Origin of the sequence: Thalassospira tepidiphila MCCC 1A03514 (assembly GCF_001662875.1) — a bacterium.
Taxonomy (GTDB): Bacteria; Pseudomonadota; Alphaproteobacteria; order Rhodospirillales; family Thalassospiraceae; genus Thalassospira; species Thalassospira tepidiphila.
In genome coordinates this window covers 288,358-344,072 of record NZ_JPVZ01000003.1, presented here as the reverse complement: position 1 = coordinate 344,072, position 55,715 = coordinate 288,358, and the positions used below count along the sequence as shown (strand labels likewise).

Genomic DNA, 55,715 nt, shown 5'->3' with positions numbered 1-55,715 from the left:
CACCCGGCTTTTCCAGAAGGTCGACAATCGGTTTGGCCGTATGTCCAAGACCCTTGGGATACTGTTCGGTGACGATCACCGGCACCTCAAGGCGATTGGCGCATTTGATCAGAAAACAGCAATTGGCGATGATCTGATCCGGTTCCAGACAGGCTGGATAGAGTTTTTCCTGAACGTCGATTATCAGCAAACTTGAACGGGTTGCGTCCATCAGCACTGTTTTTCTCCCCGAGTATGAGCTGTTGTGGCAGATTACGCTGTCAAATTGTTGCAAACAAGCCTCTCAAAGCCCGCCGAATGGGTTTTCCAAGGCAATTAAGCGGCGTTTTTCTTGACTTAATTAAGGGTTGGCTTTACGACGCAATCAGATTTCTAGCGATCCGCTTAACCTTAACGCATTTCTTTGCGGGAAAACGAACCATATGAATTTCGCCGATCTCGGTCTGAGCGAAGATATCCTCAAAGCCGTCGCAGACGCCGGCTACGACACCCCAACCCCGATCCAGGCCCAAGCTATTCCGTCGGTGCTGATGGCACGCGACATTCTGGGCTGTGCGCAAACGGGTACGGGCAAAACGGCCAGCTTCACCCTGCCGATGCTTGATATTCTCCATCATGGCCGGGCCCGCATGCGGATGCCGCGTTCCATCATTCTGGAACCCACCCGCGAACTGGCCACCCAGGTTGCTGCAAACTTTGACACCTATGGCAAATATATCTCGCTGTCCAAGGCGTTGATTATTGGTGGCGAATCTGCTGCCGAGCAAAGCAAGGTCCTTGAAAAAGGTGCCGATGTCATCATCGCGACCCCGGGCCGCCTGATTGATACGTTTGAGCGCGGCAAGCTGCTGCTGTCTGATTGCAAACTGCTTGTAATTGACGAAGCCGACCGCATGCTCGACATGGGCTTCATTCCCGACATCGAAAAGATCGTCAACATGCTGCCCAAGCAGCGCCAGACGCTTTTCTTCTCGGCGACCATGCCCAAGGAAATCAAACGCCTTGCCGACAAGTTCCTGTCCAATCCCAAGGAAATCACCGTATCGCCGCCTTCGACGATGGCAACCACGGTTGAACACAAGCTCCTTGTCCTGGACGATTTCGACAAGCGCGAAGCCCTGCGTCGCCTGATCCGCGCCGAAGATGTCCGCAACGCCTTTGTGTTCTGCAACCGCAAAAAAGACGTCGACATCCTCTATAAATCGCTGACCAAGCACGGCTTTAATGCTGGTCGCATGCATGGCGATCTGGCGCAAAGCGAACGTACCGAAACGCTGGCAAAGTTCAAAACCGGCGAGATCACCTTGCTCGTCTGCTCGGACGTGGCCGCACGCGGTATTGACGTCGCCGATGTCTCGCACGTCTTTAACTTTGATGTGCCGTTCAACGCCGAGGATTACGTCCACCGTACCGGTCGTACCGGTCGCGCAGGCCGTGACGGCAAAGCCTTTACCCTGGCCGTGCCAGAGGATGGCAAGCTTGTTGCTGCGATCAACAAGTCCATCAATATGGACATCCCGCTGACCGAACTTGAAGGCATCGAGACGCTGGAGCTGGACTTTACCGGCAAGAAGCGTCGCAACAAGAAAAGCCGCAAGCCCACCAATACGCGTGACGACAAACCCGCCCGTCCGGCAAGATCGGATAAAAAGGAAGCGGTTGCTGACGCCCCGTCACCGGCCAAATCCGAGGCACAACCGCAAAAAGACGCAGATGCCCCCAAGGCACCGGCACGCGACGCACGTAATAACGCGGGCAACACTGATCGCAACCGCACCGAGCGTCCGGATCGGACCGAGCGTAATGATCGGAATGACCGTAACAATCGCAACAATCGCCGTGACCGTGACGACCGCGATGACAAAACAGTCATCGGCTTTGGCGATCACGTTCCAAGCTTCCTTCTGACCGAAGTGCCGGCCTCAAGCCTTGGCAAAAAGCCTTCTGACGACGAAGAAGAAGCACCGAAAAAGACCACCACGGCCAAGCGCAAGCCTGCTGCTGTAAAGTCGAAATCAACGACGGCCAGAAAGCCGCGCCGCTCGACCAAAAAGGCCAGCGACGAAGCACCGGCAGAGGATGCTGCCCCAGCAGCAACCGAGGCACCGGCAGAAACCGCAAGCGACGCAAAGTCTGACGCTGCACCGGCCAAGGAAGTCAAAAAACGCGCACCGCGCCGTCCGCGCAAGAAAGCTGCCCCAAAGGCAGAAACGGCTGACAAGGCTTCGGTTCCCGCCTAGGCATCAGCAGAACCGGCCCCGGCAGAGAGCGAGAGCTAAGCCCGCCGCGCGTTCGCAAATCAAAAAGGCCGTCAGAGCAATCTGACGGCCTTTTGTCTATCTGGTGTATGTGTCTGTGCTTGGTTTAAGCGTTAAACCGCGCGGAACAATCCGGTGGATGTCGGTTTTTCCGGGCGACGTTTGCGCATCAGTTTCAGCATCGTCTCGATCGTGATCGACAGCAATGTGGCATGGGTGATCTCTTCGATCTCATCCATCACCATCGAAAGCGCCGCACCGGCATTGGTATTCTGCACGATGCTGTTGGACGGGCTTGTGCCGACCTCCTCAAACAACTGCACAACATCCAAAAGTGTCGTGCGCTTGGCATTGCCACAGAAACGATAACCGCCACCCGCACCACGGACCGATTCAACCAGCCCCGCCCGGCCCAGATCACGCAGGACCTTTGCCAGATGGTTGGTCGAAATATTGTAACGCTCGGCAATTTCCGATGCCGAAAGCTGGCGGTCGGTATCTTCGGCCAGTTCCAGCACGGCATAGAGGGCAAACAGCGTCGCCTTTTGCAAGGACATCATCGGCTTATTCCCCCTCTTCCATATCTGTTTCCAGCTGGATGAACGGCCCCGCCATCATGCCCTGCGCGCGGAAGAACGACATCAAATCAGTCGCATCGCGCGGGATCATGGTGCGGATTTTGGTCACCCCGGCCTTGCGGAAACAGCGGCAGATTTCGTTATAAAGGATGGTACCGATCCCGCCCATGCGCAGGTCCGGTTCGACACTAACGGTGCCAACCCAGCCACACGGCACGGAATTGAATTCCCACGACCGGACTTCACCGAAAATGCAGCCCAGAAGCGTTCCGTTTTCTTCGGCAATCAGGAAGAAACGGGAATCCTTGCGGTTGCCATAACGGGTAAACAGATCGTCCCAGTAATCCGGCTTGCGCAGTCCCGTGGTCCGGTCATCAAGATCGACAACATTGGCGAGATCTGCCTGAACCGCCGGACGAATATTGATTTTGTGCTCGCCAATTGTAACCAGGTTATATCCCGGCGTGTTTTGCGCAGCGTCCACCATACGTGCCTTTCAGTATATCGGCTGCCAATGTCAGACCAGTGTCAGACAGTGCCAACCTCCCCCGGGCTCCCGGCAGGAGAATAATCACAATCGAAATAAGTAAATTGGTACGATTATACTACACTGCCCGGATGGCACACGGCAACGATAACTTCCGCTGCAGATGCTCACAACTGCAGGCATTCCAAGGAATTGAAGGTCATACTTGCATTGCTTGCCTGTTGCAAGTCTTTGGCATGGACGATGCGGCTATGATCTGTTGCACCGCATTGCGATCATATACAGGATTTCAACGTAAAAATTGCACCGTTTGGCGACGCAAAGATTGACAGAAACGCGAAGTCATGGCTTATCGCGCAGCAGAAATTATGTACGCCCGGTCGGGAATTTGGCAAAATCCACCCTTCCGAAAATACGGTTCTCCGGGCGAATTTCGGCCCGTTATCTTATCGTCCAAAGGAGTGTGGCACGCTATGGCGCGCAACGGTTTCGACGCAATTGATCGCAAAATTCTTCGTGAAATTCAGGAAGACGGTCGAATCTCCATGGTCGAACTAGCTGACAAGGTCGGCCTGTCCGTTTCCCCCTGCCTGCGGCGTCTGCGCAAGCTCGAAGAAAGTGGCGTCATCCGCAAATATGTCGCCCTTTTGGACCCGGCCCATCTTCGCCTTGGTGTGAATGTCTTTGTCACCGTATCGCTGACCCAGCATGACGAACCGTCGCTCCGCCGCTTTGAAACGGCCGTGCAGGAACACCCGGAAATCGTTGATTGCTATGCCATGGTCGGCAATCAGGATTATATGATGCGTATCGTTGTGCCGGACCCGGCCGCCTATCAACGCTTCCTGTCCGAAGTCATGATGAAGCTGCCCGGTGTTGCCAACATGAAATCAAGCTTCACGCTTCACGAAGTCAAAAACAGCACCACCCTGCCGGTTGCTGACGCCGACTAACATCGGACAGATGCCTGCCATCACGATGTGACAGCGAAACAAGCCAATCTGCCACCGTCATCCCCGCGAAGGCGGGGACCTCGATCAGCAAGTGCCGAACCCGACAAGCGCTCTACGCCAAAGCCTGACGCTGCTTGGGAATGATCGTCGGGAACAGCACTGCCAGTGTCAGCCCGCGTAGCAGGAAGAAGCCGTTAAACGCGGCCCACAGGAAATGGTTGCTGCCCATCACCACGGCCCACCAGGCAAAACCGGCATAGACCGCGACTGACAGCAACATCATGTTGCGCCAATGCTTGGTCTGCATCGCGCCCAGAAACACCCCGTCAAACTGAAAGCCCAACACCCCGGTAATAGGCAATACCACCGCCCACATCAGATATTCATAGGATGCGCTGCGGACCTCAGGAATGCTGGTCAGGGCATCTATGATCCACGGTCCCGATGCGGCAAACAGGGCAGCCATCACCACGGCTGAAACAATCCCCCAAACAGTTGTCTTGCGCACCGCCCACAGGAACTGCTTGCGCTTTTCCGCGCCATAGGCCTGCCCGACAAGGGTTTCTGCCGCATGGGCAAAACCATCAAGGGCAAATGACCCGAACATCAGGAAGTTTTGCAAAACCGCGTTGGCGGCAAGCGTCACCTCGCCAAACCGGGCGGAGAAGCTGGTAAACAGTGCAAAGGCCGATGTCAGCGCCATGGTGCGGATAAAGATATCGCCATTAATCTTCATCAACCGGGCCAGTTGCGCACGATCAAAAAGACCAATCCCGCGCCATGTCCCTCCCAGTCTTTTCAGATGCGGCTGCATCAAAAACCAGCCCAGCACCACCCCCGAATAATCGGCAATCACCGTGGCACCGGCCACTCCGCGCACGTCCCAACCGAATCCCTGCACAAACAGGATATCTAGGATGATGTTCAGCGAATTGAGAACCACCTGAAAAATGAACACAGCCCGGCTGTCACGCATCGCCAGCAACCAGCCCAGCATGCAATATTGCATCAGCGTCGCAGGCGACGCCCAGATCCGGACATGGAAATAATCGCGCGCGGCGGCCTCGACCGCCGGTGTCGGCGCAATCAGGCTCATCGCCAGTTCAATGATCGGCCATTGCAACACCATCACCGCCAAACCGGCAACCACAGCAATCAGGGCCGCGCGGGCAAATACTGCACGCACACCATTTGGATCGCGACGTCCATAGGCTTGTGCCGCAAGGCCCGTAGTGGCCATGCGCAAGAAGCCAAAGCTCCAGAACACATAGGAAAAAATAAGCGCGCCAACCGCAACCGCCCCGATATAATGCGGACTATCGAGATGCCCGACCACAGCCGTATCGACCGCGCCAAGCAACGGAACAGTTGCATTGGAAAGAATAATCGGCAGGGTCAACGCCAGAACGCGTCGATCACCCTTGCCGAACCAGCGGCGCGTGCGGTTCATTTGGACCTCGGTCTATGGATCATGCTGTGGGGCATCCGGGCGAACCGGAAGAATTCTTGTGGCACAGATTACCAGGCGGCAAAAGGCACCTTTTAATGACCGGCTGTCCAAAAAATCCACATCGTTAACTTTTTGTCCCACTTCATGCAGCTTGTGCGCGAATTGCCGCCGAAAATCTGCCCCCATAATCGGGTGCCTGCCACAGGCTGCCCAAACACCAAGAACAGGAAAATCAAATAACTAGTTGTTTTTATTTACTAAAATTAACTACAGAACATCTGAATCTTTTAAATTAGAAAACTCAAAAAATCTATACTGAGGAATAAGCACCCACGACCAAAACTGATGTTTTTGACATTTTACAGGATAATTTTCCCCAAACCTGCTTTTCCATCCACAAAGTTATCCACAGGTCATGACGGTTTATGGGTTTCCTGCAATCACGGCAGTCCAGGAACCTTTGGTTTTGTGACAAAAAATGCTGGTGGTCAGTCGGTTGCATTGCTAAGCAGGTGCAAAGGGAAATTCAGGAAAGCACGCATGAGCACCGACACATTGTTATCTGGTCCGGCCAAACCGGCTGCCTCGGGCACCACCAAAAGCGTTGTCATCTTTCTGCATGGCTATGGTGCGGATGGAAATGACCTGATCGGTTTGGCGCCGCATCTGGCGCGCGCACTGCCCGACACCACCTTTTATTCACCAAACGCGCCCTTCCCGTGCGAAATGTCGCCGTTCGGACGCCAATGGTTCAGTCTGGCCGAATATGATCCCGAATTCCTGCGTCGTGCGCCGGAAACGATGTCTGGCGCCCTTGCTGCCATGGCCGAAGGTGCACGCAAAAGTGCTGCCTATGTCGATGACTTCATCGATCACGTCATGGAAACGCATGGGGTGTCTGCGGACAAGGTCGCACTGGTTGGCTTTTCGCAAGGAACGATGATGTCCCTGCAAACCGCCCCCCGGCGTGATGATGAAATTGCCGGCGTTGTCGGCTTTTCCGGTGCATTGCTTGGCGAACAGACGTTTGGCGCTGAAATCAAATCCCGTCCGCCGATGGTGCTTGTCCATGGTACTGCCGATCCGGTGGTACCGATCGAGGCATCGCGTCTTGCCAAGGATACGCTTGCCGCCAATGGCATTGAAGTCAGCCTTCATGAACGCCCTGGCCTGCAACATGGCATTGACGAAGAAGGCCTTCGCATTGCCGCAGGATTTTTGACAAAGGTGCTTGCCTGACCCCACGGGTTTGATCCGTCGCAAGACATTTAAAAAGGACATCTGCAATGATCGCAGATGTCCTTTTCTGATTCCTGACCGAACCCTGTGCAACGCCACTTGTCTGCGCCTGCATGGGCCAATGTTGTCGCACCGCAACAGGCACAACTTTTGATTAGTGAATTTCCGCAACAGGGCTAAATATTACTATACTTTTTGACAGGTAACTGTTTTAAAATATACGCGCATCAAGGGGTGAGGAAAGGGTGCCATCCCCCTGACACCGCTGCTGAAATGGCAACATACACGGGTACAGATCACATGTTACAAAACATCAAGATCAGCAAGAAGGTCGCGAGCCTGACCTTGCTGTCACTGGTTGCACTGCTTGTAATCTCGGCGCTGGAACTTTTTGCATTGCGGGAAGCCTTGCTTGAGGACCGCAAGGACAAGGTTAAAGCCACAACCACAATGCTTGTGACGGCTGCACAGTCCTATCAGGACCTGGTCGATAGCGGCGACCTCAGTCAGGAAGAAGCCGTAACCGAATTTTACCGGGTTGCTGCGGCCTCCAAGTTCGACGATGGCACGGGTTATTTCTTTGCCTATGACAGCAAGGGCGTCAACATGATGCATGCGGCCAACCCCGCCCTTGTCGGCAAGGATCTTAGCAAACTTCAGGACCCGAGTGGTTCCTTCATCATTCAGAACATGCTGGATGTCGCCAAGGCCCCGGCGGGTGGGTACTTCACCTATCTGTGGCCAAAGCCAGGCCACCCCGAAGAAGACCTTTTTGAAAAACAGTCCTTTGCCGCAACCCTGCCCTGGGGCGACGTCATCGGTACCGGCATCTATATTGATGATGTCGATGCAGCGTTCTGGGAACAGGCGATTTTCGTTCTGGTCGTCATCGCGATTGTCATCGCGATCATGCTGGCCGTTTCCTTTGCAATTGGCCGCAACATCACGGTCGGACTTAGCAAACTTTCAAGCCGCATGACCGAAATCGCCAGTGGCAAACTTGAAGGCGAAATCGAAGGTCAGGACCGTGGTGACGAAGTTGGTGACATGGCCCGCACCGTGGTCGCCTTCCGCCAGCAGGCGCTTGAAAACCAGAAACTGCAAACCCGCCAGCAAGAGCTTGAGGCACAGGCCGACAAGCAACGTCGTCAGGACATCACCGATATGGCCGACAGCCTTGAATCGCGTGTCAAAGGCTTGATCCGTTCGATCTCGGGATCGATCACCGAAATGAAAAAAGCCACATCCTCGATGGAAGAAGCCAGCAACACCAACAGTTCTCTCTCTGCGGCTGTAGCGTCTGCAACAACCCAGACCTCGACCAACGTTCAGACGGTGTCTGCCGCGACCGAGGAACTGACCGCATCCTCCGATGAAATCGCCCAGCAGATTTCCCATTCCGCAGAAATCGCCAATCAGGCCAACGAACAGGCCACCCGCACCAACCAGACCGTTACTGGTTTGGCCGATGCGGCCCAGAAGATTGGCGATGTTGCCAAGCTGATCGGGGACATCGCCGAACAGACCAACCTGCTGGCCCTGAACGCCACCATCGAGGCCGCACGTGCCGGTGACGCTGGCAAAGGCTTTGCCGTGGTCGCAAGCGAGGTCAAAAACCTTGCCAACCAGACCGCCAAGGCGACCGAGGAAATCAACCAGCAGATCCTCTCGGTTCAGAATGAAACCGGCGAAGCGGTTGAGGCGATCCGTCTGATTTCCGAAACCATCGCGCAGGTCGCCGATAGCTCAACCGCGATTGCCGCCGCTGTCGAAGAACAGCATGCCGCCATTGGCGAGATTTCGCGCAACGTTCAGCAGGCTGCTGATGGCACCAGCGAAGTTTCCCAGCGGATCGAGACCGTAAACGAAAATGCAGGTCGCGTATCGTCTGGCACCAGCCAGTTGGCCCAGTCGGCCGAAAAACTGGTCGACGAAGCAAAGTCGCTTGACGAGGCGGTTGAACACTTCCTTGCCGATCTGCGCAAACGCGCAACCGACTGATCCGCATCAACACGCAAACCATCCGAAAGGCTAGGGCAGAAATGCCCTGGCCTTTTTTGATGGCTCCAAAACTTATAAATGACATTCAGTCAATATCTTAAACCGATACTGCACTCCCATCAGTAAGTGCTACCTCGACGTTTGACTATACATAAACCTACACTTTAGGATAATCTCTCTTGCATATGATCTGAAACTACACCAATATATTCGTATATTTTGATCAACACGGCCTCGTCTGGCGGAGAAACCATATGCTTGGCAATCTAAAGATTGGTTACAAAATCGTCATCTTGTCTGTCATCGCGCTCGTGGGCGTCATCGTCGTTGGCGGGCTTCAGCTCTCCACCCTGCGCGATGCACTCCTTGAAGACCGCAAGGACAAGATCCGGTCCACCACCAACTACATCACTTCAATCGCGCAGTCCTATCAGGACAAGGTTGATGCTGGTCTTCTCAGTCAGGAAGACGCGATCACCCAATTCTACGAGTTGGCCGGTGCTGGCAAATATGACGGCAAGATCGGATATTTCTTTGTCTTTGCGACCAACGGCATGACCGAAATGCATGGCGCCAATCCAGCGCTTGTCGGCAAAAGCCTGAACGACGCACAGGATTCCCAAGGCAATTATTTCATCCGCAATCTGATCGCGTCCGGTAACAAGGCAGGCGGCGGTTTCTCGTCCTATCACTGGCCGAAACCCGGTGAAGATGAAAAACTGACCTTCGAAAAGCTGTCCTTTGCCGAACCCCTGCCCTGGGGTTCAATCATCGGTACGGGCATCTATATTGATGACGTCGATGCGGCTTTCCGTGAACAGGCAACATTTGTTGTCATCATTGGCGGTGTCATTCTGTTGATCCTGACCCTGGCCGGGCTGGCCATTGGTCGCGATATTACCGGCGGACTTAAAACCCTTTCCGCCCGGATGCGGATTATCTCGTCAGGTGATCTTGAAGGCGAAATCGAAGGCCAGGGCCGCAAGGATGAAGTCGGCGACATGGCACGCACCGTGGTTTCTTTCCGCGAGCAAGCACTTGAAAACCGCAAGCTTCAGGAAAATCAGCGTGCGCTTGAAGAACAAGCCGAAGAAAACCAGCGTAAAGCCGTGATGGAAATGGCCGATTCTCTTGACGTCAAGGTCAAGGGCCTGATCAGTTCGATCTCCAGATCGATCAAGGACATGCAATCGGCCACCGATGAAATGCGCAGCGCGACCAACATGAACAGCGAATTGTCGGCCGCTGTTGCCTCGGCAACCACCCAGACATCAAGCAACGTTCAAACCGTCTCCGCCGCGACCGAGGAACTGTCTGCATCCTCCGATGAAATCGCCCAACAGATTGCAACCTCGGCGAACATCGCCAATCAGGCCAATGAACAGGCGACCCGCACCAACCAGACCGTTACTGGCCTGTCCGAGGCCGCACAGCGGATCGGCGACGTCGCAAGTCTGATTGGTGACATTGCCGAACAAACCAACCTGTTGGCCCTGAACGCCACCATCGAGGCCGCCCGTGCGGGTGATGCCGGCAAGGGCTTTGCCGTTGTGGCAAGCGAGGTAAAAAACCTTGCCAACCAGACCGCCAAGGCGACCGAGGAAATCAACCAGCAGATTCTGGCTGTTCAGAACGAAACCACCGAGGCGGTCGATGCCATCCGTCTGATTTCCGAAACCATCGCCCAGGTCGCTGACAGCTCAACCGCGATTGCAGCCGCAGTCGAAGAACAGCACGCCGCCATCGGCGAGATTTCACGCAGCGTTCAGCAGGCAGCTGATGGCACGCGCGAAGTATCCGAGCGCATCGAGACGGTTAACAGCAACGCCGGCAAAGTATCTTCGGGCACCAACCAGCTTGCCAGCACGGCCGAAAAACTGGTCTCCGAGGCAGTCGCCCTTGATGACGCTGTTGAGGCCTTCCTCGATAACTTGCGCAAAAGCGCAACCAAATAAACGCACACACCAAATAATTCAGGACACGTGCAAAAAAGCCGCCCCGGAGCATCTCCGGGGCGGCTTTCTTTTGGGATGGTCAAGCGTGTGCCGAGTTACGGACGCATGGCCTCGATCTCGATTTTGATGGTCACAGCGTCACCAACCTGTGACGTGTCCTGCCATTGACCCTGCCCAACACCAAAGTCCGTGCGGTTAATCGTCACCGTCCCTTCGGCTTCGGCCTTGTTGCCTTCGATCTCAAGATCAAACGGCAAGGTTACTTCGCGAGTGACGTCACGGATCGTCAAATCAGCAACCGCTTCGTACTTGCCCGGCGCAATTTCGCTAAAGGACTTGGTGGCAAACTTCGCGGTCGGCCATTGTGCCGCATCAAACCAGTCTGGCGAGACGATCTGACTGTCACGGTCACCATTGCTGGTATTGACCGATGCAATATCAATCAGAACCTCGACCGAGGACCCGGCAAGATCATCGGGTGAAAAAACGATATCGGCTTCAAAGGATTCGAACTTGCCTTCAAACGCCGCACCAAGCTGAGTACCCGTAAATTCAATTTCGCTGTCGTTTGCTTCCACCACCCATTGGTCGGCGGCCAGTGCTGCCCCGGAAAAACCGGCGATGGTCGTGGCAATTGCCAATACAGGCAGCATTTTGCGTTTCATCTGAAACATGTCAGTTTTCCTCGAGTTTGCCGGGCAACATACGCCGCAATGTCGCGTCGCGATCCCAAAAATGATGTTTGAGTGCCGCCAGAAAATGAACACCAACCAGTCCGGCAACCGCCCAGGACAACAACCAGTGCACCGTGCGCAAAGTTTCAAACAGTTCCTGATTGGGCGACACAAGATTGGGCAAGGTAAACATGCCAAAGACGCTGACAGGGAAGTTCGCAGCCGACGACATGGTCCAGCCGGTCAACGGCATGGCAAACATCAACAAATACAATCCCAGATGCCCAGCCTTTGCCGCCAGACGTTCGATCTGAAGTTTGCCAAGCTCATGCGGGCTTGGTTCACTTACGCGCCAGATAACGCGCAGGATCACCAACGCCAGAACCGTTATGCCAAGTGACTTGTGGCGCGATATCCATTCCAGCTTTTCCATCCCCAGCGGCAGGAAATCCATGTACCAGCCAATGGAAAAAACGCTGATGACAAGAAGCGCCATCACCCAGTGAAAGGTCTTGGTCACCGCGCCAAAGGCGTGCTTCGTACTACGAATTGTCATAACCGGCTTTCCTTGCTGCCTGCCCATGTCTTGCCCGGGTCTGAAATGTGATGTGCGCCGCAGCAAATTTGCCACAGCGCACACCCGAAATCCAATAAAGCCGGATTACTTCTGCTTCAGGAATTCCGAAGAAATCTGAAGCGTTACCTCGTCACCAACGCCCGGCACGAGGAAGTCCATGCCGTAATCCGTACGGGTCACAACACCGTCTGCCGAGAAACCGACAACTTCATCACCGGTCATCGGATGGGTGCCTTCACCGCTAAGGGTAACGTCAAGAACCAGCGGCTTGGTTTCGCCAAGAAGGGTCAGGTCGCCCGTGACGGTTGCCGCATTGTCACCAACCAGCTCAACCGAGGTGCTGGTAAAGGTCGCAGTCGGGAATTCTTCAACATTGAAGAAATCGGCGGTTTTCATATGGTTATCAAGCGCCTCGACACCACTGTCGATCTGGTTGAGATCAATCTTGATGGTGGCAGATGATGCCGACGGATCTTCGCGATCAAGGGTCAGCTCGCCGGTAACACCGTTAAAACGACCCTGATAATCGGAGAAACCAAGGTGGTTCACGATGAACAGAACACTGGTGTGGGTCGGATCCAGTTTATAGGTGTCGGCCGCCTGGGCCGAGAAAGCTGCACCGGAAAGACCGGCAACGACTGCCAGCGTTACGCCAGCTTTTTTAATCGAGTTAAACATTTTAAATTCCCTCATTTTCACAAGGTGCAAAGGCTCATTGCACCGCAATAAATCGTGACGTGAGGATGACAGGCCTACCCGGCGCTCTCAAGCCAACGAAACCGCAACACATATTTTCGGTTTTGGAAACAATAGCAAAAACATTCGCCATATTCTTGACAATATAGCCCCAATCCCATCGAGGCGGCCGTTCGCGATACCGTTGGTTTTTCGCCAATCCTGCAAAATCATGCAGCCGCACCACAAAAAAAGCTGACCACATTTGCGGTCAGCTTGTTGCCAATCTGGATATGATCGGATTTATGGCTGCTCCGGGGCGGCCTGGCCTTGCGGGGCGGATTCGCTGCCATTGGCATCGCCCTCGGCCGGATCAAGACATTCTTTCAACCACACATCATAGACCGGATGTTCAAGGGCCGACAAACCGGGACTTGATGCGAACATCCAACCGGAAAACAGATCTTTACGGGGTGTGTTGCCTTCTTCGCGAATGTCGGCAATATCAAGGAACGTCGCACTTTCCGGGAGCTCTTCCGGGGGTGTGCGATAACACGCATCCACCCGGATTTCGAGTGTCCCGAAACGCGCAACCTGCCCTACTGGCACTTCAAAGGTCGAAATGCGGGCAGTAATTTTATCAAGCCCCTGCAGTTGGGCAACCGGGGCCGGGCGATAATCAAGCGCCGAAGACGCCGTTCCGATCATTGCACATGTCGAACAAATCGCGGCAATCGCAAAGGATCGTTTCATTGTGGTCTTCAGTCCTGTTCGTCGCTTTTGTTATAGGGATTATGCAGTTCGGCAACCAGATCGCGCATCACATTACGGAACTGTTCTTCGTCACAGCCCATCAGAAGTGCATCTTCAAGCGCGTCCTGCATGATCTCGCGCAGTTCACCGAAATTGTCATTGAGAACCTTGATCTTTTCCACGCACGACAGCGGCGAGCCATCGCTGGCCTGCCAGGTAGGAAAGTGATCAACATTTCCGGTCTTTTTCATCAACCGCTCCGACATTTGGGGCAAGACAGGTCTCTGTTCGACTTTGACCGACGCCTCGCTGCGTTCTCTGCGTCGCACCTTGCTGTGCAATCCCGGCAAAATCATGGCCGCTTGTCGCGGGCCTCTGATCAATCAATTATCGCTGTTGGTCGAAGAATAGATAACCTGACCAATAAGATCTTCAAGGTTTACAGACCCTTGGGTGAATTCAATTTCGCCACCGGCCTCGATCATGTCGATATCCCCGCCCGGCTCAAGCGAAACAAATTTGCCACCCAGCAACCCGTCAGACGCAATCTTGGCAGAACTGTCCATCGGCAAGGCCAGATCGGATCGCACCGACATCTTGACGACCGCCATATATGTATCGGGATCAAGTTCCTGGGCGGTCACCGTTCCGACGGTAACACCCGAAACGCGAACGTCATTGCCAACAACAAGACCATCAATGCGATTGAAGCTGGCCATGATTTCATAGCCGTCCACCGTACTGATCCCGGCGCGTGAATAGGAATAGGCCGCAAAACCGACCGCAACAGCGATCACGGCAGCACCGGCAATAGTTTCAATCAGTCTGTTGCTCATCGACCTTATCCGTTCTGTATCTCTTTGAGACTTAGGGTCTGGACCCTATACTGTATTGCCCCGCCCCGAAAAACAACCACCCAAAAGACAACCGCCGCAAACGGGCCATCGGGAAACAGAATTCAGGCAAAACATGTCCAAAACACAAACGGGCGCGAGTTGCCCCGCGCCCGCCTGTTAATGGGTATTCTTTCGGATCAATCAGCCTTCCGGTGACCAAGCCTGATAGTCACCAGTCGCCGGTGCACGCTTGCCGCCACTATATTCATGGCCCTTCGGACGATAGGCATGCTTGGTGCCCGTCAGGTTCGGCTGGTGTTCTTTCTGCCAGTCATAACGGTCTTCGGCCTTTTCAGACAGCGGCGCATCAAGGGTGTAATGCAGCCAGGCATGCCATTCAGCCGGGACCTTGGATCCTTCGACGACACCTTTGTAAACAACCCAACGCTTGGTGCGACGACCCTTTGCCGGAGTCTTTTCGGTGTAATAGGTATTGCCGAAACGGTCTTCGCCAACGCGCTTGCCAAACAGCGCAGTATAAATACGGGTGCCGACGGTGGCCATGTTGGGTCTCTCTCCAGATCTGGTTTGTCCGCCTGCTTTACGCGATGGCGGCAAAAGGCAGTACAGCGTGTTTGGTGATACACCCTGTCAATCAAGTGACTTATATGTCGTGATGTTCGTGGAAAGTCAATGTTTCAGGGCCCCCGGCCTCAACAATCCCAAGACAATTTATATCTGTTGGCAAACCGGCTCCTCGCCCTGCCCCGCCCACGAATAAATCAGGGCCCGCCTTTGATGGAAATTTCCGTCTGAAAACAACCCACAACTGCTTGTAGGGCGACGACTCTTTGATCCATCTACATCTGGGGGCTTTGTCCACCTCCTTATCCACAATGCGCCCCATATATGTAGTAGGCCGCAAAGCTTGATACCCCTGCCTTTTCACACAGATCCGAAACAAGACTTTCATATAAATATCAAACTGTTATCATTGGTTTCCATGCTACGAAAAACCATGTGGTGCCTAATTTTCAGCTTGGCACTGGAAATGGAATGAAAACGGCGTTAGCTTGATCAAACGTTGGGTGGGTTTAACGCGTTCCCACACAATATGTAGTCCGAGTCTTAGGACCGACACACAATCGCGCTGCGAGACAAATCGCAGTTTTCCGGGCCTCCCGGACCGATTCAGAGATTGTTAACGAGAATCCCACCAGCATCGAATCAACAAGACAGCAATCGACCCACTACATGTTGTGGTAAAAATTACTGTCAACCACAAAGATTAGTGGACTGTGGCGAAATTTTGCCATTATAGTCTTTCCCACGGACCGGATGGTTCCAAGGGGGGACCAAACCACCGAATACCCATACCTGCGGGCTCTGGAAATGCTGGAAAATATCGGCATCAGGGGCAGCGCAAGAGCATTGAGCAAACTATATAAAGTCAGGCGATGTTGGCGCATCACCAGATAGCGCCCTGTTACGTCTGATCAGAACCGGAGCAGACCATGCGGATTACCAGAAAATTCACTCAGGAAGGTGTCAGCCCTTACGCCGACATCGAATTTCGTAAGTTGTCATCTGTCATCAAAAACCCGGATGGTTCCGTCGTTTTTGAGATGAATGACATCGACATGCCCGCCTCCTGGTCACAGGTCGCGAGTGACGTTCTGGCACAGAAATATTTCCGCAAGGCCGGTGTTCCGGTTGCCCTTAAACCGGTCAAGGAAAAGGACGTCCCGTCCTGGCTGTGGCGTAAGACCGCTGACACCGCCAAGCTTGACAAAATGCCGGCTGAAAAACGCTACATCAGCGAAACCAGCTCGACCCAGGTCTTTGACCGTCTGGCAGGCACCTGGACCTATTGGGGCTGGAAAGGCGGCTATTTTGACGCCGAATCCGATGCGCAGGCTTTCTTTGATGAAATGCGCTATCAGCTCTCCCACCAGATGGGTGCGCCGAACTCGCCGCAGTGGTTCAACACTGGTCTGCACTGGGCGTACGGCATTGATGGCCCGGCACAGGGTCACTCCTATGTTGATTTCAAAACCGGCGAACTGACCAAATCGGCCAGCTCGTATGAGCATCCGCAGCCGCATGCCTGCTTCATTCAGTCTGTTGCCGATGATCTCGTCAACGAAGGCGGCATCATGGACCTGTGGTCACGTGAAGCCCGTCTGTTCAAATTCGGCTCCGGTACCGGTTCTAACTTCTCCAACGTACGTGGTGGCGGTGAAAGCTTGTCTGGCGGCGGTCGTTCTTCCGGCCTGATGAGCTTCCTGAAAATTGGTGACCGCGCTGCTGGCGCCATCAAATCGGGTGGCACCACCCGTCGTGCTGCCAAAATGGTTGTCGTTGATATCGACCACCCGGACATCGAAGAATATATTGATTGGAAAGTCGTCGAAGAGCAGAAAGTTGCTGCCCTCGTCGCCGGTTCCAAACTGGCTGAAAAGCACCTGACAGCTGTTCTTGCTGCTTGCACCAACTGGGACGGTGCCGCTGACTCCGAAGATCGCTTTGTACCGCGCGCCAACCCGCAGCTCAAAGAAGCTGTCTTGGCTGCCCGCGCTGTGATGATCCCGGATTCCTATATCAACAAGATCATCGAATTCGCCCGTCAGGGCTTCACCGAAATCAGCTTCAAGACCTATGACACCGATTGGGACTCCGAGGCATACCTGACCGTTTCGGGTCAGAACTCGAACAACTCTGTTCGTGTGTCGAACGACTTCCTTCAGGCTGTTCTTGATAACGGTGACTGGGAACTGATCCGCCGTACAGATGGCAAAGTTGCCAAAACCATCTCTGCCCGCGATTTGTGGGACAAGGTCGGTGAAGCTGCCTGGGCGTGCGCAGATCCCGGCATCCAGTACGACACCACGATCAACGAATGGCACACCTGCCCGAACTCGGGTCGCATCAATGCGTCCAACCCGTGCTCGGAATACATGTTCCTTGATGACACCGCATGTAACCTTGCATCGCTGAACCTGATGAACTTCCGTTCTGATGATGGCGGCGTGGATATCGAGGCTTACGAACATGCTGTCCGTCTGTGGACGGTTGTTCTCGAAATCTCGGTTCTGATGGCACAGTTCCCGTCTGACCGTATCGCAGAACTCTCCTATCGTTACCGTACCCTTGGTCTTGGCTATGCCAACATTGGCGGCCTTCTGATGAGCATGGGCATCCCGTATGACAGCGACGAAGGCCGTGCGATTGGCGCATCCCTCACCGCGATCATGTGTGGTGTTTCCTATGCAACCTCGGCTGAAATGGCCAGCGAACAGGGTGCGTTCCCGGGTTATGCCGACAACGCGGCTGAAATGCTGCGTGTCATGCGCAACCATCGCCGTGCCGCTTATGGCGAACAGGAAGGCTACGAAGGCCTGTCGATCAATCCGGTTCCGCTGGTTGCGGCTGACAGCCCCTATGCCGATCTTCCGGTTGCCGCCCGTGCAGCCTGGGACAAAGCGGTCGAGCTTGGCGAAAAGCATGGGTATCGCAACGCCCAGACCACCGTTATCGCGCCGACCGGCACGATCGGTCTGGTTATGGATTGCGACACCACCGGTATCGAGCCTGACTTCGCACTCGTGAAGTTCAAAAAGCTTGCTGGCGGCGGTTACTTCAAAATCATCAACCGCACCGTTCCGGTTGCGCTTGCAACGCTCGGCTATACCGAAAACCAGATCCGCGACATTGAAAAATACGCGGTTGGTCATGGCACCCTGGTTGGCTCGCCGTCCATCACCCATGATGACCTGAAAGCCAAGGGCTTTGACGACGACGCCATTGCCAAGGTTGAAGGTGCGCTGAAGAACGCATTTGATGTCAAATTCGTCTTCAACAAATACACCTTTGGCGATGATTTCTGCGTCAACCAGCTCGGTCTGGATGCCAAGGCAATCAACAGCATGGACTTTGACATGCTGGCCGCCCTCGGTTTCGATAAAAAACAGATCGAACAGGCAAACACCTATGTCTGCGGCGCGATGACCCTTGAAGGTGCCCCGCATCTGCGTGACGAAGACCTTGCTGTCTTTGATTGTGCAAATCCGTGCGGCCGTATCGGCAAGCGTTACCTCTCGGCTGAAAGCCACATCCGCATGATGGCCGCGGCTCAGCCGTTCATCTCGGGTGCGATTTCCAAAACCATCAACATGCCAAGCAGCGCAAACATCCAGGATTGCAAAGATGCTTACATGCTGTCCTGGCGTCTCGGCCTCAAAGCCAACGCGCTGTACCGTGATGGTTCGAAACTCAGCCAGCCGCTGAACTCCGCCCTGGTAGAAGAAGACGATTACGCCGATCAGCCGACCGCTGCCAAGGCAGCCCAGGCGTCCGAGCAGATCGTTGAGAAAATCATCGAACGCGTCATTCGTGGCGATCGTCGCTCCCTTCCGGGCCGCCGCAAAGGCTACACCCAGAAGGCGACCGTTGGTGGACACAAGGTTTACCTGCGCACCGGTGAATACGAAGACGGCAAGCTTGGTGAAATCTTCATCGACATGCACAAGGAAGGCGCTGCATTCCGCTCGCTGATGAACAACTTCGCAATCGCGGTGTCCATCGGCCTGCAATATGGCGTGCCGCTCGAAGAATATGTCGAAGCCTTCACCTTCACCCGCTTCGAGCCGTCCGGCATGGTTTCCGGTAACGATGCGATCAAGATGGCAACTTCCATCCTTGATTACATGTTCCGCGAACTTGCGATCTCCTATCTCGGTCGTAACGACCTGGCCCACGTTCAGCCGTCCGACATCCTTCCGGATGCCGTTGGCGAAGGTGTCAGCGAAGGCGACCTTGGTGAAGAAGCCAAGAAAACCGGCGATCAGGCGATTGAAACCATCCGCAAGGTGGCATCAAGCGGCTTCGTGCGTCGCAACCTCTATGTGGTTGATGGCGGTGTTCAGACCGAAGAACGCGTCGTGGAAGTCAAATCCACCGGCACCGACGGTCATGGCCACAGCCACGAAACCACCGCAAGCGCGACCACCGCTGCACCGTCAGCACCGCAGAACAATGCGATCCTGACCACCAGCGAAGAAGTCATCGCCAAAACCGATGCCAAGATGGAACAGATCCGCGAAGCCCGCATGAAAGGCTACGAAGGTGACGGTTGCCCGGATTGCGGTAACTTCACCCTGGTGCGCAACGGCACCTGCCTGAAATGTGACTCTTGTGGCGCGACCACCGGTTGCTCCTAAGGGGTCTGTCCCTTCCGAACATCTGATGTGATCAGCAGACCGGCCGGGGATTTCCCGGCCGGTTTTGTTTTTGGCCCATTTATTGACGGAGTATTCTCATGTCCCTGCCCGTCCTCGACAACGACACCGCCCTCATCGTCCTTGATGTGCAAAAGGCCATTGATGATCCGCGCTGGAATTCCAAAAACAATCCCGGCTATGCCGATGTGATTGCAAAGCTGTTGTCGGAATTTCGCGCAAGAAACCTGCCCGTCATTCACGTGCGCCACGAAGAAGCCAACCCGGCCTCAAGCTTCTATGTCGATGGCCCCGGCCAGCCGTTCAAGGACGAAGCATTGCCCATCGACGGCGAAACCGTGATTGCCAAACAGCAAAACTGTGCCTTTGTCGGCACATCACTTGAAAAACATCTGCATGACCACGGCATCAAACGCCTGATCTTTACCGGTGTGGTTATCCACAATTCCATGGATGTCACCATCCGCATGGCACATTGCCTTGGCTTTGAAAACTGGCTGGTGCTTGATGCCACCACCGCGATTGATGTGACGGACGCTAACGGCAAAACTTTCGCGGCACAGGATGTGTTTGATCTTTATGCCGCTGTGCTGGCCTCGGAATATTGTTCACTGACCCAGAGTTCTGATGTGATTTCCGCATTGTCCTGATCGAACATGACCCGTCGGGAACAAGCTTAAGGATCGTGCGTTATCTTTTCTGTTCAATATGTTGGCGCCTGCCATGCCCCCTTGCACAGGGCGGTGCCAACCAAAACAGATAAAGACAGGAGCAAACATCATGTCCCTTGGCCGTATTCTGGGCGTTGTCGCCCTTGTAGTCGGTGTTGCCCTTTTGGTGACGGGCTATAACGCATCCGAAAGTGCTGTTGATCAGCTTTCGGAAACCTTCCTTGGCCGCTATACCGACGAAACGGTCTGGTATCTGATTGGCGGTATTGCCAGCGCGATCGGTGGCTTGCTGTTGCTCATCATGGGTGGCAAACGATAAGATTTCCGCCACTGTCCACGGCACACGCCCGTGGGCAGTGGCATCAATTCCCCGACTATCCTCTCTATCCTCATCAGACCGCCGCATTACGCCAGCGTATGCAGCCAGTGCTCATAGCGCTTATCAACACCATCATCAGCATGATGGGCATACGGTCGATGTCCGGCCCTGACATCACCTGGCGTGACACCGTATTTCGCGCGGAACGCCCGGATAAAACCGGCATCGGTTTCATAGCCACATTCCAGCGCAATGTCATACAGTGACCGCCGCCGTTCTTTGGGGTCGCCCAACAGTTTCAGGGCATGGCGCAAACGCATTTCACGCAGATAGTTTTTAACCCCGCCATGTTTTTCAAACAGCTGATACAGGCTTGATCGTGACAGGCCAAGGTCATTGGCGGCCTTGTCCGCGGTCAATTCGGCCGCAAACAGATTTTGCCGAAAATATCGCCGGATCATCACACCTTTTTCGATATCACGGCGCATTGCGTCGGTGGAACGGGTCCCTCCGTCTGCGGCATTCAGGCAGGCCGACAGCATCATGACGATCGTTTTCTGCAACACCGATATCTCGTGATCGGCAAGCTCGTTGATATAGCGATTAAGCGCCAGAATTTGCTGAAACAGGATGCTGACCAGCGGGTCACGCTCTGACAGAAAACGCAGATTGTGATCATCAGGATGGGTCAGATGATCCTCGACCAGATGCCGTGGCAAAAACAGATGCATCGACTTGAAGCCATCGCTGGTCTGCGCCTCGGTCCGCTGCGAAAGATCAAGCAGCAGCAACCCACCGGGTTGAAGAAAATCCCCGCCAATGCCGATCTCGGATTTTACCCCGCCATCGGTGTAAAGCTGGATGTTGTAATGATCCATGCCGTCAGCGGCGATCATTTGCGATGTGCGTGAAAAGCTTTGCGAACAGCTTTGCGCCTCGATCATCAAAAGGTCGCGATGCCGCCATGAATTAAGGTTCGCCACAAAACCTGCCTCGCGGGTTTTGCGATCCATTTCGACACTGTAAATACAGTTGATGCTTTCTTTCCAGATCTCGAACTGTTTTGCTCTTGGCAGCTCGCCAAGCGAAAAACGCGACCTTTCAAGCAGCGCAGACTTGGGGTTTGTTTGATGCGTCATACCTTGACAGCCATATGTGGAAAACTCTTCCTGTTTTTACCCTGCGCCTATTTCTTTCGCTTTTCAATGGGCTTCTTATGCCAACGCATAGGGTCACCCTACTTTGCACCCCTTCCCAAATATCCCTGTTTTCCAACGCAAGGTCGCAGAAAATATGGCTTAAAGGCCCCTTTCAGCGTTTACCTGAAACAAACAAAACCGGAAAATGGCAACAGACTGTTGACGAACGGTGACTGGTCAAGGCCAGATGCGACACGCATATTCAATTCAAATGGTTGAATAGCCCGATGAGGTATTCCAATGACTGATCCATCAGCAAACACCGACAGCACGGCACAAAGCCTGGCGCCAATGTTTATTTCCCATGGCTCGCCAATGCTGGTGGCGCGTCAAAGCACCCCGGCTTTCCATTTCTTTGTCGATGAGCTTTCGAAACTGACCGATGGCGTGCGCGCCATCGTCGTGATCTCGGCCCACTGGCAGACCGAACGCCCGACGATCTCAACCGCGCAACGCCAGGAAACCATTCATGACTTCTATGGTTTCCCGCAGCCGCTTTATCAGTTGCACTATGATGTGGCGGGTGCCCCGGAACTGGCAGAACAAATCGCTGCACAAATCGGCAGTGAGACAGATGCCAAACGCGGCCTTGATCACGGGGCATGGATGCCAATGATCCTTGCCCGCCCGAATGCCGATATTCCGGTCTTTCAGCTTTCCATGCTCGGTCACGGTGGCCCGCGCGAACATTTCGAACTTGGCAAAAAGCTGCGCGGCTTGCGCGATCTGGGTGTTCTGGTGGTCGCAAGCGGTGCGATGACGCATAATCTGCGTGCGCTTGATCGCAACGAAGGCGCGATTGACCCGTGGGCAAAGGAATTCACCAATTGGATGGTAGAAAAGATCAAGGCACGCGATATCAACGCCCTGCTTGATTACAGAAGCCTTGCCCCCCACGCCGCCATGGCCCATCCGGACGACGATCACCTGATGCCCTTCTATGTTGCGCTGAGTGCTGCATCGGATGATTTCGAACCCGATCTTCTCCATGACAGTTACGAGTTCGGCAACCTTGCCATGACCGCCTTTCGCTTCTACGATCAGGGTGAGCTCAAAACTGCGGCTTGACGGACTGATCACGTGATCCCGTCCGGCTGCCAAGCCGGACGGATGTCATGCTCTCGCAAGATCAGATCACTCTTGAAATCACCACCAGCGGTCAGGGATTGTACGAAGTCACCGAACCGATCCAGTCATGGGTGGCCGGGACCGGTCTGGCGCGCGGGCAGCTGACCATCTTTGTCCGTCACACCTCGGCCAGCCTGACCATTCAGGAAAATGCCGATCCGGATGTGCGCTTTGATCTTGAAACCTTCTTTGGCCAGTTGGTGCAGGAAAATCCCAGCCTCTATCGCCATACCTGCGAAGGTCCTGATGACATGCCCGCCCACATCAAATCGGCCCTGACCGATGTGTCGCTGACCATCCCTGTATCCAATGGCCGGGCCGTGCTTGGAACGTGGCAGGGGATCTATTTGTTCGAACATCGCCGTGCGCCCCATCACCGCAAGGTCACCCTGCATCTGATCGGCGAATAGGCTTAGGCGATTATGCCGCCAAGTGCGGTTCGGACGCCCAAAGTCCTTTGACCTGCACTTCAAGCAGTTCACGCAAAGTCCCACACATATCTTCGCAGTCAAAATTCTGCGTGCTGAAATGTTCGTGGATGGTGAACAAAAACAGCGACATCAGGGTTTTCTGGATCAAAACCGGCGGCAAATCACGGTTGAGCTCGCCTGAAAGCTGCGCTTCCTCGATCAGGGCCTGAATGGCTGCAATCAATCCGCTGCTTTCCATAACGGCATGCACCGCCCCCTTTCTTGGTGAAAAGACAATCTGCTGCATGATCACCTGCCACAAGCCGGGATTAAGCCCCACCTGCGTGAAGCGATAGGACGCAACATGCATCATCTTGTCCACAAAGCACCATTCCGGGTCCATCGTATAAAGACCCTTTTCAATCGCCTCTGCCATCTGCTGCCCAACGCAGCAGATCAGAAGATCTTCCTTGGTCGGGAAGTGATTGAATATCGTTCCTTCGGCAACGCCGGCACGTTTTGCAATCTCTCGCGTGCTGACAGTGTCAAATTCCCCGGCACAGAAACAGTCACGCGCGGCATCAAGGATCTTCTGGCGCGTTTCTTCACGTCGCGCAGCTCGAATATTCATCAACGCCTCCGATTTAAATGAGCACACTCACTGAGTTCACTCATTTAAATTACCGGATCGCGCGTGTCAATTCCTGCACAAGCCCTCACCGGCGCGCGGCGTGTATTACCGGCGCCCGACAGGCGGCAAAGATGTCTGTTTCCGGGCGATATAGTCCGGTCGCAACATGCATCGCACCCAGCACGGTCGAAAACAGATTGTCATGCGAAAAGCGGCCCGTTTGCGCCTGCGCTGCCAGGCAATCGGTCTCGATCCGGTTGGCATCGGCATAGCCATCCGACATCCAGATCATCATCGGCACCTTGGTTTGTTCAGAGGGGGCGAGCATGTAGGGCGCGCCATGCAGATACAGCCCGCCCTCGCCCAGGGACTCTCCGTGGTCCGAAACATAAAGCAACACCACGTTGTAATCGTCCTGATAGGCTTTCAGCCGTTCGGTCAGTTGGGCGACGACATAGTCGGTATAACGGATCGTGTTGTCATAGGTATTGATCAGTTCCTCCGCGCTGCAATTTTCAATGTCACTGCGCGGGCAATCGGGGACAAAGGCCCGATGCTCATCGGGATAACGCTTGTAATAGGTCGGCCCGTGGCTGCCCATCAGGTGAAAGGCAATCAGTTGATCGTGCGGTTCATCGGATGCGACTTCGTCGTCAAGGCCACGCAGCATCACCGCATCAAAGCAGGTTCCCAGCACGCAATCTTCGGGGAAATCATCGGGCGATATGTCGATATGGTGCACCCGGTCACACACCCCTTTGCAGCCCTCGTCATTTTCCTTCCACAGAACGTCGACACCGGCATGTGCAAGCACATCCATCAGGCCTTCACTATGGCGTGCGACGTCGCCGTCATAACCGGCATGATCCATCGGAGAAAACATGCAGGGCACCGAAACTGCGGTTGCCGTGCCACACGATGAGACATCCTGAAACGCCAGCATGCCGTCAATCTGGCTGGTAAAGGGCGATGTCGGGCGGCCGTAACCATTGGCCGCAACGCTTTGGGCGCGTGCGGTTTCGCCGATCACCAAAAACATCAAAGTCGGCTTGTCATCACCGTCCTGCGCGACCTTGCGCGCATCCTGCCCGATGGTTTGAAACGGCATGTCGGCATAAAGATAGCGTCGCTTTACCAACTGGATCGTGCCGGCGATGTAGTTCGATGGCACAAGCTCCTTGCCCAGAACCTTGTGATTGCGCCCGACCGATGCGTAATCCTTGAAATAAAGCGATCCGATCCCGCCCAACACCAAAAGCGGCACCACCATCAAAACCACCCGCTGCCCGATCCCGCGCAAAACGGTTTTCGGGAATTTAAGCGGCACAAGGATCAGCATCGCGGCCGGCAGAAGCCCGGTCACGGCAAACCACAATCCTGCCTGCAAATTGAAATATGAAAGCGCCTCACCCTGATTGGTCTCGACCACGTTTTCGATCATGCCGCGATCAAACACGATGCCGTATTTCAGCATCGCATAGTGCGCCAGCGCACCCGTGATGATCAGAAAAACAAAGAACGGCTTGAACAGATAGCGCCAGGAAAACGGCGTGAAAACCACGAGTGACGCACAGATCAGAACAAACGGCGCACTGATCGCAAAGCCCGCGTCATAATCACCGAGGCCCTGCAGAATTCCGTAAAAGTGGCTAAGCACCTTCCAGTTCAGAACCAGCGTGAAATAGACCGCGAGTGTTAAAAGGCCAAATCGATAATCAATCGGTGAAAGGTGCAAAAAGGAACGAAGTCGACGCATCCGGGCATCCTTGGGGCAATGAACCATACCCCTCGCATACCGTGCGAAGCTGACAACAAGCTGAAGTCACCCGGATTGCTTGCGGATCCGTCCGTCAGGCCGCCGCCCGTGCCCTCTTGCTGGCACGCAGCCCCAAAAGGCTGTGAATGACAAGCGTGGTGATCACCACCGTCCCGCTGATCAGTGTCATTTCGTCGGGCACTTCATTGACAAACACCCAGACCAGAAACGATCCAAGGATCGCTTCATTAAGCATGATCAGGCTGACCTCGGCGGCGGGAATTTTGCGCGATGCATAGGCAATCAACAGGAAGGACACCGGCAACACCCAAAAGCCCAGCATCAGAAGCCACACCCAATCCAGACCAACTGGCGATAACGGTTCGGCACCGGGCAGCAGGATCAGGGTGACGAGAAACGCACCAAACAACATGCCCTTAAGCGCGTCCACTTCGGGCTTGGCACCCAGCACATTGAAATAACCCGCCATACAGATCGCCGCCCCAAGGGCCAGCATATCACCCAGCGCGTTTTTCCCGCCAAACCCGGCACTGAACATACCAAGCAAGGCAACAAACACCACGACCGAGGCAACCCATGTCCGGATCGGCTGCGAACGTTTAAAGATAAACACGCCAATCAACCCGGCCAGAAGCGGCGTGGCGGCAATAATGATCAGGGTATTGGCGGCATCGGTATTGCGTACCGAAAACATGAAAAGCGTACAGGTCCCGCCGTAAAACAGACCGGTCAGCATTTCAAACCCGTTGGGTCGGATCGATTGCACGATGCCTTCGCCCCGCTTGGCCCCGTTCCAAAGGGCCACCAGCAAAAGCGCCACAGTCAAAAAGCCCAGCCGCCAGAACGCAGTTGTAAAATCATCGGCCCCAATCAGACGCAGCAAAAGCGCATCGGGCGACAGGATCACAACCCCCAAAAGGGCAATCCAGCCACCATGAACACTCCCGAACCGATCCCGCAACGTCATCTCACCCAACCCCTACGCGGTTTGCACCGCATCAAATTCCCAAAAACAAGGCAGCAGGTTTTCGCCGTGCTGCCAATAGCCCATTGTTACGGGCCTTTCCCCTTATGGCAATTCGATTTTATTCAACTGTTTGAAACGATCGCACAAACACTTGCCGCACCGCCCCTGCGCCCGATTGCATCGATACAAAGAAACTGTTTTGTTTGCCCCCCAACCCCGATAAGTTGGGGTCAAATTTGAACATCTGCCAAGCAAAAGGATGGATCATCATGGCTGGTAAAATCGACGCTCACCTTGCCGATCTCGGCATCACCCTGCCGACAGCGACCGCACCGGTTGCGAACTATGTGCCCTATGTCATCTCGGGCAAACTGGTTCATATTTCCGGTCAGATCACCATGGAAAATGGCGAGTTGAAATTTATCGGCAAACTCGGTGCCGACTATGACGTCGAAACCGGCCAAAAGGCCGCCCGCCTTTGCGCGCTTAACCTTGTTGCGCAGCTGAAAGCCGCCATCGGCGATCTTGATAAGGTCACCCGCGTTGTCAAACTGAATGCATTTGTTAATTCCGCACCGGATTTCACCGATCAGCCAAAAGTCGTCAATGGCGCGTCTGACACCATGGTCGAAATCTTTGGCGATGCTGGCAAACATGCGCGCTCGGCTGTTGGCGTTGCCGCCCTGCCGCTCGGTGTTGCGGTTGAAATTGATGGCATTTTCGAAGTCGCCTGATCTTTCAATCAGCCGCCTCAATGCAACACCGATCAGCATCGCTGGTCGGTGTTTTCTTTTGCGCGTTACAACTGGTGGAAATGGGTGCGCACCATCTCGGCAAACACATCGCGCACTTCGTTATGTGCGCCGGTCTTTTCCATAAGGCTGATCGCGAATTTCGGTAACTCCGGCAATGCATCATCCCGGCCCAGTGCTTCAAGATCATCGGGGATCGTGCCGACCAGAAACGCCGTGATCGACAAATCCGATCGCACCGTTGCCGCCGTTGCTTCGATATTGCCGCTTTCAAACACGCTGCGCCAGGCAATTCCCGCCCGATCAAGCGCATCAATCACCGCCGGTCGAAACGCACATTCACGACTGACGAGCGACACCGGCAGCGGGCGCTTTGTCTGGGCCTTGCCTGATTTTGCCCCGACCCAGACCAGCGGCGCAATTTTCAGGAAATCCCCCGTCATCTGCCCGACCGGCTCCTCAACCAGGGCAATATCAATCTCGCCACTATTGACCATGCTCCGCAATTCCTGGGAGCTATGACACCGCAGCGAAAGCTCGATCCCCGGATAGTGATCGCAAAATTTGCGAAGTGGTGTGCGCATAAACGTGCCGACAAGATCATAAGGAATGCCAACGGTAAGCTTGCCGACATGGCCCGCCCCGGTCATGTCCTGCCAGATCTCGTCATTGAGCAACAACATCCTTTGCGCCTTGCGCAGCAATTGCTCCCCATTCTGGGTCAGGCGTAATCCCTTGCGCGCGCGTTCAAACAACCCGCATCCGAATGCGGTTTCAAGCCGCTTGATCTGCTGGCTGACCGCCCCTTGCGTCAGGTTAAGCACCTCTGCCGCACCGGTCATGCTGCCGGTTTCGGCCACGGTTACAAAGGCGCGCAACACCGCCACATCAAGGTTTCGCATGATATCCCCACCGATCCGGCCACAACATGATCAACAGCATTAGCAAACGTAATGCTATCCATAATGAACATTCGCTTTCCTGATGCAAAGAATTGTTTTCTGATGTCCCCTGCCGCCCGGGCAACGCGCCACCACAGGACGATAGAATGATCGAAACACTGCTGCCCGTTTTATCCTTTACCCTGGCTGCGGCCCTGTCGCCCGGCGGGGCAACGACGCTTGCCACCGCATCGGGTGCGCAGTTCGGCTTTCGCCGTTCGGTGCCGTTCATCATGGGCATTTCAATCGGTATGCTGACACTGGCAGTCGCAGGCGCGCTTGGGCTGGCGAATTTGCTGCGCGCCTTTCCGGCGATTGAGCTCATCACCAAACTGATCGGCACCAGCTATCTGGTGTGGCTGGCTTTCAAAATTGCCATGGCTCCGCCGCCACCCACCTCGGCAATTGCGCGCAACCTTGATCAGGACACCCCGACAGACAGCAAACCCATCCCGTTCCTCGGCGCCTTTGGCCTGCTGTGGCTGAACCCGAAAGGCTGGGCTGTCACCATCGGGGCGGCGGCGTCCTTTTCTGCCATTGCACAGGACCCGACCGAACTGGCGATTATTCTGGGCAGTGCCTTTGCCTTTTCCGGTTTTTTGTCGATGGCGCTTTGGTGCGCATTGGGATTAAGCCTGTCGCTGTTACTGACATCGGATTGGCAGTGGCGCACGGTCAATGTGACGCTGGGTGTGCTTCTGATCGCCTCGATCATTCCGATGTGGCTTTAGTCTTTCTTCAATTCCGCTCCCCACTTCACCGATCAGCAGATCACATGACCATCGAAACCAGTCCGAGAGCCCCGTTTCCTGTCACTCGACAGTTTTTGCCAATTGTTCAATCACGGTTCCCCACCCGTCGAAAAAGCCCATCTCCTGATGTTTCAGGGAATCTTCGGTATTTCGATGCAATACATGCACCCGATAGAGTGTGCCGTCGCCTTGAGGTATGAAAGTTATGATCGCCGTCAGGGCCAACCAAGGCTCAGCCGGTTGCCATCCCTCTTGTAGAACCGTTGTCCAGACAAGCCGCTTATCGGGAACAACCTCAAGGAAACAGCCTTCGACATGGGGCTGAAACTCTTCGCCATCTTGGCGCATTTGTGTCTCAAACCCGCCTCCGGCGCGCAGGTCGAGCTTGATCACCTTGCATTCTATCGGAGCCGGTATCCACCATCGCTCAAGATGTTCCGGCGTGCTCCATGCCTTCCAAACTGTCGATGGCGATGCCTTGATGAAACGCTCGACCGTTAGTTCCGACTGATTAATTGCCATCTTCAGATCTCCCAATCATTTCGAGCTCCACATAACCGGCAAGACGGTCGGTCTGCGCCTGCCAATGTTTCCTCTGCTCGGAAAGCCAAGCCTCGGCGGCTGCCAGTTTTTCAGCATTGATCCGGCACGTGCGCACACGCCCGACCTTTTGCGAATGGATCAAGCCATCACTTTCAAGAACACGCAGATGTTTCATGAAAGACGGCAACCCCATGTCAAAAGGTTCCGCCAGCTCTTTGACCGATGCCGGTCCTTTTGTCAGTCGGCTTAACACAGCCCTGCGCGTCGGATCGGCAAGGGCGTGAAAAGCCGCATCAAGTGATATTTGATAGTTTTCCATTTGGAAAACTATAATGAAGAGTTCTCCTTTTGGCAAACTTTTTCTGCGCAATATCCGTAGAACATCCTTGACCTAAACCACGGTTCAGGTCGGACAAGGATCGCATCACATCCATTTGGGGAAGTAGAATGCGCGTCTTTGTCACAGGTGGGACCGGCCTGATCGGCTCCGCCATCGTTGAAAATCTGATCGATCATCAACATGATGTCCTGGCACTTGCCCGATCACGCGCCAGCCACAAAATGCTGGCCGATCTCGGCGCAACACCAATCCGGGGCGATATCACCAAGCCGACCGCCTGGGTCAACGACCTGCCCGATGTTGATGCCGTCATTCACACGGCCTGTGATTTTTCCGATCAGATGCCGCGCATTGATTCCAATCTGCTCGATCACTTGATCCCGGCCCTTCATCGCATGCCAGGCCCGGTGCGCTTCCTCTATACCGGCGGCGTCTGGAGCTACCCGCAAACCCAACCGGGACAGATCGGCGACGAAACACTGCCCTTTGCCACTTTACCGGAATTTGACTGGATGATTGATGGGCTAAACCGCATTCTTGGTGATGAAAAACTGCACGGCATTATCATTCATCCGGGATGTGTCTATGCCACCGGCCGCCATGGGCGTACCGGTCTGTTTGAACGCGCCATCACATCCGCCCAAAGCAACAAGGTGATTACCATTGTTGGCGGCGACCATGTTGATCAACCGATGGTCCACACCGATGATCTGGCCGATCTTTATTACCGTGCACTGACCAATGCCAAACCCGGTTCCAGCTATATCGGGGTTGCGATTAACGGTATTTCGAACGACGCCGTTGCCAAACTGATCGCCAGACATTTCGCCATTGAAAACTACCGGTTCGAAACCATCAGCACACAAACCGCGATGAGCCGTCTTGGGAATTGGGCAGAGGGGCTTGGCCATCATCAACATCTCAGCAGCGCCAAGGCGATGCTTGAACTGGGCTGGGCCCCCAAACACCGTGATATCGAACAGGACATCAAGGCGTGCGCCACTGCAACAACAGCCAAACGTTAACGATATTAACTTTCTGTACTGATGGTCTTGAGCCCGACCACCCCGCCAATGATCATCAGCAACAACACCGCCTTAACTGCGGTCATCGGTTCCTTAAGGAACAACCAGCCAATCAGGGCGACCGATGCCGTACCAAGCCCCGCCCACACCGCATAGGCTGTTCCGACCGGAATGATGCGCAGCGTCATCGACAAAAACCAGAAGCTCAGGCCATAGACACCAAGACTAAGCACCGTAAAACGCCAATCGGTAAATCCATCCGAGAATTTAAGCGATATCGTCCCGATCACTTCAAGACTGATCGCAATAAACAGATATACCCAGGCGAGCATGATCTAATTCCTTGTTTTTGGGGTGGTGGCGGAAGGCGCTCCTCGCGGAAGGCACTGCCAAAATGGCCCAATTTTCCTTATGGGGCAATCCCCGCGCCCGCCTTATCGTCCCCCGCCAAAATCGCCTTGCCGTAATCTGGATCAAAACGGATGGCAAAATCGTTGCGTATAGTGACCCAACAGGGCACATTGCCCGCAACGATTTGCCGGTCACGGCCGCACAGATGCGTGCCGCAATATCCGGCCAGAGAATGGGATAAACAGTCATGATCGAAACCGATATTCTGATTGCAGGCGGCGGGATCGCCGGAATGAGTGCCGCCGCACGTTTTGCCGCCGACGGTCATCAGATCGTGATTGTCGACCCGGCCCCCTCTGATATCGGCGAAGGCACGGATTTACGCACCACCGCATTTCTTGAGCCGGGCATCGAAACCCTTAAAAAGGCTGGCGTCTGGGATGCCATCAAACCGACCGGGGCTGAACTGCGCGTCATGCGGATTGTTGATGCCGGTGGTGCGGAGCGCACCCCGCGCGAAACCGCCGATTTTGATGGTGCTGAAACCAAAAACGGTTTCTTTGGCTGGAATGTCTCAAACAAGGCGGCCCGGGTGGCCCTGATGGCACGCTTGGCCGAACTTGATAATGTCGATTTCCGCTTCTCGACCACCGTGACGGCGTTTAAAGGCACCTCGCGCTTTGGTGAAGTAACGCTTTCGGATGGCCAGACCGTTCGGGCCAAAGTCGTCATTGCCGCCGATGGCCGCAACTCGTCTTTGCGCGACATGGCCGGGATCAAACACAAACGCTGGGCCTATGATCAAAGTGCTTTGGTGTTTGTCGTTACGCACAACAAACCGCATGACAACATCTCGACCGAAATCCACCGCACTGGCGGCCCGCTGACCCTCGTCCCCATGCCCGACCTTGATGGCAAGCCCTGCTCGTCCGTCGTCTGGATGGTTCCGGCAAGCCGTGCCGATGAACTGAACGCCATAAGTGACGAGGCCCTGTCGGCCGAAATCACCCACGACACCATGAACCTGTTTGGCCCACTGACCGTCGCAAGCCCGCGCGCCGTCTGGCCAATGATCTCGCAAGTACCATCGCGCCTGATTGCCGCCCGCCTTGCATTGATCGCGGAATCCGCCCATGTCGTGCCGCCAATCGGCGCGCAAGGGTTAAATATGAGCCTGCATGACATCGAAACCCTGGCCGAACTGATGGCCAAGGCCAAACTGCATGGCGAGGATATCGGCGCGACCCCGCTTCTAAAATCCTACGAACGTCGCCAGTTGCCCAAAACCGTCATGCGGGTCGGCGGCATTGATCTGCTTAACCGCGCATCAATGTTCGAACCCAAGACACTGCGTGACCTGCGCTACGCCGGCCTCACCGCCATCAACCGCATCGGCCCGCTTCGCAAACTCGCGATCAAGGTCGGGGTGGGCAAGTAGGCCCACCACCCTTTTTTCAGACAATCAGTCTGCCGTTCTCGTCAAAGAACGGATGTGGTCCGTCATATTGGTCGACATAGGCCAGATGGGTCAGAAGGCATTGCTGCTTTTCATCCCAGCGATGCAAATGCATCGCGGGCGGTTCCATGGTAAAGGCCGACGGTCCGTCATCGCGCAAATCCAGCGCGACCTGATGGGCAATGGACGGCGCAACAATCAACGGCACGCCTGCCCACCGTGTATGGATCGGACGGTGCAGATGACCACACATGATCGCCTGAATGCGGTCTTTATGCGCCAGCACGATCTGGGCAAATGTCTCTGCCCCGCTCAGAAGGCGCTGATCATCCATATGCTTGATCCCGACCGCGACCGGCGGGTGATGGACAAACAAGACACAAGGCCGGTCATCACCGTCATGCAGCGTGCGCTCCAACCAATCCAGTCGGGCTGAACACAATTTGCCCTCCGGCCGACCTTCATCAAGGCTATCAAGCGCGATCAACCGGACCGGACCGGCATCGACCACATAATTGATGAACGCCCCCCCATCCTCGATGGGCATGGCATCCGCAAAGGCCGCGCGCAATGGCGCACGTTGATCATGGTTACCCGGGATCATGTAAAACGGCACGTCAAGGTCGCGCAGGATGTCTTTCACCAGTGCGTATTCATCGGGCGTTCCCAGATCACCAATATCACCGGTAAACACAACCATATCCGGGCGCGGCACCATGGCATTCACCCGTGCTACCGCCCGTTCAAGGGCCGTTGCTGTATCCACCTTGCGATAGGCCAGGCGCCGTCCGACACCGATATGCAAATCGGTTAGTTGCGCAATAAGCATGCTCTTAATTCTCTCGTATCTCGATTTTATTCTTCTTGGAATTTGCGAACTCAGTTCGCCGCAAACATGGTCAGTTTTTCAGGTACCAAGCGGCAATGCACCGTTTCCCCCAACCTCACCACGCTGTCCGGATCGGTATCGACTATCACCGCATCATTGCCGATCCCGGCCACTGTCACGCGCAGCTTTTCCCCAAGATACGACACCGCCTCGACGGTTGCCGTGAAATGCGCATCATGGGGCGCGCAAAGCATAAGCCCATCTGCCCGGAAATAGATCTCCGACAGGCCATCTGTGGCGGGGTTGGCGTTCCATGCGCGCGACACATCAACATCCACACGGCCCAGCAACGCCCGCCCGTTTTCAATATCGACCTTCAGGCAATTACTCGCCCCGACGAAGTCGGCCACAAACGGGGTTTTCGGCGCACGATAGATTTCCTGTGGTGTCCCGATCTGCGCGATTTCACCCTTTTGCATCACAACGATCCGGTCGCCCAGTGCCATGGCTTCTTCCTGATCATGGGTGACGTAAATCGCCGTAATGCCAAGCTTGCGCAAAAGCGCGTTGATTTCGGTCCGCAACCGCACACGAAGCTTGGCATCAAGGGCGGTCAACGGCTCGTCGAGCAGCAAAACACGCGGGCGCGGTGCGATGGCGCGCGCAAGGGCCACACGCTGGCGCTGCCCACCGGAAAGCTGATCAACCCGGCGATCGGCCAGCATGTCGATATGCATCATTTCAAGCATTTCGCGCACGCGCTGATCGCGTTCGGCCTTGCCAACCTTTTGCACCTTAAGGCCATAGGCCACGTTTTCAGCCACGGTCATATTGGGAAACAGCGCATAGGACTGAAACACCATGCCCACCCGACGTTGCTCAATCGAATGGCGGGTGACGTCATCTTCGCCAAAATGAATGGCACCACCCGCATCGGGGAATTCCAATCCGGCAATCATGCGCAGGATCGTCGTTTTGCCACAGCCCGATGGCCCCAGCAAAACCAGCGTCTCGCCCGCCGTGATCGACAGATCAAAGGGCATCAGCGCGCGCGTGCCATCGGCAAAAGTCTTGGCACAGTTTGTCAGCGCAATCGCAGTGCCGGCATCTTGCGCCTGCGCTGCCTGTTTTTGGGAAGTGGTCATTATTTATCCTCCGCCGTCGCGCGTGCGGGCTTGCTGCCCCGGTTTGCCAGTAGTTGCATGACAATCAGCAACGGCATGATCAGTACAAAGAAAATCAGGGTATATGCACTGCCGATCTCAAGGCGCATGGAAGCATAAGCATCCGCAAGCCCGACCGGCAGCGTTTTGGTCAGCGGCGTATGCAACATCCAGGTCAGGTTGAACTCCCCGACCGAGAGCGTCACCACCATCAACGCACCGGCAAGTATGCCCGGCTTGGCATTGGGCACAATCACGGTAAAGAACCGCCGCCAGAACCCGGCACCAAGGCTTGCCGCCCCTTCCTCAAGGGTTTTCATATCCATCGCCGACATCACCGCCGCGACAGATCGCACCATGAATGGCAGGGTAAACAACACATGCCCGGTCAGGATGAAAAGCCAGCTGGATCGATATCCACTGACCCCGCCATAGGTGATCAAAAGTGCGAGCGCCAAGGCCAACCCCGGGATCGCCACCGGCAGTGTCAGCAATTCTTCAAACAACCGGGTGGCGCGGCCGGGCTTGCGCACCAGGACATAAGCCAACGGCACACCGGCAATCAGCGTCACGAACAGGCAGGCAATCGCCAGCCACAATGACAAAAAGATGCTTGATGCATAAAGATCCCAGACCTCGAATATCCAGCGCAGCGTCAGGCCCGATGACAATCCCTGAAACACATTGACCGTCACCCCGGCAAGGGCCGACATCACGATCGGCACCACGATAAACAGGCACAGCAAAATGGTCAGGCCAAGCTGCGCGTAAAAGACACCTGTGCGTCGCATATCATGCCCCTCCACGCACCGGCAGGCTTTTGCCCTCGCCGGTAAAGCTGCGCACCGCAGCCAAACACGCCCAGGTGATCAGGCCCAGAACGATGCTAAGGGCAGCTGCCACCGGGATATTGGCATTCCGGGTAAACTCGGTATAGATCACCATCGGCAACACATCGATATCGGTCGCCAGTGTAAAGGCCGTGCCAAACGCGCCCATCGCCGTTGCAAAGCAAATGGCGCCTGATGAAATCAGGCCGGGCATGAGGCCGGGTAAAATCACGTCGCAAATCACACGAAACCGCGACGCACCAAGCGACCGCGCCGCTTCTTCAAGCTGCAGGTCAAGCTTCTCGGCAGATGCCATCACCGCCAAGATCACGCGCGGGATCGAAAAATACAGATAGCCGATAAAAAGACCGGCAATGTCATAGGCAAAGACAAGTTTGGCCCCAAAGGCCGCATCCGTCAGCCCGCCAATCACACCTTGGCGTCCGGCCAGCATGATCACCATGAAGCCAACCACCGTGCCCGGAAAGGACAACGGCAAGGTCAATGTCCCGATCAAAATGCTGCGTCCGGCAAATCTGTTGCGCACCAAAAACAGCCCGACAATCGCACACAGGACCAACGCCATCATCGTGACGCCTGCCGACATCGCAAGCGTCTGGATCAGACTTTCCAGATACCGCGCATTGGTCAGGATCAGAAGATACGTCCCCCAGCCCTCCGGCCCGTTGCCGACTTCGACCGCAACACGCGCAAGTGGGATCAAAAAGAACGCCGCAACAATCACAAGCCCCGGGATCAGCAAGACCGTCAGGATCGCCGGGCTTGCGGCCGCTGCGCGCGGGGTTAAGAAGGATGAAAGCAAGGAAGGGCGCGAACGCCCCTCCTTCAAATCAAGGTCCATCGACACCTTAACGTACCTCGGCCAGATAACGGTCAGAGAACCCGGTCTGTACGGTTGCCATCTTGGCGTAATCAACCGGCTGTGAACGGGCGTAGTCGGCTTCCGGCAGGAACTTGGATGCCGCTTCCGGCGACATTGCACTCGGGATCACCGGACGCAGGAAGGCATTTGCCCAATGGGACTGGCCTTTTTCCGACATCACATAATCCAGAACCTTTTTGCCGTTCTCGCCATGCGGGTTGTTGGCAACCAGGCTCATGACATACGGCACCGTAACCGTGCCCTCGGACGGGATGACGAATTCAACATTCGCACTGTCCTTGTATTTCGCGCGATAGGCATTGAAATCATAATCAAGCAGGATCGGAATTTCACCCGACAGAACACGTGCATAGGCGGTCTGTTTCGGCACGATCGGATCGTTTTCCTTCAGCTTCTTGAAGAACTCGATACCCGGCGTGAAATCATCAAGTGACCCGCCCATGGCACGGTTGATCGCAACCGCACCGGCATAGCCGACAAAGGCGCTTGACGGGTCAAGATACCCGACCATGCCTTTGTATTCCGGTTTCAAAAGGTCATTCCAGCTTTGCGGGACCGGCGCACCGTCAAGCGCGTCAACATTGACAAACAGGCCAATCGTGCCGGAATGGATCGCAAACCATGCGCCGTTCGGGTCTTTCAGACCATCCGGGATCGCATCGAAATTGGTCGGCTTGTAGTTCTGAACAACACCGGCTTCATTGGCCTTGATGCCAAAAGACACACCGTAATAGGCAACATCAGCAACCGGGTTTTCTTTTTCCGCCAAAAGCTGCGACAGGGTCTGGCCCGAGTTTTTGTTATCCTGCGGGACATCAATGCCCAGATCTTTCGAAATATTCTTGAGCTGTCCGCCCCAGTCAGCCCATTCCGGCGGGCAGTTATAGCAAATCGCTGCTTCATCAGCGAAGGCAGGCTGTGCCGCCGTGGCAGCAACCGCAAGGCTCACACCCATGACAAGTTGTTTGAAACGCACTTTTGATCTCCCTATAATCGGGGTGATGACTGATGCCGGGCGGGTCCGATCGACTCACCCGTGCTAAGTTGATGGGGCAAAAGCAAACTTTGCGGTTCTGTCTGCCCCCGTATCAGGCCCAGCAGGAATGCAAGCGCCTGCTGGCCCATCTTCTGGGTGGGTTGAACGGCCGAACACAGTTTCGGTGTGATCAGCCCACCCACCGCAATTCCGTCAATGCCCCCGACCGACACATCCCCCGGGACCGAAAGCCCATAGGTGCGGCATGCGCTGATTGCGGCAATCGCCAGCATGTCAGTCGAACAGACAAGACCCGTGACCGCGTCCGGCCCGGTCAGAAAACTTTCAAGAATGCCCTCAAGATCGGTCTCGCCAAACCCGACCTGACACAGGCGCGGGGCCGCCATCTCCACCCCGTCCTTTTGGTGTGCATCGTTAATGGCCTGACAGAACCCGTCATAACGCTGGCGCGAACGGTCCGAACTTTCAAAATGGCCGGCCACCATCGCAAGCTTGCGATGCCCCTGTGCAATCATCGCCTGCGTGATGTCATAGGCCGACTTGGCGTTATCGACACTGATGGACGCCACATCCGTTCGGCTTGGCTGGTTAAACAGCAACACGAACGGGATGTTTTCACTGATCAAAAGATCGATCACGCGATTATCATCGGCATTGGCCAGTGTCAGGATCAACCCGTCCACCCGGTTATTGAGCAATGTCGAAACCGCGCCCAATTCGCGTTCCGGATCATATTCCGATGACGTCAAAAGAACGGTCAGGCCGTCCTCATTGGCGGCCTGCTCGATCCCCTGGACCGATGTTGCAAAAACCGGGTTGGCCATGGTTGGCACCAAAACCCCGACAGACCGCGTCTGCGCCATTTTAAGGCGTCGGCCATTCATGTTTGGCCGATATTTCAGATACGCCATGGCCGCACGCACACGTTCAACCGTCTCAGTCGGCACCTCATCAGGGCAATTGATCACCCGTGATACGGTTGCGATTGAAACGCCGGCCTTGGCGGCGACTGTGCGCATGGTGGGTTTGGGTGTCATCTGCAACAAAACTCCTTCGACGGGCCAAACCATACCCAACGAAGAAGTCACTTCGATAACATTTGTGTTTCCATTTTATGAACATTTGAAACGTTTACAATGGCGGAAAACTGCCATTTATGACGTTTCGATCTCAAAACATAAAACGGTAATCCCGCGCCATGATCGCAAATCTTCAACCCAGTTTTCCGGGGTTGCATTGCTGGTCAGACGTTTTATGGGGGCTGTTTGTGCGCTTAGCTTTGATGCAAACGAAGCTCGGCCATGAAGCCGTCCGCATGATCCGGGCGCGGGGAATAAAGCTTGAGCTCTGCCTTGGTATTGCGTGCAATCGCCTCGACAATCGCCAACCCCAGTCCCGATCCATCGGCCTTGTTGCTCGATCGTTTGAACCGCGTGGTCAGTTGATCCAGTTCATCCGGGCTGACCGGCGCGCCACCATTTGCGACTTGCACGATGTGCCCCTCAGTAACACGGATATCAACAGGCTCTTCATCGCCACCATATTTCAGGGCATTTTCAATCAGGTTGCGCATGCAGATCGCAAAGGCATCCAGATCGATATTGGCCGATAATGTCGCCAGATTGTCGGCATCAAAACGGATATCTGCCCCTTCCATCCCGGCCCGCTTGAGGTCTTCAATCACCAGATTAAGCGTCGGGCCAAGATCCTGATTATGGCCCGTTGGGCTAAAGCCGCCGCTTGATTCCGCGCGTGCCAGCTGCAAAAGCTTTTCGGACAACCGCGACAGGCGTTTAAGCGCCTCTTCCGTCTGGACCGCACGTTTGCGGGCCGCGTGACCTTCGGGCAGTTCCGCCAGAAGCCTTTGCGTTTGTGCCAGCGCCACAGCAATCGGCGTGCGCAGCTCATGCGCACTGTTGGCGGTAAAGCTGCGCTCGACACTGAGTGCCGCCTCAAGCTTTGCCATCAACCGGTTGACCGCCGTGACAATGGTGCTGATTTCTTCGGGTGCTTCGTCCTGCTCAATCGGTTGCAGATTGCCTTCGCCACGTTCCTCGATTTCGTCACGCACGCGTTTGATCGGTTTCAACCCGCCGCGCAGCACGACAATCAATTGAATGATCACCACCGGGATCAAAAGCGCAATTGGCAGGAACTGGGCGAGAACACTTTCCATCAGCGCCTCGCGCCGGTGCTCAAGCGGCTCTGCCACCTGGATCACCCTCTGCCCACCCAGCAGGACCGCACTGTAAATGCGGAAATCTTCCTCGTTATAAAACCCCTCGACCAGGGGGGCTTCAAACGGTTCTTCCTCGGCGTTGAACGACCGGAGCAAAAGCCGCCCGCCGCCATCGCGCACATGATACATCAGGTAATCTTCGCCAAGCTCCTCGTCCCCGTCACCATCGCCGTGATCATCGGTCAGGATTTCGCCCATGGCCGGGCTCGGCAGGACTTCTTGCGGGCTGCCACCCTTGTGATCCTTAAGGTACTCATCAATCAGCGGGGCATAGCGATAGGCCGTGGTGACAAGGCTGTTATCAAACGCTTCCTGCATTTCATGATACATCGTCATCGCCGCAAGAACCGAGCCCGCCAGCCAGAACACCCCAACCGTAAGCGTCAATCGCCGGGTCAGGATCGCTTGTAAACTTCTTTTGGGATTTTTGCCCATGGCGTTGCTTATCCCTCAACCCGATAGCCGACACCGCGCACGGTTTTGATGACATCGCGGCCAAGCTTGCGGCGCAGGCGGCTGACATATACCTCGACCGTGTTGCTTTCGATCTCGGCACCAAATTCATAAAGCGCTTCTTCAAGCTGGCGTTTCGATAATGTCTGGCCCGGCCGTTTGACCATCTGATCAAACAGCGCCCATTCGCGCGATGTCAGATCGATATGTTCGCCATCGCGCAAAACCGACCGCCCGGCAAGGTCGACCTCGACCCCGCCCTCCAGCTCGACAAACGGATTGGGATTGCCGCTATAGCGCCGCGACACCGCCGCCAGGCGGGCTGATAACTCATTCAGATCAAACGGCTTGACCAGGTAATCATCCGCCCCGGCATTAAGCCCCTCGATCCGATCCGAAATCTGATCCTGTGCGGTCAGGATAATGCACGGTGTGGCCGATCCTTGGCGACGCAAATCGCGCAGCAAATCAAGCCCCTTGCCATCGGGCAGGTTAAGATCGAGCAGCAACACATCATAGTTGGTGCCGCGCAGCATGATCTCGGCATCGACCACACTTGCGCTGTGATCGACCGCCTCGCCGCTTGCCAGCAAATGATCGCGCACCGCGTCTGCCAGCATCAATTCATCTTCGACCAGAAGAATACGCACCCAAACCTCATCGCAATGCTTTGCACAATCGGCCTTGGTTAAGGGCGTTTCCTGACAATGTGCTGAACGGTGAAAAATATCCGGTTCAGGTTGCTGTCAGGGAAGAACGCCATACTCCGCACCGATCATGACATATCCCCTATCTTATGAAGGAACCGAGCCATGAAAAACACTGTTTTGAAGAAAGCCGCCTTTGGCCTGTTTGCCACCACGCTTCTTGCCACTGCCTCCCTTGGCCTGACGGCGCACACCGCACAGGCCAGTGACGATTATTGCAACGTGCCGAAATCCGAATGGCAGAGCATGGATGCGCTCAAGGAAAAACTGACCGCCGAGGGCTGGGACGTCCGCAAGATCAAGGAAGATGAAGGCTGCTACGAAGTTTATGCCGTCAAGGCCGATGGCAAGAAGGTTGAAGCCTATTTCAACCCGGCGACTTTTGAGCTCGTCAAGGAAGACGACTGATTTTAATCGCGCCTCCCTCGGGTGAGTGCGGCTTTGACCGAAAGTCTGTCCCCCGACCCCGTGCCTGCCTGCACGGGTGCCCTCGGTCAAAGCCGCCTCTCTGAACCAGCCAGCTAAAAACGCATTCAACAGTCAGGAGCACGCATCATGTCTGTCAAAGTATGGGACCCGTTTGTCCGCCTGTTCCACTGGGGCTTGGCGGCAAGTTTCGTCATCGCCTGGATCACAGCCGATGAGTGGGACAGCCTGCATCACTGGGCGGGCTATGCCGCGGGCGGCCTGATTGCGCTGCGCCTGATCTGGGGCCTGATCGGCACAAGATATGCCCGCTTCACCCAATTCATTAAAAGCCCCACCGCAACGCTTCAATATCTTGGCGATATCCTGCGCGGCACGGAACCCCGTTATCTTGGCCATAACCCGGCCGGGGCGGCGATGATCGTGGCCCTGATGCTGGCCATGGCCGGTTGTGCGCTCACGGGCTGGATGTACACCACCACCATGTTCTGGGGCTCCGAATGGGTGGAAGAAACCCACGAGGCGCTGGCAAACGGCCTGTTGTTCCTGGTGCTGCTGCATGTCGGCGGCGTGTTGCTGGCCAGCATCCGCCATCACGAAAATCTGGTCCGCGCGATGATCACCGGCCGCAAACGCCACCCGGCAACGGACGACGTCGCCTGACCCGGAAGCACCAAACTTAACGCTTACCCTGTGACACCCTGCAAAGGTTTGTCCCAACTTGGAGCTCGTCACTCGCTCCATGGCAACCGCGTCCACCCCTGGCCGGTTGCCTCTTTTTTTGCACTGTCATTCCCGCGCAGGCGGGAATCCTCGCAAAGGATAAACACCTCACCGCGCAATCGGCTTTGCCGGATTGCCAACAACCGTCGCACCCGCCGCAACATCGCGCGTCACCACGGCCCCGGCGCCGATGATCGCATCATCCCCGATGCTGATCCCCGGCAGAATAATCGCCCCGCCGCCGATCCAGACATTGTCGCCAATCGTCACCGGTCGGGCGATTTCCAAGTGCTGCTTGCGAAGCTCCGGATCGCGATGATGATCGGCACAGTAAATCTGCACATTCGGGCCCAGCATCGAATGCCGCCCGATCTTCACGGGGGCTGTATCAAGGATCACACAGCCGACATTCAAAAACACGTCGGAGGCCAAATGGATATTGATGCCATAGGCACAATGAAACCGCGCCTCGATCCGCACATCATCAGCACACGATGCGAACAGTGCGCGCAGCTTTGGCCCGATATTGCCGCGCTCTGCGGGATAGAGCACGCTATGTTCATGGCACGCCTCAAGCGCGCGATGGCGCATCACGGTGAGTTCCGGATCAAGGCAGGAATACCATTCCCCGGCCTGCATTTTTTCAAGTTCGCTTTGGGCCATGATGTTCAGGGACGTTGTTCAGGGACGTTGTTCAGGACGGTATTCACGTTACGCCCGATTGCGGGCAACTGCAATCTGCACAGCACCCCACTGCTGACGCCGCCGACCACCATGGCCCGCAAAGCAGGTCGAAATTTACTTGCCCGTCACATGCGCCAGTTCCGCACCATGGGTTGCCAGCGCATCACACGCCTTGGCCCATGCCGGGTCGCTGTCATCAAATGCGCTGCGCAGATAGGCCGCACTCATCCGCTGGGTCACGGCAAGGCGATCGGGATCTTCATCATCGGCTTCCTTGGCATCGTAGCCTGCAATACCGCCTAACCCGTGCTTGCCGCCCTTAAGGGTCAGCAAATAATCACCGCCCGGGCTGCAATGGAACGGGTCGGTGTGCCATGCCGCCCCGCGCGTGGTCAGGTGCGGGTTATCGTCCTCATCCCCCGCCACCACAAGGGTGCGTGTCGTCATATGGGAAAAGTCGGGGTTAAGCGCGGTATAGTTCGCGCGCGCATGCTCGCTCAGGCTCTCCCCGCCATTGCCCGGGGCCGCCAGCAACACACCGACCTTGATCCGCGGCTCCAGAAGGTTGACATCCTGCGCGTCCGGATCGGCAATATCGGTCAACCGCGCGCCAAGTAACATCCCCACCGTCTGCCCGCCAAGCGAATGCCCGACCGCCGCAATCCGGTCATGATCAAGTCGCCCGTCAAGGATCGGGTGAGCGGCTTCGATGTCGGACAAATGGTCAATGATATGCTTGAAGTCTTCGACCCGCGACCGCCAGAAAAACGGTGCCCCCGGTGCGTCCGGCCCAAACCCGGCAACTTTCGAATTGCCATGGGTCGGCTGGATCACGGCAAAGCCCTGCTCTGCGTAAAACTGTGCCAGCGGGCCATAGCCATTCATCGACGGAATATAAAGCGACGGCCCATGCCCGTGCGACAACAGGATGATCGGAAAATGATCGCCCACCGCAGGCAGGGTAATCCGCATTTCAATTGGCTGCGGCCGATCAGCAACCGGCAAAATCACCGGACAAATCGAAAGGGCCGGCACCGCATCCCGAACCGGAATATGACGGGCACTGGTGATCAGATTGTTCATGAAAAGCATCCTTGTTTTGCTTGGCGAAACCATCGACTTCGCCTATAAACCAACAAACGGAACGACGTTCCTGTTGCCAATCCAAATACGGAACAATGTTCCGTTTATCAAGCATGAATTTCAACACCCGGACTCCGTCCGCGTGCGATCACGCTGGCTTATTGTGGAAAAACAAAGCGATGCAGGAAGAAATCCCCGGCACAAAAAAACGCATCCGTGCTGATGCCGCCCGCAATGAAGATGCGGTGCTTGAAGCCGCCAAGACGGTTTTTGCCACCTCGGGTGTTGATGCACCGGTGCGTGAAATTGCCAAAACCGCCGGGGTTGGGGTCGGCACGCTCTATCGCCGTTTTCCCAAACGAAGCGATCTGGTCGTTGCCGTGTTCAAACGCGAAGTTGATGCCTGTGCCGCCGATGCCAAAACGCTGGCAAAGGACCACCCTCCGGGCGAGGCCCTGTCGCGCTGGCTCAGGCGCTATTGCCAGTTTATCGTCACGAAAAAGGGATTGGCATCGGCCCTTCATTCGGGCGACCCGGCCTTTGATGCCCTGCCCGATTACTTCCGCAGCAACTTTGAACCGGCCCTGCAAAACCTGCTTTCCGCCGCCGCCAAGGCGGGCGAAGCCCGATCAGACATCGATGCCTATGATCTGCTGCGCGCCATTGGCAACCTTGCCAGTGCCGGAAGCACCTCAGGGGGCAAAGCGGGCGACGACCCCGAACATCATGAAGGCATGCAACATACCTATCGCATGCTGGATCTAATGATTGATGGCCTGCGCTACGGCAAATCGGGCTGATTGGCCGACGACAACGCCCTAAACGTAATCGGGCGCAAACTGTTCAAGATCAAGCGTCAGGGTTTTGCCGATATCGCCGCGATGTTTTTCAAGAAACACCCCTGCTGCCTCACGCCCCTTGTCGCGCAGCATGGTCATGAAATCCCATTCCGCATTCATCTTCGATGTATGATCCAGCTCAAGCATCACGTCACTGGCAATCAGATGCATGCGCATGGTGCCCCAACTGCTGGCTTCGCATTGATGGGGCGGCATGTCCTTGCGGATCACCGACATCATGCGCAGTTCCTTGACCAAGCTGCTGTTAAACGAAATCTCGTTCAAACGGCTTGATATCTCGTGCGAGGTTTTCGGGATCCCCGGCCGTTTCACCGGATTGATCTGTACGAGCACCGTGTCATTGGCCGAACATTCCCGTACCAGCGGACCGAGGCTGGGGTTACCGGAATATCCCCCGTCCCAATAGGGCACGCCATCAATCTCGACGGTCTTGTAAATATTGGGCAAACAGGCCGAGGCCAGCAAAACATCAAGGCTGATATCGGGGTTGCGAAACACCCGTGCCTGCCCGGTTTCGACATTGGTCGCGGTGATGAAAAGCTTGGTCGGGCTTTTGTTTAACAAATCAAAATCGACCACATCGGCCAAAAGCGCCGCCAGCGGATTATCCCCCGCCGGATTAAGGTCATAGGGCGAAAACAGTTTCGCACTCATATCAAGCCACTGATACATCGGCGAATTGCCAAGCGACCAATTGCCAAACAAAACATCAATCGGGGAACGTTGCAGCGGGCTGAACCGGGCGGCCTCGGAAACCGCAGACCAGAACCGCTCAAGATCCTCGCGCGCGCCGTCATATTTGCCCTTGCAAAAGCCCGACGTCACCACGGCGGCATTCATCGCCCCGGCCGACGTGCCCGAAATCGCCTCAAGCTCGATCTCTTCATCCTCAAGCAAGCGATCCAGAACGCCCCAGGTAAACGCCCCGTGCGATCCCCCGCCCTGAAGAGCAAGGTTGATCTGTTTGCGGTTGGTCGCCGTCGATTGCTTCGCACGCTCGCTCATGCCATCTCCTGCACCTGGGTCATATTGTTCGGCTCACTGGTCATGATATGTCGCAAACCGCACCATCTGCCAGCAATGATATCAAATGACCGAAAACGACCCCGGCCTAATACCACGTCAAACTGGCCGGAAGGTCCTGTTTGGGGGCAAGCGCAATCACCTGATCAAGGAACAGCCGCGCAATCGGTGACAGGCTTTTGCTTTTGCGCGTAATCACGCCGATATGGCGATGGCGTTCCGGGGTGGTGAGTGGCACAAACACCAGCTTTTCCGGTGCCGCCATATCCGAAACCCTTGCCGCCAGTTCCGGCAAAACCGTGATCCCCACCCCTTCGGCGACCATGGCCGCCAGCGTAATGGTGTTGGATGTTTCAACAATCGGACGCGGCAGGATCGGGCCGCTTGCGCCCAAGGCAAGCTCCCCGTCTTCCCGTGTGTTGCTGGCATTCGGATCAAGCGATTTCAGCACCTTTTCCTCGGCCCGCATCGCCTTTTGCGCCCGGGCCAGAACCGTCTTCGCCGCAGGAATACCCGCCGCCACCGCGTCGCGCACAGCAGGGCTCAGGACCGGCATGGTATCGCTTGAAAGATCGCTGGTCACACCGGGCTGCGCCATCATTGCGCCAGTCCCGGATTCAGGGCCCAACCCGACAAGCTTCTCGCCGGTCAAGTCCGACCAGCGCAAAACAGATTTTTGGGCAAAGGCATGATCGGCCCGGCACAGCACGCCAAACCGGTCGGAAAATAGCGGGCGAAAGGCAATATCGGGCAACGCCTGCCACTCCCCGGCAATGCCGAAATCGGCGGCATTATTTGCCACCGCCTCATGCACTTCACCGGCATTGCGTTCATCCAGACGAATGCGCGCATCGGGATGGGCGGCGACAAATTCGGAAATCACGGCGGGCAAAATGCGGGTCAGAACCGAGGGTGCGGCCGCAATCGTAATCTTGCCCCCGACACCCTTGGACAACGCATCAAGGTCACCAAGCGCCTCTTCAAAATCGGCCAACAACCGCCGGGCAATCGGCAGGAACCGCTCCCCGGTCTGCGTCAGCGCCACCTGCCGTGTCGTGCGATCAAAAAGGGCGGCCCCCGTCACATCTTCAAACTGGCGAATGGTTGCGGTAACCGCAGGCACCCCAAGGCCCAAAACCCCGGCCGCAGCCGTAAAATTCCCCTGATCGGCAACTGCGACAAACACACGCATATGACGGATATTAAGCGATGACAGCATGGTCTTGGTGATCCGTTTTGGTTAATTCCCCTGCCCCGACAAACCATAACGCCCAAGCAGCAGACGAGCAAAAGGCTAATAGGCTTTTACATCGCCAAATGCTACTTTTAAGAGTATAATATTCAAAATTTGCGCGCAATATTGGAAGCTGGGCGAGTCATACCAATGAGCAACAAGAGCCAAACGGATCAACCCCTCACCCTTGAAGGAGACGACGCTCTTCAACTTTGGCGGAAAGGCAGAGCCGCATGGAACGAGTGGATTGCGAAGAACTCCGGCGCATATATCAATTTTGGAAACACCAATTTTAGCCATGAACGAGACAATGATGGAGACCTTTCTTTTTCCGGATATGATTTCGGAACTGGAGGGGCCTCTTTCGTTCGAGCCGAGTTTGGCGATGGTGATGTTGACTTCTCAGAAGCTACTTTTGGTGGAACGGAAGTAGATTTCTCTTTTGCAAAACTTAGTAGCGGAGACCTGTTCTTTACGAAAACTAGGTTTCTGGCCAGCTCCTCGTTCGCCAGAACAGACTTTGGTATTGGCGGACTTTATTTTGAGGATACATTTTTTTCAGGTGATGAGCTCGAAATGAGCCTGGCAAAAATTGGAGAGCTTTTCTTTCGGCCCGCGTCAATTGAATTAAAGGAAATTAATGCTCAAGGACTTCATGTCAAAGGACTAGGACTTTTTGACCTTTCCGAATCCTCTTCTAAATTAGAACTATTAGATTTGTTAGGCTCATCATTCGAAGGACCGCTTTTCTTAAAAGGAAATTTGAACAGTGTGCCAAATCTTCTAGCAACGAGATCTTCAAATCAAGTTGAACTCAGCGAACTAAAAGTGATGTTACGTCGCAAATCTCCGTTTCATAATTGGCTTAGACATATATACAAGGTAGCAGTTGATCCGGAGGATTCAGTTCGGCTGCGACGCTTAAAAGAAATTGCTGAAACCAACAAAGACCATCAGACCGCATTAAGATTTTCAGCAGACGAAAATAGAGCTAGGAGGTGGCAAGAAACATCATTTCTTGGTTCATTTTTGGATGCGATCTTTAGCGCTTCTAGCAACTATGGGCAGAATATCCTTAGACCCTTTGTCGCCCTCATACTGCTGACACTTGCGAGCATCTGTCTATACAAAACGTTTGCAAGCGAATTATCACTCACTTTGGAAAAGAGTTGGGGCCATGCAATCACCTTAGCAGCTAGCAACAGCCTCCCATTTCTACCACAGTCTCGCAGCCTGCGAGACGACGCGATAAAAGTCCTTTATAGCGACGCCCCAAACTTACTTGTCGACGCTATAATGATCGGACAAGGTATCCTAAGCTTCATCTTCCTGTTCCTGATCGGCTTGGGTTTGCGCAACCGCTTCCGCCTCTAATCACTTCTTATCCAGCGTCGGCGGCACGGTTTTGATTGCGGTCACCGTCGGATGGACCTCGATCAGGCATTCGCGGAACACACGCGCCATGCGTGACATCACCGATTGCGGGAAGTTGGCGACACACATGGCGATCTTGAAGCTGAGCAGATCAGGTCGAAGTGCGCGCATTTCACCGCGCTCCACCCATTGCCGCGCGAAATGGGTTGGCAGGAAGCTGACGAACTTCCCGCTTCGGATCAGATAGGCCAGCCCTTCCATGTCATAGGCCGTCGCACTGGGCGGATGTTTGAACAGCGACTGGAACGCAAGCGCCACCGAATAGCCGCGCCGGGCGTATTTCTGTTCGGCCAGTTGTTCGATTGGCATTTTTTCATGGGCCTTTTCAAACAACGGATGCTCCTTGCCGCAATACATCGTCTGTTCTTCGTGAAAAAGCTGCTGCATCTGCACGGCCGCGTTCATCGGCTGGTTGGGCATGACGGCGATTTCCATCTGCCGACTGAGCAACGCGTTTTCAATCTGGTTGGGCGACACCACGACAAAGGTCGGATGTACGCCCGGCGCGCGTTCATGAAACAGCGCAATCGCCCGATCCAGCTTGCAATTGGGGTTTTCGACCATGGCATCGACAACACCAATGCGAAGCTCCCCCACCATATTGCCGCGGATCGCCCCGACTTCGGCCCTAAATGAGTCGGCCGCGGCAAACAGTTTGATCACCTCGCTATAGATCTTTTGCCCATGTTCGGTCAGCGAAAAGCCCGACCGCCCGCGCCGACAAAGCTTGACCCCCAACCGGGTTTCAAGGGCGGACATCTGGGTGCTGATGGTCGATCTTGAAATGCCAAGCTCGTCCTGGGCGGCGGTGAAACCGTTGCTTTCGACGATGGTCCTGAAAATCCGCAACTGGCGGAAATCGACATCACTGAGCGGCGGAAGTGTTACTGACATCGGCGGCAGACCTTCGTGAAAGCATTACGTTGAAAAAATCAGACGTTTAGTTTGAAAGTTTCATATTATTGAACACGTCCCCGCGTGGCAATGTTTGGGCAAGCTTTTGAGATAATTGCCGTGACCGCGCTCACCCCACCCGACCGCGACGGCTTGCCGCCACCATCGCCACCATCGCCACCATCGCCACCACGCCAGGACCTGCCTTCATGCCCAACACTGCTGACAAAACCGATACTGCGTCCGCTATTTCCTTTGTTCCGCCCTCGGCGATGACCCTGCCGCGTTATGCCGGGGTGGCAAGCTTCATGCGCGCGCCGCATTTGTCGATTGAGAACCCGGTCTTAAGCGAGGTCGATATCGCCATGGTCGGCGTGCCATGGGATGGCGGCACCACCAACCGTCCGGGTGCGCGGCACGGACCGCGCCAGTTGCGCGATCTATCGACCATGATCCGCCCCAAACACCCGGTCACCAGCCAGAACCCGTTTGAAGACCGCAATATCGCCGATCTGGGCGACGCGCCGGTCAATCCGGCCGACATCATGGATACGCTGGAAAGTGTGACGGGCTTCATCGCCAAGCTGAAATCAAAGGGCATCACGCCACTCAGTGCCGGTGGCGATCATTTGCTGTCCTATCCGATCTTAAAGGCACTGGCCGCCGATGGCCCACTCGGCATGGTGCATTTCGATGCCCATACCGACCTTTTTGACAGCTATTTCAACGGCTTCAAATATACCCACGGCACGCCGTTCCGCCGCGCGATCGAGGACGGCTACCTTGATCCCAAGCGCGTAGTTCAGATCGGCATTCGCGGCACGATGTATGACGGCGAAGATGTTGAATGGGGCCTGGCCCAAGGCGTTCGAATCATCCGCATGGAAGAAGTGATTGATCGCGGCATCGACGATGTCATGGCCGAGGCGCGCGATATTGTTGGCATGGATAAAACCTATGTCAGCTTTGACATTGATTCTGTCGACCCGGCCTTTGCACCGGGCACCGGCACGCCGGAAATCGGCGGCTTCACCAGCCGCGAGGCGCAAAAAATGATCCGGCTGTTGGCCGGTCTAAACCTTGTGGGCGCAGACCTTGTCGAGGTCTCGCCCCCCTTCGATCCTTCGGGAGGAACAGCCTGGCTTGGCATTTCGCTGATGTATGAATTGCTGTGCGTGCTGGCCGGGTCAAACGCCACCAGAAACCCGAACCGAAAATCGGGCTAAGGCCAAATCAAAGAAACCAAAGTCTAAATCAGAGAGCATCTCACACCGGAGACACCATCCATGAAACGCATTCTTTCGAAAATCTGCCTGTCGGGTGCGGCCCTCGCAACCGCCTTCTCGCTTTCCACCGCCGCCTCGGCCGAGGAACTGACCATAGCCCACTCGACCTGGGTTGGCTACGGCCCGCTGTATATCGCCCAGGACGAGGGCTTCTTTGAAGAAGAAGGCCTTGATGTCAAACTTGTCGTGATGGAAGACGTCAAAACCCGTATGCCGGCCCTGGCGGCTGGCCGGATTGATGTTGCCGTGACCACGATTGATACCGTTCTTGGTTTTTACACCGACGACCATCCGCTGACCTATCTGTTTGCGCTTGATGATTCACGCGGCGGCGACGGCATTGTTGCCAATGCCGACATCAAAACCATCGAGGATCTCAAGGGCAAAAACGTCGCCTATACCGAGGGGTCTGTTTCGCAGTTCTTCCTGAGCGTCCTTCTCAAGGAAGCTGGCATGAGCCTTTCTGACGTCAATTCGATGAACATGTCGGCCGGTGATGCCGGTGCGGCCTTTGTCGCCAAGCGTGTTGACGCGGCTGTAACGTGGGAGCCGTGGCTGACCCGTGGCAAGGACACCGAACATGGTCACCTTCTGATCGATAGCTCCAAGGCACCGGGCCTGATCACCGATATCGCGGTGACGACCGAGGAAACCCTTGAAGCCCGTCGTCCGGAAATGGAAGCGCTTTATCGTGCATGGGCCAAGGCGATTGCCTGGCAGAAGGCCAACGAAGAAGCCGCCGACATGATCATGGCAAAGGGTGTGGGCGGCTGGCTTGAAGATCCGGCGGTCTTTGCTGAAACCCGCGCGGGCATTGCGTTTTATGATGACGCAATGAACAAGACCTTCATGGATCCGGCCAACGAAGATGGCATTGTCGGCACCATTGCCAATGCCATGACCCTCGGCAAGGAAAGCGGCCTGATCACGCTCGAAGCCGATCCCAAAAGCCTGCTGGCTGCGGACATCGTGAAATAACAAACGTCACCACGTTCAAGACTTAAAAGAGCAAGCATCATGTGGACCAGATCCCTCTTCTCGCCCAAGACCGATATCGACAAGGGAACCTATGTCACCCTGTCGCTGATTTCGGTTGCTGTTATCCTGGCCCTGTGGTGCTTGCTCACCTATGGCGGGATCACGCCCCGGGACTTCCTTGCCGCCCCGCACGAAGTGGTGGCCGCTGGCATCAAACGCATGGCCAATATGTCTTTGTTTGAACATATGTGGGCAAGCCTTGTTGTCATCCTGTCGGGCTTTATCCTGGCTTCCATCTTTGCCGTTCCGATCGGCATCCTGATGGGCAGCTTCCGCGCGGTGCAGGCGCTGATTGAACCGATCACCGGTTTCATGCGCTATATCCCGGTTTCGGCCCTGATCCCGCTTTTGATCCTGTGGATCGGCATCGGGATCGAACAGAAAATCATGGTGATTTTCCTCGGCACCTTCTTCCAGCAGCTTATTCTGATTTCCGATGTTTCAGCCCGGATTTCCAAGGATCTGATTGATTGCGCCTATACGCTGGGTGCGGATCGCAGGCGGGTTGTGACGCGTGTGCTGGTTCCGGCCTGCATGCCCGGTGTGATGGATAACCTGCGGGTCACCATGGGCTGGGCCTGGACCTATCTTGTGGTGGCCGAACTGGTCGCGGCCGATACCGGCCTTGGCTATATGATCCTCAATGCCATGCGCGGGCTGTTTACCGACGTGATTTTGCTCGGTGTCTTTACCATCGGCATTCTGGGCCTGATCACCGATTTCTTCTTTAAATGGGCACGCCGGCGTTTGCTGCCCTGGTCTGCCGATTTTTAAGGGGCGATACAGTCATGAGCATGCTTTCCCTTCGTGACATCACGGTACGGTTCGAACCCAAGGGCAAACCACCGGTTCTGGCCCTTGATGACGTCTCGCTTGATGTTGCCAACGATACCTTTTCCGTCATTGTCGGCCCGTCGGGCTGTGGCAAATCCACGTTGTTGCGTCTTGTCGCCGGGCTTGAAACCCCGACATCCGGGCGGCTTGAACTCGATGGCCAACCGATCAACGGCCCGTCGGCCGATCGTGGCATGGTGTTTCAAAGCTACACCCTGTTTCCCTGGCTCACGGTTCGTGAAAACGTCATGTTCGGCCCGAAACTCAAGGGCCTTTCCAAATCCGAATGCGAAGACATAGCCGATGATCTGATCAAGGCGGTGCATCTTGACGGATTTGAAAAATCCTATCCCAAGGAACTTTCGGGCGGCATGCGTCAACGTGTGGCACTGGCCCGGGCCCTTGCCAATGATCCGCGCATTTTGTTGATGGATGAACCGTTTGGCGCGCTTGACAGCCAGACCCGTCAGATGATGCAGGAACTGCTGCTTGATGTCTGGCAAAGCCGCCGCAAAACGGTGCTGTTCATCACCCACGACATTGACGAGGCGATCTTCCTCGGTGACGAGGTCCACGTGATGTCCGCCCGCCCCGGCCTGATCAAGCAATCGCTTGATATCAATATCCCGCGCCCGCGCCATATCGATGCGCTCACCAGTCCGGAATTCATGGATTACAAACGCACGATCCTGTCACTGATGCATGACGAGGCGATCAAGGCCGAAGACGCCGCCAACCAGCGCAAATCGGCCTAAGCCCCGCAAACAAAGCGACAAAAACAAACACCTGCCTGACTTGCCACCACCCGACAGGCTCAGGCACAGGGAATGTGCGGCTCACAGCAAATCCCGCACATTCCCGACTTTTAACGTCAGGTGATTTTCCGTCAGGCTTTCGGATTTTTCCTTACCAGAGCAACAAGGTTTGTAAACCTCGGCGGAATACAATGACTTTCACAATTCAATAAACGGGAATGCCGCCCTGAAACGTTTTTCGACATGTGGATTCTCAGCTAGTTTTTGCAATGCCTCAGTACGCGATCTTGAGTCACTTGCAAAATTTGACCATCTTTTGAACCCGATTCCGTCTAGTGCGGCATTTTCATCATCTTTATGCAACCAGTACGGATTAAACCCCATGAGCTGAAGGGGTTTGAACTCATAAGACTCCTGAAGGTCAATAATATCCCAAAAATAAGCTGGGACCTCGCTTTCATTCTCAATAACCCAAAACAGCCACTGCTTAAACTCGTCAAAGGTTACAACGCCTGCTAGCAAGCATGATTTTGCAAAACCGATGTCATCACAGTTGTCTTTTGTCAGACGAAAACCAGCCATTTTTGCTGCCCTCAACTCATTGCTTCACCACCTATGTGACCGGTTTCTCTGTGAACAGTCTCGTCAACAAGCTGCATTCGGCCTGTATCTTGATGGTGATGCCACGTATAGCCGGGAGTCTTTGCATGACCCGACTGGATCGCCCGCAACGGCGAAGTGTCGAACTGTGCTCTTAGCTGCGGGTTCGTTTAAATATTTGCACGCAAATCCCGTGTAGCCATTCTCATCTGTGTTTGATAACTAGCGCTGCCAAAATCTGAACCAGTAAACCGAGTATCAAAAACCGTGTCATTATCAAAAATCGGTCACCCACGCTGGTCGTAAACCACATCAGTCACAGGATGCCGTTGCCCCGACAACGGGGGCGGTCATAACGATATGACCGGCGGCTATAATCCTACGCTCAATTTTTGAATTATGTTTTTCGTTCTAAAAACGATTTGAATTTTGGCCAAAATTTACCGTCAACCATGCACTCATTCTCATCATCCAGTCCAAAAAAAAGTGCTATTTCAAGTGCTTTTTCCTTACCGAGAGTAAAATGAGAGTCTTCTCTCTCCATTATTTCAAGGTAAAGGTATTCAAATGCCATGCTATATTCGTCGTGATCAAGATAGTGCTGAATATAATCTAGGTGATTTGAAGGAATAATAGTGGTGTTAGCATCGATTTCTGACTGAATATCAGAAACGAGCTTGTTCCAATCTCTATCTTTATTACCCCAACACATAACGGCCTCGGATTTGGTGGTAGGTCTGGAGGATATGCAGATACAATCTCGCCAAGGGAAAAGGGGACAGATCTATTTTTCTTCTTTTTGTCCGCTGCAAACTGACAGCCTCCCTACGCCGATGATCGCAAAAGTTCATAAAGCTGGGAACACAGCATATCAAATTCAGTACTCCCGTTCCTGTCAACTGTACCATCGGAATGGAAAAGGACGATATCATTCAATGACCCCATCCCTCCAAACAGTCCCTTAACCTGTAGCCTAAGGTCTTCAGAACAGAGTGTGTCTTTCCCGGCCAACACTTCAAGTTTATGGCCCCATTTGGAATCAGGATTTCCAGTCATTAAAAGCGAGGAAAGCCGTAAAAGTATTTCTACAATTCGTTGTCGTTGGTGTTCAGTCATTGTAAGGGCGAGCTCCCCACCTCTTGAACGCTCTCAATAGTCCATGGCTTCGGCGCCACAAGCTGTTGATTTTCTAGTTGAAAAAAGAGCCCCTCCCCTTTTTAGCTTTTACCACATAATATCAAGCTGAATGTCGGCGCTAGCCACGCCTGAGCAGCTGCGGGCACTCACAGATAGATTATGTCAGCACGCGGGGATCAAGTCAGGACGTCGATTTGTACTTACTGATTCTGACCACAATTAACTTCGACGCGGAACTTCTTTTTTAGCCATTCTTCAACACGCACCGCGTGGATTGGCTCTGGTGCCTTGTTTCCTGCACTTACCCGAACTGAATTACGGTAAAAAATCGCACCATCTCCTGCAGGTTCGAGGTCGTAATCAAAGATGCTGCCTGCCTCTTCGTATCTTACTGTGTATTTGTTTGGCATAGAAGCCGTCCAATCAGGGCTTAGCAGGCCAAACGGATCGTCGTTGAACGGATGTTTGAGAAGAATCTCATCCTGTTCTTTCTTCATTCTGACGCCCCAATCATCGGATATTTTTGAGATCTCTTCTATTGCCTTGGGAAACCATATTCTTCGACTGTCATCTGTTGGATGACGGTGTTTAAACTCATAAGCTTGAGCAACAGAAAATGCTAAGTTTCGGAAAATCCAATACATAAG

At 54.9% G+C, this 55,715-nt stretch carries 58 protein-coding genes and 1 pseudogene (2 of these 59 only partly in view); 22 read left to right on the top strand and 37 right to left on the bottom strand.

Going from position 1 to position 55,715, the window contains the following annotated elements:
* A protein-coding gene (locus TH4_RS08860; RefSeq protein WP_083997054.1) for a hydrolase crosses the window boundary here: on the bottom strand, positions 1 to 211 show its start. It extends 350 nt beyond the left edge of the window; the window shows 211 of its 561 coding nt (coding positions 1–211); its start codon is at positions 209 to 211; its stop codon lies off the left edge, out of view.
* Between the two features lie 211 nt (positions 212 to 422).
* Between TH4_RS08860 and TH4_RS08855 the strand changes: the two genes are divergently transcribed.
* Positions 423 to 2,240 carry a DEAD/DEAH box helicase gene (locus TH4_RS08855; protein WP_064780724.1) on the top strand — a complete coding sequence of 606 codons (1,818 nt, stop codon included), beginning with the start codon at positions 423 to 425 and terminating at the stop codon, positions 2,238 to 2,240.
* Positions 2,241 to 2,371: 131 nt separating this feature from the next.
* Here TH4_RS08855 and TH4_RS08850 read toward each other — a convergent pair whose 3' ends face one another.
* Together TH4_RS08850 and TH4_RS08845 are read right to left on the bottom strand one after the other, a co-directional pair.
* Positions 2,372 to 2,818 (bottom strand): Rrf2 family transcriptional regulator, encoded by a 447-nt coding sequence (locus TH4_RS08850; RefSeq protein ID WP_008891472.1) that lies wholly within the window; start codon positions 2,816 to 2,818, stop codon positions 2,372 to 2,374.
* Between the two features lie 4 nt (positions 2,819 to 2,822).
* Entirely contained in the window at positions 2,823 to 3,323 is a 501-nt protein-coding gene (locus TH4_RS08845) for a GNAT family N-acetyltransferase (protein ID WP_063087257.1), read from the bottom strand.
* A 473-nt stretch (positions 3,324 to 3,796) separates the two neighbouring features.
* Here TH4_RS08845 and TH4_RS08840 point away from each other — a divergent pair, with 473 nt between their 5' ends.
* A complete protein-coding gene (locus tag TH4_RS08840; RefSeq protein WP_008891470.1) occupies positions 3,797 to 4,276 on the top strand; it encodes an Lrp/AsnC family transcriptional regulator in 480 nt (159 codons plus the stop codon).
* Between the two features lie 112 nt (positions 4,277 to 4,388).
* Here TH4_RS08840 and TH4_RS08835 read toward each other — a convergent pair whose 3' ends face one another.
* Complete coding sequence (locus TH4_RS08835) at positions 4,389 to 5,726, bottom strand: MATE family efflux transporter (RefSeq protein ID WP_064780723.1); 1,338 nt, start codon at positions 5,724 to 5,726, stop codon at positions 4,389 to 4,391.
* Positions 5,727 to 6,266: 540 nt separating this feature from the next.
* Between TH4_RS08835 and TH4_RS08830 the strand changes: the two genes are divergently transcribed.
* The 3 genes from TH4_RS08830 (at position 6,267) to TH4_RS08820 (ending at position 10,921) form a co-directional block, all read left to right on the top strand.
* Complete coding sequence (locus tag TH4_RS08830; RefSeq protein WP_064780722.1) at positions 6,267 to 6,965, top strand: alpha/beta hydrolase; 699 nt, start codon at positions 6,267 to 6,269, stop codon at positions 6,963 to 6,965.
* 300 nt (positions 6,966 to 7,265) lie between these two features.
* Positions 7,266 to 8,966, top strand: a complete 1,701-nt coding sequence (locus TH4_RS08825; RefSeq protein ID WP_064780721.1) for a methyl-accepting chemotaxis protein — start codon at positions 7,266 to 7,268, stop codon at positions 8,964 to 8,966.
* Positions 8,967 to 9,220: 254 nt separating this feature from the next.
* Positions 9,221 to 10,921, top strand: a complete 1,701-nt coding sequence (locus TH4_RS08820; protein ID WP_064780720.1) for a methyl-accepting chemotaxis protein — start codon at positions 9,221 to 9,223, stop codon at positions 10,919 to 10,921.
* Between the two features lie 95 nt (positions 10,922 to 11,016).
* On the opposite strand, the gene TH4_RS08815 is transcribed toward TH4_RS08820, so the two are convergent.
* From TH4_RS08815 to TH4_RS08785, 7 genes are all read right to left on the bottom strand, one after another.
* Complete coding sequence (locus tag TH4_RS08815) at positions 11,017 to 11,595, bottom strand: YceI family protein (RefSeq protein ID WP_064780719.1); 579 nt, start codon at positions 11,593 to 11,595, stop codon at positions 11,017 to 11,019.
* A gap of 1 nt (position 11,596) precedes the next feature.
* Complete coding sequence (locus TH4_RS08810; protein ID WP_064781020.1) at positions 11,597 to 12,151, bottom strand: cytochrome b; 555 nt, start codon at positions 12,149 to 12,151, stop codon at positions 11,597 to 11,599.
* Positions 12,152 to 12,256: 105 nt separating this feature from the next.
* Complete coding sequence (locus TH4_RS08805) at positions 12,257 to 12,850, bottom strand: YceI family protein (protein ID WP_064780718.1); 594 nt, start codon at positions 12,848 to 12,850, stop codon at positions 12,257 to 12,259.
* 300 nt (positions 12,851 to 13,150) lie between these two features.
* The gene (locus tag TH4_RS08800; RefSeq protein ID WP_064780717.1) at positions 13,151 to 13,600 is read right to left on the bottom strand and encodes a DUF2155 domain-containing protein; all 450 of its coding nucleotides are present in this window, start codon (positions 13,598 to 13,600) and stop codon (positions 13,151 to 13,153) included.
* An 8-nt stretch (positions 13,601 to 13,608) separates the two neighbouring features.
* On the bottom strand, positions 13,609 to 13,851 hold the full coding sequence (locus tag TH4_RS08795) for a hypothetical protein (RefSeq protein ID WP_008891461.1): 243 nt from the start codon (positions 13,849 to 13,851) through the stop codon (positions 13,609 to 13,611).
* Positions 13,852 to 13,983: 132 nt separating this feature from the next.
* Positions 13,984 to 14,436 carry an outer membrane lipid asymmetry maintenance protein MlaD gene (gene mlaD / locus TH4_RS08790; protein WP_064780716.1) on the bottom strand — a complete coding sequence of 151 codons (453 nt, stop codon included), beginning with the start codon at positions 14,434 to 14,436 and terminating at the stop codon, positions 13,984 to 13,986.
* Between the two features lie 201 nt (positions 14,437 to 14,637).
* A complete protein-coding gene (locus TH4_RS08785; RefSeq protein WP_008891459.1) occupies positions 14,638 to 15,000 on the bottom strand; it encodes an NADH:ubiquinone oxidoreductase subunit NDUFA12 in 363 nt (120 codons plus the stop codon).
* 950 nt (positions 15,001 to 15,950) lie between these two features.
* Between TH4_RS08785 and TH4_RS08775 the strand changes: the two genes are divergently transcribed.
* The 3 genes from TH4_RS08775 (at position 15,951) to TH4_RS08765 (ending at position 20,663) form a co-directional block, all read left to right on the top strand.
* Positions 15,951 to 19,655, top strand: coding sequence for a vitamin B12-dependent ribonucleotide reductase (locus TH4_RS08775; protein ID WP_008891457.1), 3,705 nt, complete (start codon positions 15,951 to 15,953; stop codon positions 19,653 to 19,655).
* A 98-nt stretch (positions 19,656 to 19,753) separates the two neighbouring features.
* Complete coding sequence (locus TH4_RS08770; protein WP_064780714.1) at positions 19,754 to 20,323, top strand: isochorismatase family protein; 570 nt, start codon at positions 19,754 to 19,756, stop codon at positions 20,321 to 20,323.
* A 130-nt stretch (positions 20,324 to 20,453) separates the two neighbouring features.
* Positions 20,454 to 20,663 carry a DUF3185 family protein gene (locus tag TH4_RS08765; RefSeq protein WP_008891455.1) on the top strand — a complete coding sequence of 70 codons (210 nt, stop codon included), beginning with the start codon at positions 20,454 to 20,456 and terminating at the stop codon, positions 20,661 to 20,663.
* Positions 20,664 to 20,749: 86 nt separating this feature from the next.
* On the opposite strand, the gene TH4_RS08760 is transcribed toward TH4_RS08765, so the two are convergent.
* Positions 20,750 to 21,802, bottom strand: coding sequence for a helix-turn-helix domain-containing protein (locus TH4_RS08760; RefSeq protein WP_064780713.1), 1,053 nt, complete (start codon positions 21,800 to 21,802; stop codon positions 20,750 to 20,752).
* A 300-nt stretch (positions 21,803 to 22,102) separates the two neighbouring features.
* On the opposite strand from TH4_RS08760, the gene TH4_RS08755 reads away from it, so the two are divergent.
* Both TH4_RS08755 and TH4_RS08750 read left to right on the top strand, forming a co-directional pair.
* Complete coding sequence (locus tag TH4_RS08755) at positions 22,103 to 22,930, top strand: DODA-type extradiol aromatic ring-opening family dioxygenase (protein WP_064780712.1); 828 nt, start codon at positions 22,103 to 22,105, stop codon at positions 22,928 to 22,930.
* Positions 22,931 to 22,977: 47 nt separating this feature from the next.
* Positions 22,978 to 23,400, top strand: a complete 423-nt coding sequence (locus tag TH4_RS08750) for a secondary thiamine-phosphate synthase enzyme YjbQ (protein WP_063087246.1) — start codon at positions 22,978 to 22,980, stop codon at positions 23,398 to 23,400.
* A 10-nt stretch (positions 23,401 to 23,410) separates the two neighbouring features.
* Here TH4_RS08750 and TH4_RS08745 read toward each other — a convergent pair whose 3' ends face one another.
* From TH4_RS08745 to TH4_RS08735, 3 genes are all read right to left on the bottom strand, one after another.
* Complete coding sequence (locus TH4_RS08745) at positions 23,411 to 24,031, bottom strand: TetR/AcrR family transcriptional regulator (RefSeq protein ID WP_064780711.1); 621 nt, start codon at positions 24,029 to 24,031, stop codon at positions 23,411 to 23,413.
* An 85-nt stretch (positions 24,032 to 24,116) separates the two neighbouring features.
* Positions 24,117 to 25,787 (bottom strand): phosphoethanolamine transferase, encoded by a 1,671-nt coding sequence (locus TH4_RS08740; protein WP_064780710.1) that lies wholly within the window; start codon positions 25,785 to 25,787, stop codon positions 24,117 to 24,119.
* A 94-nt stretch (positions 25,788 to 25,881) separates the two neighbouring features.
* Positions 25,882 to 26,775, bottom strand: coding sequence for a DMT family transporter (locus TH4_RS08735; RefSeq protein WP_064780709.1), 894 nt, complete (start codon positions 26,773 to 26,775; stop codon positions 25,882 to 25,884).
* Between the two features lie 269 nt (positions 26,776 to 27,044).
* On the opposite strand from TH4_RS08735, the gene TH4_RS08730 reads away from it, so the two are divergent.
* Positions 27,045 to 27,509, top strand: coding sequence for a RidA family protein (locus TH4_RS08730; RefSeq protein ID WP_064780708.1), 465 nt, complete (start codon positions 27,045 to 27,047; stop codon positions 27,507 to 27,509).
* A gap of 65 nt (positions 27,510 to 27,574) precedes the next feature.
* Here TH4_RS08730 and TH4_RS08725 read toward each other — a convergent pair whose 3' ends face one another.
* On the bottom strand, positions 27,575 to 28,429 hold the full coding sequence (locus TH4_RS08725; protein ID WP_157097729.1) for a LysR family transcriptional regulator: 855 nt from the start codon (positions 28,427 to 28,429) through the stop codon (positions 27,575 to 27,577).
* 146 nt (positions 28,430 to 28,575) lie between these two features.
* Between TH4_RS08725 and TH4_RS08720 the strand changes: the two genes are divergently transcribed.
* Positions 28,576 to 29,199 carry a LysE family translocator gene (locus TH4_RS08720; RefSeq protein WP_064780706.1) on the top strand — a complete coding sequence of 208 codons (624 nt, stop codon included), beginning with the start codon at positions 28,576 to 28,578 and terminating at the stop codon, positions 29,197 to 29,199.
* 81 nt (positions 29,200 to 29,280) lie between these two features.
* Here TH4_RS08720 and TH4_RS08715 read toward each other — a convergent pair whose 3' ends face one another.
* Positions 29,281 to 29,742, bottom strand: coding sequence for an SRPBCC domain-containing protein (locus TH4_RS08715; protein WP_064780705.1), 462 nt, complete (start codon positions 29,740 to 29,742; stop codon positions 29,281 to 29,283).
* Positions 29,732 to 30,082 (bottom strand): ArsR/SmtB family transcription factor, encoded by a 351-nt coding sequence (locus TH4_RS08710; protein ID WP_064780704.1) that lies wholly within the window; start codon positions 30,080 to 30,082, stop codon positions 29,732 to 29,734. Before TH4_RS08710 ends, TH4_RS08715 begins: the two co-directional genes overlap by 11 nt.
* A 128-nt stretch (positions 30,083 to 30,210) precedes the next feature.
* Between TH4_RS08710 and TH4_RS08705 the strand changes: the two genes are divergently transcribed.
* Positions 30,211 to 31,128: an NAD-dependent epimerase/dehydratase family protein gene (locus TH4_RS08705; protein WP_064780703.1), complete on the top strand. Its 918-nt coding sequence runs from the start codon at positions 30,211 to 30,213 to the stop codon at positions 31,126 to 31,128.
* Between the two features lie 5 nt (positions 31,129 to 31,133).
* On the opposite strand, the gene TH4_RS08700 is transcribed toward TH4_RS08705, so the two are convergent.
* Entirely contained in the window at positions 31,134 to 31,460 is a 327-nt protein-coding gene (locus TH4_RS08700; protein ID WP_062957772.1) for a DMT family transporter, read from the bottom strand.
* Positions 31,461 to 31,726: 266 nt separating this feature from the next.
* Between TH4_RS08700 and TH4_RS08690 the strand changes: the two genes are divergently transcribed.
* Complete coding sequence (locus TH4_RS08690; protein ID WP_064780701.1) at positions 31,727 to 32,917, top strand: FAD-dependent oxidoreductase; 1,191 nt, start codon at positions 31,727 to 31,729, stop codon at positions 32,915 to 32,917.
* Between the two features lie 16 nt (positions 32,918 to 32,933).
* On the opposite strand, the gene TH4_RS08685 is transcribed toward TH4_RS08690, so the two are convergent.
* The 8 genes from TH4_RS08685 to TH4_RS08650 all read right to left on the bottom strand — a co-directional run bounded on the left by TH4_RS08685 (position 32,934) and on the right by TH4_RS08650 (position 41,000).
* Complete coding sequence (locus TH4_RS08685; protein WP_064780700.1) at positions 32,934 to 33,764, bottom strand: phosphodiesterase; 831 nt, start codon at positions 33,762 to 33,764, stop codon at positions 32,934 to 32,936.
* A 50-nt stretch (positions 33,765 to 33,814) separates the two neighbouring features.
* Positions 33,815 to 34,909 (bottom strand): ABC transporter ATP-binding protein, encoded by a 1,095-nt coding sequence (locus TH4_RS08680; RefSeq protein ID WP_064780699.1) that lies wholly within the window; start codon positions 34,907 to 34,909, stop codon positions 33,815 to 33,817.
* Positions 34,909 to 35,718 (bottom strand): ABC transporter permease, encoded by an 810-nt coding sequence (locus tag TH4_RS08675; protein ID WP_064781018.1) that lies wholly within the window; start codon positions 35,716 to 35,718, stop codon positions 34,909 to 34,911. Before TH4_RS08675 ends, TH4_RS08680 begins: the two co-directional genes overlap by 1 nt.
* A 1-nt stretch (position 35,719) precedes the next feature.
* Entirely contained in the window at positions 35,720 to 36,619 is a 900-nt protein-coding gene (locus TH4_RS08670; protein WP_083997028.1) for an ABC transporter permease, read from the bottom strand.
* A 7-nt stretch (positions 36,620 to 36,626) separates the two neighbouring features.
* A complete protein-coding gene (locus TH4_RS08665) occupies positions 36,627 to 37,637 on the bottom strand; it encodes an ABC transporter substrate-binding protein (protein WP_245227797.1) in 1,011 nt (336 codons plus the stop codon).
* Between the two features lie 11 nt (positions 37,638 to 37,648).
* Positions 37,649 to 38,695: a LacI family DNA-binding transcriptional regulator gene (locus TH4_RS08660; RefSeq protein ID WP_064780697.1), complete on the bottom strand. Its 1,047-nt coding sequence runs from the start codon at positions 38,693 to 38,695 to the stop codon at positions 37,649 to 37,651.
* 236 nt (positions 38,696 to 38,931) lie between these two features.
* Positions 38,932 to 40,284 carry an ATP-binding protein gene (locus TH4_RS08655; RefSeq protein ID WP_245227795.1) on the bottom strand — a complete coding sequence of 451 codons (1,353 nt, stop codon included), beginning with the start codon at positions 40,282 to 40,284 and terminating at the stop codon, positions 38,932 to 38,934.
* A gap of 56 nt (positions 40,285 to 40,340) precedes the next feature.
* Positions 40,341 to 41,000 carry a response regulator gene (locus tag TH4_RS08650; RefSeq protein WP_064780695.1) on the bottom strand — a complete coding sequence of 220 codons (660 nt, stop codon included), beginning with the start codon at positions 40,998 to 41,000 and terminating at the stop codon, positions 40,341 to 40,343.
* A 162-nt stretch (positions 41,001 to 41,162) separates the two neighbouring features.
* On the opposite strand from TH4_RS08650, the gene TH4_RS08645 reads away from it, so the two are divergent.
* Positions 41,163 to 41,465 carry a PepSY domain-containing protein gene (locus TH4_RS08645; protein WP_083997026.1) on the top strand — a complete coding sequence of 101 codons (303 nt, stop codon included), beginning with the start codon at positions 41,163 to 41,165 and terminating at the stop codon, positions 41,463 to 41,465.
* A gap of 147 nt (positions 41,466 to 41,612) precedes the next feature.
* Positions 41,613 to 42,146, top strand: coding sequence for a cytochrome b/b6 domain-containing protein (locus tag TH4_RS08640; RefSeq protein ID WP_064780694.1), 534 nt, complete (start codon positions 41,613 to 41,615; stop codon positions 42,144 to 42,146).
* A 168-nt stretch (positions 42,147 to 42,314) separates the two neighbouring features.
* Here the strand turns inward: TH4_RS08640 and TH4_RS08635 are convergent, their stop codons facing one another.
* Entirely contained in the window at positions 42,315 to 42,869 is a 555-nt protein-coding gene (locus TH4_RS08635) for a sugar O-acetyltransferase (protein ID WP_064780693.1), read from the bottom strand.
* A gap of 135 nt (positions 42,870 to 43,004) precedes the next feature.
* The gene (locus tag TH4_RS08630; protein WP_064781016.1) at positions 43,005 to 43,973 is read right to left on the bottom strand and encodes an alpha/beta hydrolase family protein; all 969 of its coding nucleotides are present in this window, start codon (positions 43,971 to 43,973) and stop codon (positions 43,005 to 43,007) included.
* A gap of 179 nt (positions 43,974 to 44,152) precedes the next feature.
* Between TH4_RS08630 and TH4_RS08625 the strand changes: the two genes are divergently transcribed.
* Entirely contained in the window at positions 44,153 to 44,773 is a 621-nt protein-coding gene (locus TH4_RS08625; RefSeq protein ID WP_064780692.1) for a TetR/AcrR family transcriptional regulator, read from the top strand.
* Between the two features lie 18 nt (positions 44,774 to 44,791).
* Here the strand turns inward: TH4_RS08625 and TH4_RS08620 are convergent, their stop codons facing one another.
* Together TH4_RS08620 and TH4_RS08615 are read right to left on the bottom strand one after the other, a co-directional pair.
* Positions 44,792 to 45,838: a patatin-like phospholipase family protein gene (locus tag TH4_RS08620; protein ID WP_064780691.1), complete on the bottom strand. Its 1,047-nt coding sequence runs from the start codon at positions 45,836 to 45,838 to the stop codon at positions 44,792 to 44,794.
* A gap of 106 nt (positions 45,839 to 45,944) precedes the next feature.
* Positions 45,945 to 47,075 (bottom strand): LysR family transcriptional regulator, encoded by a 1,131-nt coding sequence (locus tag TH4_RS08615; protein ID WP_064780690.1) that lies wholly within the window; start codon positions 47,073 to 47,075, stop codon positions 45,945 to 45,947.
* A gap of 165 nt (positions 47,076 to 47,240) precedes the next feature.
* Between TH4_RS08615 and TH4_RS08610 the strand changes: the two genes are divergently transcribed.
* Entirely contained in the window at positions 47,241 to 48,464 is a 1,224-nt protein-coding gene (locus TH4_RS08610; protein WP_064780689.1) for a hypothetical protein, read from the top strand.
* On the opposite strand, the gene TH4_RS08605 is transcribed toward TH4_RS08610, so the two are convergent.
* A complete protein-coding gene (locus TH4_RS08605) occupies positions 48,465 to 49,418 on the bottom strand; it encodes a LysR family transcriptional regulator (protein WP_064780688.1) in 954 nt (317 codons plus the stop codon).
* Between the two features lie 209 nt (positions 49,419 to 49,627).
* Between TH4_RS08605 and speB the strand changes: the two genes are divergently transcribed.
* From speB to TH4_RS08585, 4 genes are read left to right on the top strand one after another with little or no spacing between them, the layout of a single operon-like run.
* Positions 49,628 to 50,644, top strand: coding sequence for an agmatinase (gene speB, locus TH4_RS08600; RefSeq protein WP_209272177.1), 1,017 nt, complete (start codon positions 49,628 to 49,630; stop codon positions 50,642 to 50,644).
* A gap of 60 nt (positions 50,645 to 50,704) precedes the next feature.
* Entirely contained in the window at positions 50,705 to 51,682 is a 978-nt protein-coding gene (locus TH4_RS08595) for an ABC transporter substrate-binding protein (RefSeq protein WP_064780687.1), read from the top strand.
* A 39-nt stretch (positions 51,683 to 51,721) separates the two neighbouring features.
* Positions 51,722 to 52,516, top strand: a complete 795-nt coding sequence (locus TH4_RS08590; RefSeq protein ID WP_064780686.1) for an ABC transporter permease — start codon at positions 51,722 to 51,724, stop codon at positions 52,514 to 52,516.
* A 14-nt stretch (positions 52,517 to 52,530) separates the two neighbouring features.
* Entirely contained in the window at positions 52,531 to 53,331 is an 801-nt protein-coding gene (locus TH4_RS08585) for an ABC transporter ATP-binding protein (protein WP_063087222.1), read from the top strand.
* Positions 53,332 to 53,529: 198 nt separating this feature from the next.
* On the opposite strand, the gene TH4_RS08580 is transcribed toward TH4_RS08585, so the two are convergent.
* From TH4_RS08580 to TH4_RS08565, 5 genes and pseudogenes are all read right to left on the bottom strand, one after another.
* A complete protein-coding gene (locus TH4_RS08580) occupies positions 53,530 to 53,913 on the bottom strand; it encodes a hypothetical protein (protein ID WP_064780685.1) in 384 nt (127 codons plus the stop codon).
* Positions 53,914 to 53,924: 11 nt separating this feature from the next.
* A pseudogene (locus tag TH4_RS21025) lies at positions 53,925 to 54,086 on the bottom strand (HNH endonuclease); the annotation flags it as partial.
* A 242-nt stretch (positions 54,087 to 54,328) separates the two neighbouring features.
* A complete protein-coding gene (locus tag TH4_RS08575; protein WP_064780684.1) occupies positions 54,329 to 54,643 on the bottom strand; it encodes a hypothetical protein in 315 nt (104 codons plus the stop codon).
* 113 nt (positions 54,644 to 54,756) lie between these two features.
* Positions 54,757 to 54,987, bottom strand: a complete 231-nt coding sequence (locus TH4_RS21020) for a DUF6966 domain-containing protein (RefSeq protein WP_064780683.1) — start codon at positions 54,985 to 54,987, stop codon at positions 54,757 to 54,759.
* 281 nt (positions 54,988 to 55,268) lie between these two features.
* Positions 55,269 to 55,715, bottom strand: the 3' portion of a protein-coding gene (locus TH4_RS08565) for an Imm63 family immunity protein (RefSeq protein WP_064780682.1). The gene runs 210 nt beyond the window's last position; the window shows 447 of its 657 coding nt (coding positions 211–657); its start codon lies off the right edge, out of view; the stop codon is at positions 55,269 to 55,271.

What these genes read in the sequence shown, in the direction of transcription:
- TH4_RS08745 (WP_064780711.1), bottom strand. Translation starts at nt 24,031, where the DNA reads ATGAATATTCGAGCTGCGCGACGTGAAGAAACGCGCCAGAAGATCCTT.
- TH4_RS08740 (WP_064780710.1), bottom strand. Translation starts at nt 25,787, where the DNA reads ATGCGTCGACTTCGTTCCTTTTTGCACCTTTCACCGATTGATTATCGA.
- TH4_RS08615 (WP_064780690.1), bottom strand. Translation starts at nt 47,075, where the DNA reads ATGCTGTCATCGCTTAATATCCGTCATATGCGTGTGTTTGTCGCAGTT.
- TH4_RS08705 (WP_064780703.1), top strand. Translation starts at nt 30,211, where the DNA reads ATGCGCGTCTTTGTCACAGGTGGGACCGGCCTGATCGGCTCCGCCATC.
- TH4_RS08690 (WP_064780701.1), top strand. Translation starts at nt 31,727, where the DNA reads ATGATCGAAACCGATATTCTGATTGCAGGCGGCGGGATCGCCGGAATG.
- TH4_RS08630 (WP_064781016.1), bottom strand. Translation starts at nt 43,973, where the DNA reads ATGAACAATCTGATCACCAGTGCCCGTCATATTCCGGTTCGGGATGCG.
- TH4_RS08635 (WP_064780693.1), bottom strand. Translation starts at nt 42,869, where the DNA reads ATGGCCCAAAGCGAACTTGAAAAAATGCAGGCCGGGGAATGGTATTCC.
- TH4_RS08825 (WP_064780721.1), top strand. Translation starts at nt 7,266, where the DNA reads ATGTTACAAAACATCAAGATCAGCAAGAAGGTCGCGAGCCTGACCTTG.
- TH4_RS08710 (WP_064780704.1), bottom strand. Translation starts at nt 30,082, where the DNA reads ATGGAAAACTATCAAATATCACTTGATGCGGCTTTTCACGCCCTTGCC.
- TH4_RS08625 (WP_064780692.1), top strand. Translation starts at nt 44,153, where the DNA reads ATGCAGGAAGAAATCCCCGGCACAAAAAAACGCATCCGTGCTGATGCC.
- speB (WP_209272177.1), top strand. Translation starts at nt 49,628, where the DNA reads ATGCCCAACACTGCTGACAAAACCGATACTGCGTCCGCTATTTCCTTT.
- TH4_RS08835 (WP_064780723.1), bottom strand. Translation starts at nt 5,726, where the DNA reads ATGAACCGCACGCGCCGCTGGTTCGGCAAGGGTGATCGACGCGTTCTG.
- TH4_RS08700 (WP_062957772.1), bottom strand. Translation starts at nt 31,460, where the DNA reads ATGCTCGCCTGGGTATATCTGTTTATTGCGATCAGTCTTGAAGTGATC.
- TH4_RS08725 (WP_157097729.1), bottom strand. Translation starts at nt 28,429, where the DNA reads ATGCGAAACCTTGATGTGGCGGTGTTGCGCGCCTTTGTAACCGTGGCC.
- TH4_RS08585 (WP_063087222.1), top strand. Translation starts at nt 52,531, where the DNA reads ATGAGCATGCTTTCCCTTCGTGACATCACGGTACGGTTCGAACCCAAG.
- TH4_RS08795 (WP_008891461.1), bottom strand. Translation starts at nt 13,851, where the DNA reads ATGAAAAAGACCGGAAATGTTGATCACTTTCCTACCTGGCAGGCCAGC.
- TH4_RS08850 (WP_008891472.1), bottom strand. Translation starts at nt 2,818, where the DNA reads ATGATGTCCTTGCAAAAGGCGACGCTGTTTGCCCTCTATGCCGTGCTG.
- TH4_RS08715 (WP_064780705.1), bottom strand. Translation starts at nt 29,742, where the DNA reads ATGGCAATTAATCAGTCGGAACTAACGGTCGAGCGTTTCATCAAGGCA.
- TH4_RS08645 (WP_083997026.1), top strand. Translation starts at nt 41,163, where the DNA reads ATGAAAAACACTGTTTTGAAGAAAGCCGCCTTTGGCCTGTTTGCCACC.
- TH4_RS08800 (WP_064780717.1), bottom strand. Translation starts at nt 13,600, where the DNA reads ATGAAACGATCCTTTGCGATTGCCGCGATTTGTTCGACATGTGCAATG.
- TH4_RS08855 (WP_064780724.1), top strand. Translation starts at nt 423, where the DNA reads ATGAATTTCGCCGATCTCGGTCTGAGCGAAGATATCCTCAAAGCCGTC.
- mlaD (WP_064780716.1), bottom strand. Translation starts at nt 14,436, where the DNA reads ATGAGCAACAGACTGATTGAAACTATTGCCGGTGCTGCCGTGATCGCT.
- TH4_RS21020 (WP_064780683.1), bottom strand. Translation starts at nt 54,987, where the DNA reads ATGACTGGAAATCCTGATTCCAAATGGGGCCATAAACTTGAAGTGTTG.
- TH4_RS08620 (WP_064780691.1), bottom strand. Translation starts at nt 45,838, where the DNA reads ATGAGCGAGCGTGCGAAGCAATCGACGGCGACCAACCGCAAACAGATC.
- TH4_RS08720 (WP_064780706.1), top strand. Translation starts at nt 28,576, where the DNA reads ATGATCGAAACACTGCTGCCCGTTTTATCCTTTACCCTGGCTGCGGCC.
- TH4_RS08785 (WP_008891459.1), bottom strand. Translation starts at nt 15,000, where the DNA reads ATGGCCACCGTCGGCACCCGTATTTATACTGCGCTGTTTGGCAAGCGC.
- TH4_RS08675 (WP_064781018.1), bottom strand. Translation starts at nt 35,718, where the DNA reads ATGCGACGCACAGGTGTCTTTTACGCGCAGCTTGGCCTGACCATTTTG.
- TH4_RS08770 (WP_064780714.1), top strand. Translation starts at nt 19,754, where the DNA reads ATGTCCCTGCCCGTCCTCGACAACGACACCGCCCTCATCGTCCTTGAT.
- TH4_RS08595 (WP_064780687.1), top strand. Translation starts at nt 50,705, where the DNA reads ATGAAACGCATTCTTTCGAAAATCTGCCTGTCGGGTGCGGCCCTCGCA.
- TH4_RS08750 (WP_063087246.1), top strand. Translation starts at nt 22,978, where the DNA reads ATGCTCTCGCAAGATCAGATCACTCTTGAAATCACCACCAGCGGTCAG.
- TH4_RS08815 (WP_064780719.1), bottom strand. Translation starts at nt 11,595, where the DNA reads ATGTTTCAGATGAAACGCAAAATGCTGCCTGTATTGGCAATTGCCACG.
- TH4_RS08760 (WP_064780713.1), bottom strand. Translation starts at nt 21,802, where the DNA reads ATGACGCATCAAACAAACCCCAAGTCTGCGCTGCTTGAAAGGTCGCGT.
- TH4_RS08580 (WP_064780685.1), bottom strand. Translation starts at nt 53,913, where the DNA reads ATGGCTGGTTTTCGTCTGACAAAAGACAACTGTGATGACATCGGTTTT.
- TH4_RS08680 (WP_064780699.1), bottom strand. Translation starts at nt 34,909, where the DNA reads ATGACCACTTCCCAAAAACAGGCAGCGCAGGCGCAAGATGCCGGCACT.
- TH4_RS08730 (WP_064780708.1), top strand. Translation starts at nt 27,045, where the DNA reads ATGGCTGGTAAAATCGACGCTCACCTTGCCGATCTCGGCATCACCCTG.
- TH4_RS08830 (WP_064780722.1), top strand. Translation starts at nt 6,267, where the DNA reads ATGAGCACCGACACATTGTTATCTGGTCCGGCCAAACCGGCTGCCTCG.
- TH4_RS08590 (WP_064780686.1), top strand. Translation starts at nt 51,722, where the DNA reads ATGTGGACCAGATCCCTCTTCTCGCCCAAGACCGATATCGACAAGGGA.
- TH4_RS08820 (WP_064780720.1), top strand. Translation starts at nt 9,221, where the DNA reads ATGCTTGGCAATCTAAAGATTGGTTACAAAATCGTCATCTTGTCTGTC.
- TH4_RS08685 (WP_064780700.1), bottom strand. Translation starts at nt 33,764, where the DNA reads ATGCTTATTGCGCAACTAACCGATTTGCATATCGGTGTCGGACGGCGC.
- TH4_RS08810 (WP_064781020.1), bottom strand. Translation starts at nt 12,151, where the DNA reads ATGACAATTCGTAGTACGAAGCACGCCTTTGGCGCGGTGACCAAGACC.
- TH4_RS08775 (WP_008891457.1), top strand. Translation starts at nt 15,951, where the DNA reads ATGCGGATTACCAGAAAATTCACTCAGGAAGGTGTCAGCCCTTACGCC.
- TH4_RS08735 (WP_064780709.1), bottom strand. Translation starts at nt 26,775, where the DNA reads ATGACGTTGCGGGATCGGTTCGGGAGTGTTCATGGTGGCTGGATTGCC.
- TH4_RS08755 (WP_064780712.1), top strand. Translation starts at nt 22,103, where the DNA reads ATGACTGATCCATCAGCAAACACCGACAGCACGGCACAAAGCCTGGCG.
- TH4_RS08575 (WP_064780684.1), bottom strand. Translation starts at nt 54,643, where the DNA reads ATGTGTTGGGGTAATAAAGATAGAGATTGGAACAAGCTCGTTTCTGAT.
- TH4_RS08845 (WP_063087257.1), bottom strand. Translation starts at nt 3,323, where the DNA reads ATGGTGGACGCTGCGCAAAACACGCCGGGATATAACCTGGTTACAATT.
- TH4_RS08805 (WP_064780718.1), bottom strand. Translation starts at nt 12,850, where the DNA reads ATGTTTAACTCGATTAAAAAAGCTGGCGTAACGCTGGCAGTCGTTGCC.
- TH4_RS08840 (WP_008891470.1), top strand. Translation starts at nt 3,797, where the DNA reads ATGGCGCGCAACGGTTTCGACGCAATTGATCGCAAAATTCTTCGTGAA.
- TH4_RS08610 (WP_064780689.1), top strand. Translation starts at nt 47,241, where the DNA reads ATGAGCAACAAGAGCCAAACGGATCAACCCCTCACCCTTGAAGGAGAC.
- TH4_RS08660 (WP_064780697.1), bottom strand. Translation starts at nt 38,695, where the DNA reads ATGACACCCAAACCCACCATGCGCACAGTCGCCGCCAAGGCCGGCGTT.
- TH4_RS08605 (WP_064780688.1), bottom strand. Translation starts at nt 49,418, where the DNA reads ATGTCAGTAACACTTCCGCCGCTCAGTGATGTCGATTTCCGCCAGTTG.
- TH4_RS08640 (WP_064780694.1), top strand. Translation starts at nt 41,613, where the DNA reads ATGTCTGTCAAAGTATGGGACCCGTTTGTCCGCCTGTTCCACTGGGGC.
- TH4_RS08765 (WP_008891455.1), top strand. Translation starts at nt 20,454, where the DNA reads ATGTCCCTTGGCCGTATTCTGGGCGTTGTCGCCCTTGTAGTCGGTGTT.
- TH4_RS08670 (WP_083997028.1), bottom strand. Translation starts at nt 36,619, where the DNA reads ATGGACCTTGATTTGAAGGAGGGGCGTTCGCGCCCTTCCTTGCTTTCA.